The organism is Streptomyces sp. NPDC051217, from assembly GCF_044455465.1.
Taxonomy (GTDB): domain Bacteria; phylum Actinomycetota; class Actinomycetes; order Streptomycetales; family Streptomycetaceae; genus Streptomyces.
Genome location: NZ_JBITEV010000003.1, coordinates 283,286 through 340,956 on the forward strand (window position 1 = coordinate 283,286; position 57,671 = coordinate 340,956).

Below are 57,671 nucleotides of genomic sequence, written 5' to 3' on the forward strand. Positions count from 1 at the left end.
GGAGAACGAACACCCGGTGGCGGAAGGTCCGGCGGGAGCGACGGAGCCGGAAAGCCCGCCGGTTCCCGCCATGCGCGGGCCCTCGGACGAGGCCACGGCCTGACGCGAACTGGCAGAATGACCCGAGAGAGCGATTCCGGGCAGAAGTATTGGAGGCACCCGTGACGACTGCGCCTGGCGGTGGGGCGAGCACTGCCCCCGTACGCGGCCGATCGACCCGGCAGCGTGCCGCGGTGGCCGCCGCGCTGGACGAGGTGGACGAGTTCCGCAGCGCGCAGGAGCTTCACGACATGCTGAAGCACCGCGGTGACTCGGTCGGTCTGACGACGGTCTACCGCACGCTCCAGTCGCTCGCCGACGCGGGCGATGTCGACGTGCTGCGCACGAACGACGGGGAGTCCGTCTACCGGCGCTGCTCGACCGGTGATCACCACCACCATCTGGTGTGCCGGGTGTGCGGCAAGGCCGTCGAGGTCGAGGGACCGGCCGTCGAGCAGTGGGCCGAGATGATCGCGGCCGAGCACGGCTTCGTGGCCGTGGCCCACACGGTGGAGGTCTTCGGCACCTGCGCGGAGTGCGCCTCGGGGAACGGTCCCGGGGCGGCGGCCTCGCCCGGTCAGGACACGTCCGGCCGGTGACCGGTGGGGGCCGGCCTCCGGGCCGACCCGCCCCGTGGTCCCTTACGCGCCTTCGCCCTCGCCCGGGTGGTTCTTCTCGCTCAACTCGCCCGACTTGTCAGACTCGTTGGGCAGCGCCCCGCCGAAGCGGCGGTCCCGGTGGGCGAATTCCAGACAGGCCCGCCACAGATCCCGGCGGTCGAAGTCCGGCCACAGCACGTCCTGGAAGACCATCTCGGCGTAACTGCTCTGCCAGATCAGATAGTTGGACGTGCGCTGCTCGCCGCTCGGCCGCAGGAAGAGATCCACGTCCGGCATGTCCGGGTAGTACAGATATTTCGCGAAAGTCTTCTCGTTGACCTTGGACGGGTCGAGCTTGCCCGCCGCCACGTCCGCGGCGAGCGCCCGCGCCGCGTCCGCGATCTCCGCGCGGCCCCCGTAGTTGACACAGAAGTAGAGCGTCATGGCGTCGTTGTCGACGGTCTGCTCCTGCGCGACCTGGAGCTCCTGGACGACCGACTTCCACATCTTGGGCATCCGGCCGACCCAGCGGATGCGGATGCCGAGTTCGTTCATCTCGTCGCGGCGGCGGCGGATGACATCTCGGTTGAAGTTCATGAGGAAGCGCACCTCGTCGGGTGTGCGCTTCCAGTTCTCGGTGGAGAAGGCGTACAGGGAGAGGTTCTTGACGCCCATCTCCAGACAGCCCTTGAGCACGTCCAGGACGACGCCCTCGCCGACCTTGTGGCCCTCGGTGCGCGGCAGACCGCGCTCCTTGGCCCAGCGCCCGTTGCCGTCCATCACGCACGCGACATGCTTGGGGACCAGCTCGCCGGGGATCTTCGGCGGGACCGCACCGGAGGGGTGAGGCTCGGGGACCTTGTACTCGCGGCGGGGCCGGCCCAGGATTCCGCGTCGTGCCATGCGCTCGTGTCTCCTAATTCTTCTCTACATATCTGAGTGAGCGCAGACCGCGCTCCAGATGCCAGTGCAGATACGCGGACACCAGCCCGCTGCCCTCCCGGACATGACGAGCCTCGCACGCGTCCGCCGTCCCCCAGTCGCCGGTCAGCAGCGCGCTGAGCAGACCGACCGCCTCCGGCGAGGGTACGACGCTGCCGGGCACCCGGCACTCGGCGCATATGACGCCGCCGGCCGCGACCGAGAAGAACCGGTTCGGCCCGTCGAGACCGCACTTCGCGCAGTCGTCGAAGCTCGGCGCGTAACCGTTCACCGCGAGGGAGCGCAGCAGGAAGGCGTCGAGGATCAGATGCGGGGCGTGCTCGCCGCGCGAGAGCGTGCGCAGCCCGCCGACGAGGAGCAGATACTGCTGGACCGCAGGTTCGCCCTCGTGGTCGGTGAACCGCTCGGCGGTCTCCAGCATGGCCGTACCGGCCGTGTAGCGGGGGTAGTCGGTGACGATGGCGCCGCCGTACGGGGCGATGGTCTCGCTCTGCGTACAGAGCGGCAGGCCGCGTCCGACGAGTTCGCTGCCGCGTGCGAAGAACTGCACGTCGACATGGGAGAACGGTTCGAGCCTGGCGCCGAACTTGGACTTCGTACGGCGGACTCCGCGCGCGACGGCCCGGACGCGGCCGTGGCCCCGGGTGAGGAACGTGATGATGCGGTCCGCCTCACCCAGCTTCTGGGTGCGCAGCACGATGCCGTCGTCGCGGAACAGGCTCATGGCGCCATTCTCCCGCACGGGGAGGGTGGGCAGGTCTGCCGCCCCGGTTTCCCCGGTGGGCCCGTTCGCCAGGGGCCCTCAGCCGCCGTCGGCGGCCTCGGCGGCCATCCGGTCGTCGCGTGGGGCCACCAGCCCCGACTCGTAGGCGATGATCACGAGTTGCGCCCGGTCCCGGGCCTGAAGCTTGCCCATGATGCGGCTCACATGCGTCTTGGCGGTCAGCGGGCTGAGGCCGAGCGACTCCGCGATCTCGGTGTTGGTGAGGCCGCGTGCGACGAGGGCGAGCACCTGCCGTTCGCGGACCGAGAGGCACTCGGGGCCGCCGGCCGTCAGCATCTCCGGGATTCGGCTGCGGGCACTGAGTACGCGGGCGATCAGGCGCGCCGTCGGGCCCGGGGACAGCAGGGAATCACCGGCGGCCACCGTCCTGATGGCGGTGAGGAGTTCGGCGGGCCTGGTGTCCTTCACGAGGAAGCCGGACGCACCCGCGCGCAGCGCCTCCACGACGTGGTCGTCGGTGTCGTACGTGGTCAGGACCAGCACCTTGACGCCGGCGAGGTCGTCGTCGGCGGCGATCAGCCGGGTCGCCTCGATACCGTCGGTGTCGGGCATCCGGATGTCCATGACGACGAGGTCGGCGCGCGCGGAACGGGCCAGTTCGACGGCTTCTCTGCCGGTGCCGGCCTGGCCCACGACCTCCATGTCCGGGGCGGACTCGACGAGCATCGCGAAGGCGGCCCGGACGAGGCGCTGGTCGTCGGCGAGCAGGACGCGGATCATGCGAGCGACTCCTGTCGTCCGGTGGGCCCGGCGGGCGCTGCCGGGCCGGTGTGACCAGCGTCTCCGCCGGGTCCGGCCGGGGCCGGGGCGGCGGGCACGTCCCGCCCGGCGGGGGCCGCGCTGCCGGTGGGCGTGTCCGCGTCCGCCGGCCGTTCCGGGGCGTCCTCGCCCCGGCCCCGCAACGGGAGCACCGCGGACACCCGGAACCCGCCGTCGTACGGTCCCGCGTCGAGCGTGCCTCCGACGCTGCGGGCCCGCTCGCGCATGCCGACGATGCCGTAGCCGGGTTCGCCGGGCGCCCCCTTGCCGCCGGGTGTGCCCCCGTTGTCGGCCACGGTGACGTGCAGGGCCCCGCCGCGCGTCTCGACCCGGACCCCGACCCGTGGGGCGGGGCCCGCGTGCCGTACGGCGTTGGTGAGCGACTCCTGCACGATCCGGTACGCCGCCGCCTCGGCCACCGGCGGCACCCGTACGCCCTCCATCCGCACCGTGAGCTCCGCCTCCGCGCCCGCCGTCCGCGCGGACTCCACGAGGCCCGACAGCGCCGCCAGGTCGGGCAGGGCGCCCGACCAGGCGCCCTCCTCGTCCTCGCCCGCGCCGCCCGCGCGCAGCACCTCCAGGGTGGTGCGCAGCTCCGAGCGCGCGTCGCGGCAGGTGTCCGAGATGCCGTCGAGCGCCTGGGAGATGGCGGCCCGGTCGAGCCGGTCGGGGTCGACGGACAGGATGTGCGAGGCCACCGACGTCTGGACGCCGATGAGCGTGATGCTGTGGGCCAGCAGGTCGTGCAGGTCCCGTGCGATCCGCAGGCGCTCCTCGGCGACCCGCCGTGCGGCCTCCTCCTCCCGGGTCCGCTCCGCGCGTTCGGCACGCTCCACGACCGCCGCTATGTACTTGCGGTAGACGCGCACGTCCATGCCGACGAGGAGGACCGCGATGATCCAGCCGGACGTGCGGAGCATCTCGATGCCCCGGTCGGTGTTGATCGTCAGCATCACCGTGAGGGTGATACAGACGATGCCGACACCGAGCAGCGCGGCGCGCAGCGGCGGGCCGGTGACCGCGAGGGTGTAGAGGGCGATCATCGTGGCCGGGGTGGTGGCCGCGTGCGAGTAGTCCAGCACGTGGTAGACGGCGACGAGCGGCACCATGACCATGATCGTCGCGACGGGGTGGCGGCGCCGCCGGATCAAGGGCGCCGTCACGGCGGCCATCAGCACCCAGCCGAGGGCGTCGGGGCGGCTGCCGTCGGTCACGACGAAGGCGAGCAGGACGCTCAGCGCGCCGGCGACCCCGGTGATCACCAGGTCCGTGCGGAGTTGGTTCGGTGCGTCGAGCGGGTCGCGGTTGAGCACCGCGAAGACGCGTTCGGTGCGCGGTCCTCTGGCGGGGGTGTCTGACACGGACTCATCCTCTCTCGTCGCGCTCCGGTGCGGTACGGCTCCGGGGAGCAGGAGCCGTACCGCACCGGTCACTTCACTCCGTTCAGGCCCCGGTGGTGACCGACTCCCGCTCGCGGTCGCCCCGTTCACCCTCAGGCAGCGGCGCCGCCGGCGGCTTGGAGAGCGCCCCGGGCCACCAGACCTTGCGGCCGAGCAGCACGCTCGCGCTCGTCACCAGATACGTACGCACCAGGAAGGTGTCCAGCAGGACGCCCACGGCGACGAGGATGCCCATCTCCGCGAGCATCACCAGCGGCAGGCTGGCCAGGACACCGAACGTCGCGGCGAGTACGACACCGGCCGAGGCGATCACGCCGCCCGTGGTGCGCAGCGCGGTCAGCGCGGCGGCCTCGGGCTCCGCCCCCTTCAGTGCCTCCTCCCGCATCCGGTGCATCAGGAAGATGCCGTAGTCGACGCCGAGGGCGACGAGGAAGACGAACGAGAGCAGCGCGAGCCCGGGATCCATCCCGTCGAAGCCCAGCAGTGGCTCGAAGACCAGCCCGCCGATGCCCATCGCCGCGCCCCAGACGACCACGACCGCGACGACCAGCATCAGGGGTGCGACGAGGCTGCGCAGCAGGGCGACGAGGATCAGCAGGACGGCGATGACGACGAGCGGGATGACGTACAGGCGGTCGCGCGCGTTGGTGTCGGCGAGGTCGATCTGCTGCGCGCTGGGCCCGCCGACGTATGTCTCGTCGTCGAAGGTGGACCGCAGCCGTTCGATGGTGGCGGTCTCCCCCGCCGACTCCGGCGCGTCCTTCGCGAAGACGGTGATCTCGGTCCAGCCGCCGCCGCTGCGGCCCCGTTCGGCGTCGGCGACACCGGAGACCGAACGGACGGTGTCGAGCGCCGCGTCGGCGCCGCCGGTCGGCGCCATGACGCTGATGGGCTGGGCGCTCTGCTCCGGGAAGGCGGTCGCCAGATGTGCCATGGCGGTGACCGACTCGGGCCGGTCGATGAAGCTGTCCTCCTGCTTGAGTGCGCCGGGCAGGTTCAGCACGCCGAGGGCGAGGGCACCGAGGGCCACCACACCGGTGGCGAGCACGGCGACCGGCCTGCGGGCGGCCGAGGTGCCCATAGCGGCGAAGAAGGAGCGGCGCTGCTTGCCCTCACTGCCGTGGACGGGGATCAGCGGCCAGAAGACGCGGCGGCCGAGCAGCACCAGGATGGCGGGGAGCAGCGTGAGCATCGCGATGAGCGCGCACACGACGCCGATGGCGGCGATCGGTCCCATGCCGCTGCTGCTGTTGAGGTCGGCGGCCATGAGGCACAGGAGACCGGCCGCGACGGTCCCGGAGGAGGCGAGGACGGCGGGGCCGCAGCTGCGCAGCGCAATGCGCATGGCCTCGTACGGGTGGGGTACGCGGCGCAACTCCTCCCGGTAGCGGGCGACCAGCAGCAACGCGTAGTCGGTGCCCGCGCCGAACACGAGCACCGTCATGATCGCCGAGCTCTGGCTGGTCACGACGGTGCCGAAAGCCTGCACCAGGCCGTAGACGACCGCCATGGAGCTGACGGCGGCGGCTCCGACGACGAACAGCGGCACGATCCACAGGAACGGGCTGCGGTAGGTGATGATCAGCAGCAGGGCGACGACCAGCACGGTCGCGATCATCAGGGTGCCGTCGATGGACTCGAAAACCGCCTCCATGTCGGACTGGAGGGCACCGGCTCCGCCGACCTCGATGCTGAGTCCGCCGTCTCCACTGCCGCCGCCGCCCGCGCCGCTCCCGCCGTCCGCCGTGGTGACGGCCCGTATGTCCTCGACGAAGGCGATCTGCGCTTCGTCCTTCTCGACGCCGGGCTCGGGGGCCATGGCGCCGGCGATCGGGTACATCAGGGTCGTGCCGTCGTCCGACGGGATGCCCTTGGGCGGGGCCGTGAGCTTCTGCTCGGACGCGATCCGCGCCAGTTGCTCCTCGGCGGTCGTGCGGTCGGCGGCGGTGAGCCCGCCGTCGCGGTGGTAGACGACGATCAGATCGGTCGTCTCACCGCCGGGCAGCTCCTGCCGGACCTTCTCCACATGGGTGGAGTCGGCGCTCGCCGGGAGGTAGTCGACGGCTTCGTCCTGCTGTACGTCGGTGAGCTTCCCGGCGAACATGGCGGCCACGGCGATCACGATCACCCACAGCCCGACCACCGCCCAGGGCAGCAGACGTCGGCGTTTGTTCTCGGGCCCCATCGCGGGCCCCCCTTCTGCACAGTCGGTCAGAGTCTGGTTTCAGCCTTGGCGCAGGAAGAGCCGCAGTCGTCGCGCGCGAGAGCGAGATGGGGGTTACTCCCCCGGGTGACTGGGGCGCGGGGGTTACTCCCGGGGGAGTATGCGGGTGGGCGCTCCAGCCTGACCAAAGGCGGGATCGGGCGCCTCGGACCGGGCGCCTCGGACCGGGCAGCTCGGACCGGGCAGCTCGGACCGGGCAGCTCGGACCGGGCGCCTTGGATCGGGCGGCTCAGGACGACGGTGTACGGGCCGATTCGAGCAGCCGGGCCGTGTCGTCGGCGCGCAGTTGCAGCGCCCCGCCGACGGTGGAGAGCACGTCGCGCTCCGCCGCGCTGTACGGCCCGTCCGCGAGGGCGATCCGGGCGGCCTGGAGCAGGATCGACTCCCGGCCGGCCGCGGCGAGGTGCGGGGCCAGCGGCTCCAGCGCCTCGTGCAGTTCGATGGCGAGCGCCGCCCCGCAGGGGCCCGGGTCGAGCAGGAAGCGCCCGGTGTCGGCGGCCAGCGCGTCCACCAGCTCCGTGAGCTGCTCCTCGGTGCAGTCCTCGATCCCGGCGGCCCTGACCGTGCCGACGGCGGTCTCGCGGACCGTACGGGAGGACGTGCCGCCCGCGGCGAGGACGGCGAGCGCCACCGTGTGCACGGCGTCGCGGAGCATCGCGGAGAAGCGGACGGTGGTGGGGTGGTCGAGGATGTCGGTGCCGAAGTGGCCGTGGCAGGCGGCGCATTCGACGACCGGGCCGGCCGAGCCGCGCGGCACCAGCGGCACGCCGAGGACGGCGAAGCGGCGACGGCCGGTGCGTCGGCGGTAGTTGCGGTCGCCCCCGCAGTCGGGGCAGAAGAACTCCCCGTCACCGACAGTGTTCCACGCGGTCGTGATGCCGCAGATGCGCAGTTTCCTGCCGTTCGATCCCTGGCCTGGGAGCACGTCGCGCACCTCCGTAACGCTTCGGCAACTTTGCCGCATTGACGTGATGTTAACCACAGCAACGATGCGGCGTCATTACCCCGGCGTCAGGTCGCGACGACATGGCTGAACCCCGCCCACCGCGATCGGTGGACGGGGCCCGTAAACCCTCAGGTCAGCGCGGTGCGCGATTGACCGCGGAGACGACGGCCTTCAGCGAGGCGCGCGTGGTGTTGGCGTCAATGCCCATACCCCACAGCACCTTTCCGTCGATGGCGCACTCGATGTACGAGGCGGCCTGCGCGCTCGCGCCCTCGCTCATGGTGTGCTCCGAGTAGTCCAGCAGCCGGGCGTCGACCCCGACGGCGGCCAGCGCGGCGAAGAAGGCCGAAATCGGCCCGTTGCCGGTGCCGGTCAGCACGGTCTCGACGCCGTCCACGACCGCCTCGACAGTGAGGGTGTCCGTGCCGTCCTTCTCGGTCGTGGTCTGGCCGGAACGCAGCTGGATCCGGCCCCAACGGGCGCCCGGCTCCTCCGCGTTGGGCAGATACTCGTCCTGGAAGATCGACCAGATCGCGCCGGGCGTGACCTCGCCGCCCTCGGAGTCGGTCTTCGCCTGGATGATCCGCGAGAACTCGATCTGCATCCGGCGCGGCAGGTCCAGCTTGTGCTCGTTCTTCAGTACGTAGGCGATGCCGCCCTTGCCGGACTGGGAGTTGACCCGGATGACCGCCTCATAACTGCGGCCCACGTCCTTCGGGTCGATCGGCAGATACGGCACGGCCCACTCAAGATCGTCGACGGTCACATCCGGGCCCTGGGCGGCGGCGTCGGCCTCCATGGCGTCGAAGCCCTTCTTGATGGCGTCCTGGTGGGAGCCCGAGAAGGCGGTGTAGACGAGGTCGCCCGCGTAGGGGTGGCGCGGGTGGACTTCCATCTGGTTGCAGTACTCGCTGGTGCGGCGGATCTCGTCGATCTGCGAGAAGTCGATCTGCGGGTCGACGCCCTGGGAGAACAGGTTCATGCCCAGGGTCACCAGGTCGACGTTGCCGGTGCGCTCGCCCTGGCCGAACAGACAGCCCTCGATCCGGTCCGCCCCGGCCATGATCGCCAGCTCGGCGGCGGCGACGGCGGTGCCGCGGTCGTTGTGCGGGTGGACGGAGAGGCAGACGTACTCGCGGCGGGACAGGTTCCGCGACATCCACTCGAAACGGTCGGCGTGCGTGGAGGGCGTGGACCGCTCGACGGTGGCCGGCAGGTTGAGAATGATCTCGCGGCCCTCCTCGGGCCCCCAGACGTCCATGACGCCCTCGCAGACCTCCAGGGCGAAGTCCAGCTCGGTGTCGGTGAAGATCTCCGGGCTGTACTGGTAGCCGAAGACGGTCTCCGGGCCCAGGATCTTCTCGGCGTACTCGGAGACCAGCCGCGTACCGTCCACGGCGATCTGCCTGACCTGCTCGCGGGTGCCCCGGAAGACGACACGGCGGAACGTGGGGGCGGTGGCGTTGTACAGGTGGACGGTGGCGCGGTGGGCGCCGACGAGCGACTGAACGGTGCGCTCGATCAGCTCTTCCCTGGCCTGCGTCAGGACGGAGATGGTCACGTCCTCGGGGATTGCGCCCTCTTCGATGATCGACCGTACGAAGGCGAAGTCGGTCTCGCCGGAGGACGGGAAGCCGACCTCGATCTCCTTGTAGCCCATGCGTACCAGCAGGTCGAACATCTCGCGCTTGCGCGCGGGTGACATGGGGTCGATCAGGGCCTGGTTGCCGTCGCGCAGGTCGGTGGAGAGCCAGCGGGGCGCCTGGGTGATGCGGTTGTCCGGCCAGGTGCGGTCGGGGATGTCCACGGCCTCGTAGCGGCCGTACTTGTGGATCGGCATCCCGGACGGCTTCTGGGTGTGCGTCGCGTTCGTGACGGGGGTGGGACGGCCGACGGCCGGTCCGGGTACCGCGGGGCCGGACATGCGCTCGGAAGTGCGCTCAGACATTGCGTAGGGCTCCTCGTGTGTCCGCTGGGACGGCCGACGGGGCGGGAAAACCGCATCACCAGACTCCGCGGGGAGGGGGTCGGCCTACGACTGCGGACCCTCGCCGCGGCAGCTAAGGAGAAGCAACCCGAAACGCATGATGTGCCGCAGCCTAGCGGAGCGGAGTGGTCCGCGCGGGCCCGTATCAGTATGCGGGATCATCGGGGGTTCGGTCCAAAGCCGGGCGAAAGCCCCCCTTTCGCGGTCCCTAGAACCCCAGCTTGCGCAGCTGCTTCGGGTCGCGCTGCCAGTCCTTGGCGACCTTGACGTGCAGGTCGAGGAAGACCGGCGTGCCCAGCAGCGCCTCGATGTGCTTGCGGGACTTGGTCCCGACCTCCTTGAGCCGCTTGCCCTTGGGGCCGATGATGATCCCCTTCTGGCTCGGCCGCTCGATGTAGACGTTCGCGTGGATGTCCAGCAGCGGCTTGTCGGCCGGCCGGTCCTCGCGCGGCAGCATCTCCTCCACCACGACCGCGATCGAGTGCGGCAGCTCGTCCCGTACGCCTTCGAGCGCGGCCTCGCGGATCAGCTCGGCCACCATGACCATCTCGGGCTCGTCGGTGAGGTCGCCCTCCGGGTAGAGGGGCGGACTCTCCGGCAGCAGGGGGACGAGCAGGTCGGCGACGAGTTCGACCTGGTCGCCGCTGACGGCCGAGACGGGGATGATCTCCGCCCACTCGAAGCCGAGCTCCTTGCCGAGCTGGTCGATCGCGATCAGCTGCTCGGCCAGGACCCGGGAGTCGACGAGGTCGGTCTTGGTGACGAGCGCGACCTTCGGCGTCTTCCTGATCCCGGCGAGCTCCTTGGCGATGAAGCGGTCACCGGGGCCGAGCTTCTGGTCGGCGGGCACACAGAAACCGATGACGTCGACCTCGGCCCAGGTGGTCCGTACGACATCGTTCAGCCGCTCGCCGAGCAGCGTGCGCGGCTTGTGGAGACCGGGGGTGTCGACCAGGATCAGCTGCGCCTCGGGCCGGTGCACGATGCCGCGCACCGTGTGCCGCGTGGTCTGCGGCCGGCTGGAGGTGATCGCCACCTTCTGGCCGACCAGAGCGTTCGTGAGGGTGGACTTGCCCGCGTTGGGGCGACCGACGAAACAGGCGAAACCGGCCCGGTGGGGGGCTTCGGACGGTTCGGCGGAAGTCTCGGGAGACGTAGGGGTACGAGCGCTCATGGCGCCCATTCTCCCCGATCGCCCCGCCCCTGCCGACCAATCGCCCCGGAGGCGGGGCCTCCGGACACCTCAGCCGGCGGTGACGGTCAGCCGCACGGTCCCGTCGGGAGCGGCCACGAGCACAGGCGTACCGGGCCCGCCGAGATCACGCACGGCGGCCCGGTCCTCGTCGCTGGCCGCCGCCGCCTCGGTGACGACGGCGGCGGCCTCCAGCGAGGCGGCGCCACTCGCGACGGCCATGGCGACCGCGGTGCGCAGCGCGCTGAGCTTGAGGGAGTCCAGGTCCACACTCCCGGCGACATAGGTCCGCCCTGTCTCGTCCCGCACGGCGGCCCCCTCGGCCACCCCGTTCCGGGCACGCGCGCTCCGGGCCAACGTAATGATCTTGCGGTCCTCGGGACCGGGTTCGGTGCTCTGCGTCGTCATGCGCCGAGCATAGAGAGCCGGTCCGGCCGGCCGGAAAGGAGGGATACCCCAACGGAGCGGACAGCGAACGGCGTTCGGGCGGGCCTTGCGTCCGCTCCACGAGGCACCCCTCGGCGCACACAGCGCGCCTCCCGTCTGACGGAGCGTGAACCGGCTCGTTCGCGGCATGACGCGGGAGCCGCAGATCACATGAACGGCGTCCCAACAAAGCATGAATTAGCCATGTCTTCTAGCTTTTGATCTCGGGTATCGTCCCGTTCCACGCGGCCAGGTCACCTGACCAGGAACGGTGCCGCCGGGGGAAGAGCGCGCTTTGCCGGGCTCCCGGGCAGGCTGCCCGAGCAGACGAGGAAGAAGGTCATGAAGCGCATACTCATACGCTCTGGTAAGAGCCCGTTCTACGTCGCCAGTCAGCAGGAATTCCTCCAGAAGGACCTGATCGGCACGAACTCCGGGAATCTGCTCTTCAGCGACGCCGCCCACAAGATCCTGCTCACCGAGCGGACCGAGATCACGTCCAACGGGCTCAGCACCGTCCCGACGCCCGAGCGAGCGCGGCAGATCAGCGAGCAGTACGACGTCTTCGTCGTCCCTCTCGCCAACGCCTTCCGCCCCTCCTTCAAGGGCGCGCTCGACAAGCTCTCCACCCTCATCGAGCAGCTCACCATCCCCGTCGTCGTCGTGGGCGTGGGCGCGCAGGTGTCCGAGGACTACGACACCACCAGACTTGCGCCCATCGAGGCCTCGGTGAAGAGGTTCGTCAAGGCCGTCCTGGAGAGATCCGCCTCCATCGGTGTGCGCGGTGAGCTGACCGCCTCCTACCTGGAGCGGCTCGGCTTCAAGCAGCACGTCGAGGTCATCGGGTGCCCGTCGATGTTCCTGCACGGCGACACCTTCCCGACGCCGCGGGACCCGGGCACCATCGACGCCCACTCACGGATAGCGATCAACATGTCCCCCGGTGCGATAGCCGTCGGCGACATGGAGGGCATGGCCCGCCACGCGCTGAGCCGCTTCCCGCACTTGCGGTACTACGCGCAGAACCTCGCCGACGCCGAAGTCCTCTTCTGGGGCGACACCTCCGCCGTCACCGGCCCCAAGACCCGCTTCCCCCGGCGGTTGACCCACCCGCTGTTCGAGGAGAACCGGGTCAGGGTCCCGCTGGATCCCAAGACATGGATGGATGAGCTGGCGACGTACGACTTCGTCTACGGCACCCGTATCCACGGCAACATCGCGCCCCTGCTCGCCGGCACCCCCAGTGTCGTCCTCGTGCACGACTCCCGGACCCTGGAACTCTGCCGCTACTTCGGCATCCCGCACCGGATGCTCAGCGCCACGCCCGCCGACATCCATCCGCGGGAGCTGTACGAGCAGGCCGACTACAGCGAGATGGTGACCGGGCACAAGGAGCGCTTCGACCGCTTCGTCGGCTTCCTCGACAGGAACGGTCTGGAGAACACGTTCACGCACGGCGACGGCGGCGCCGCCTTCGACCTGCGGCTCGGCGCCCTCGATCTGCCGCCGTCACTCGGCGTGTGGGACGGCACCGACGACGGGGCGCTGCACTACCGCTTCAGCCGGCTGCACGAGCGTCACACCGTCACCGACCGCCGTATCGAGGTGCTCACCAAGAAGAACAACGAGCTCCAGAAGAAGCTCAGCGCCATGGAGCGGCGGCTCTCCGATCTGGAGGGCGGCTCGCCGCTGCGGATCGGTCCGGCCGTCCGGCGTCAGGTACGCCGCCGGCTGCGGCCCAGGAACTGACCCGCGCGCGGCGCCCGTTACGGCCGGTCCAGCCGAAGACGCTCCGCCTTCGGCAGACCGGCCACCACCAGGTCGTAACTGTCCTCGATCAGCTCGCGCACCATCCGCGTGGGCAGCCCGGCAACCGTGACCGTGTTCCAGTGCCGCTTGTTGAGGTGCCATCCGGGGACGATCTCCGGATGGGCCGCGCGCAGCCGTATCGCCTCGTCCGGTTCGCACTTGAGCGAGACCTTCAACGGCTCGGCGTCCAGGGCGGCAAGCAGGAACACCTTCCCCACCACCTTGAAGACCGAGGTCTCGGGGTTGAAGGGGAACTCCTCCGTCACCGCGTTGAACTCCAGGCAGAACGCCCGCAGTTCGTCCCGCGACAACGAGCCGCCCCCGGCGGCGCTCATCGCGACGCCGCCCTCTCGGCCGGCTCCGCGAGCACCGTCACGATCTTGTTCCGCCGGCCCGCCGGCGACTCCGCCGTCAGCCGCAGCGTACGGCCGTCCGGCAGCTCCACCAGCGCGCTGGCACCGGCGATCGGCACCCGCCCGAGCGCCTTCGCGAGCAGACCGCCGACCGTCTCCACGTCCTCGTCGTCGAACTCGTCGAGCCCGTACAGCTCACCGAGATCGCCGATGTCGAGCCGGGCCGTGACCCGGTAGGAGTCGGTGCCCGTCTCCTCGACCGGCGGCAGCTCACGGTCGTACTCGTCCGTGATCTCGCCGACGATCTCCTCCAGGATGTCCTCGATCGTCACGATGCCGGCCGTGCCGCCGTACTCGTCGATGACGACGGCGACATGGTTGCGCTCCTGCTGCATCTCCCGCAGCAGATCGCCCGCGTTCTTCGTGTCCGGCACGAACGCCGCCGGGCGCATCGCCGTGGAGACGAGATCGGCCTCGGACTCGCGGTTGATGTGCGTCTTCCTGACGAGGTCCTTGAGATAGACGATGCCGACGATGTCGTCCTCGTTCTCCCCCGTGACCGGGATCCGGGAGAAGCCGGAGCGCAGCGCCAGCGTCAGCGCCTGACGGATCGTCTTGTAGCGCTCGATGCAGACCAGGTCCGTACGCGGCACCATGACCTCCCGCACCAGCGTGTCCCCCAGCTCGAAGACCGAGTGCACCATCCGGCGCTCGTCGTCCTCGATCAGCGACTCCTGCTCGGCGAGGTCCACCATCGCGCGCAGCTCCGCCTCGCTCGCGAAGGGTCCCTTGCGGAAGCCCTTGCCCGGTGTGAGCGCGTTGCCGAGGAGGATCAGCAGCTGCGGGACAGGCCCCATGATCCGGGCCAGCGGCAGCAGCACGTACGCCGCGACGGTCGCCGTGTTCAGAGGGTGCTGGCGGCCGATGGTGCGCGGCGAGACGCCCACGGCGACGTACGACACGAGGACCATCACCCCGATCGCCACCAGCAGCGCGGCCCAGGTCTCCTCGAACTCCTCCAGGCAGACGTACGTGACCAGCACCCCGGCCGCCATCTCGCACGCGACGCGCACCAGCAGCGCCACGTTCAGATACCGCGTCGGGTCGGCGGCGATCTGCGCCAGCTTGTCGGCGCCGCGCCGCCCGGAGCGTTCGGCCTCGGCGGCGCGGAAGCTGGAGACGCGGGCGAGCCCCGCCTCCGCGCAGGCCGCCAGCCAGGCGACGACGACCAGCGCGACCGCCCCGATGATCAGTTGCGTGATCACGAGACGGTCGGCGCGGGAGAGGGGCCGGTCAGGCCCTGCTCGGCCCGCCAGCCGTCCACGATGGCCGCCTGGAGGCCGAACATCTCGGCCTTCTCGTCCGGCTCCTCGTGGTCGTACCCGAGGAGGTGCAGCACGCCGTGGACGGTGAGGAGCTGGAGCTCCTCGTCCATGGAGTGCCGCGTCGGCGCTTCCTCGCCCTGGGTCTTCGCGACCTCCGGGCAGAGCACGACATCACCGAGGAGCCCCTGCGGGGGCTCCTCGTCGTCCTTCACCGGCGGACGCAGCTCGTCCATCGGGAAGGACATGACGTCGGTCGGACCCGGGAGGTCCATCCACTGCATGTGCAGCTGCTCCATGGCGGCGGAGTCCACCACGATCACCGAGAGCTCGGAGAGGGGATGGATACGCATCCGGGTCAGCGCGTAGCGGGCGGCCCCGAGGATCGCCTGCTCGTCGACCTCGGTGCCTGACTCGTTGTTGACGTCGATCGACATGGTGCGGTGTGACTCTCCCGGTTAGTGCCGCGAGGCGCCGGCTCAGCTGTGCTGTTCGTTGCCGTTGCGGCTGTCGTACTGCTCGTAGGCGTCGACGATACGGCCGACGAGCTTGTGCCGGACGACATCGTCGGAGGTAAGACGGGAGAAGTGCACGTCCTCGACATCGTGGAGGATGTCCTGGACCTGGCGCAGCCCGCTCTTCGTGCCGCCGGGAAGGTCGACCTGGGTGACATCGCCCGTGATGACGATCTTCGAGTCGAAGCCGAGCCTCGTCAGGAACATCTTCATCTGCTGCGAGCTGGTGTTCTGCGCCTCGTCGAGGATGATGAACGCGTCATTCAGCGTCCGGCCCCGCATGTACGCCAGGGGCGCGACCTCGATCGTGCCCGCGGCCATCAGACGCGGGATCGAGTCGGGGTCGAGCATGTCGTGCAGCGCGTCGTAGAGAGGGCGCAGATACGGGTCGATCTTCTCGTAGAGCGTGCCGGGCAGGAAGCCGAGCCGCTCCCCCGCCTCCACCGCGGGCCGGGTCAGGATGATCCTGGTGACCTGCTTGGACTGGAGGGCCTGCACGGCCTTGGCCATGGCGAGATAGGTCTTGCCGGTGCCGGCCGGGCCGATGCCGAAGACGATCGTGTGCTTGTCGATCGCGTCCACGTAACGCTTCTGGTTGAGCGTCTTGGGGCGGATCGTGCGCCCACGGCTGGAGACGATGTTCTGAGTGAGAACTTCGGCGGGGGTCTCCGGTCCGTCCGCGCCGCCGTTCTCGCTCGCCCTGAGCATGGCGATCGAGCGTTCCACTGCGTCCTCCGTCATCGGCTGACCGGTGCGGAGCACCAGCATCATCTCGTCGAACAGGCTCTGGATCAGCGCGACCTCGGCCGCGTCGCCCACGGCACTGATCTGATTGCCCCGGACATGGATGTCGGCGGCCGGGAACGCCTTCTCGATCACGCGCAACAACGAGTCACCGGAACCCAGAATCGTCACCATCGGGTGCTTGGCGGGGATGGTGAAGTGGGCTCGCGCCTGACCGGGCGCGGGGGCAGGGGCTGTGGGTGTCTGAGTCATGGGCCGGCACTGTGGCCTGCACATACCTCCCGTTGCAGGGTTCTCGCCGCTCGACAACCTCTGGGTACCAGCGTACGACTCCGCACTGACAAGCCCGAAGGGCTTTTACACGCGCCTTTGCGCGGACGGCCCCGGGGGGATCGTCCGATCCCCCGGGGCTGCTCACAGCGCGTAGCGATCGCCTTCCGCTAGCGCCTCCTGACCTTGACCACGACGGTGCCGCTGGTGGAGCCGGTCGCCCGCTCCCCCTCGGCCGGGACGTACTCGGCCGTGAACGTCCGGTTGCCGACCGTGGTGTCCGGCTTCAGTGTGTATCTCGCCCTCCCGGCCCGCACGGGCGCGGTGGCCGACTTCTGCCCGCCCGACCTGAAGACCACGGTCCCGGCCGGCGCGGCCTCCGGGTCCAGCGTCACCCTGGCGGTGAGCTCGACCGGGTCCTTGCTGCCGTACCACTGCGAGTCGTCCGACGCCGTGAGCTTCACCGTCGACGTCGCCGCCGGGGCCTCCTGCGCGCCCAGCATGGCCGGCGGCCGGTTCTCCGTGCCGCGGCCCCACGCGCTGCTCGCGCCGTCGGTGGTGAGCTTGAAGTTCACCGTGCCGGCGGAGAGCAGGTCGTGGTGCGAGATCCAGCTGCGCCCGGTCTTCTCGCCGGCGACGCTCAGCGTGTCGATGTACTGGATCGTCGACGCCTTCGCCCCCGGGGCGTTCAGGGTGAGCCTGGTGCCGTCGGGCTGCGTGATCACGGCCTTCGGGAACATCGGCGCCGAGAAGAGGTAGTTGCCGGAGCCGGGCTGCGCCTCGAAGAAGCCCAGCATCGCGAACGCGGCCATCGCGGAGCTGGCACCGAGGTCGTCGTTGCCGGGAACGCCGTTGTACGTGTCCGTGTAGAGCGCCCGCTGCGCGCGGGTGACCGCGGAGGTCTTCCAGGGGCTGTCGGTCCACGCGTACATCCAGGGGGCGTGGAAGTCGGGCTCGTTGTTCGGGTTGAACTCGAAGTGGCCGTTGTAGTCGATCGGCCCGGTCACCCAGTGCTTGGACGCCGCCGTCGAGACGTCCTCCTCGATCGCCGGGAAGGTGAAGAACGTGTCGAGCCGCTTCTCGGCCTCGTCGGCGCCGCCCATCAGCTGGAAGAGCGCCTCGGGGTGCTGCTGGCCGAGCCACTGGTACTGCCAGGCGGTGCCTTCCTTGAAGCCCTTTCCGTTCACGACCTCGTCGGTCGGTACGAAGGTGCCGTCGGCGGCGCGGACGTGCGGAAATCCGGTGTAGCCCTTGGACTCGATGTCCGGATTCCAGATGTGCGCGAATTCGTCGCAGCGCGGGCGGAGTCGGTCCGCCTCCTCGAACTTCTTCAGACCGATCGCCATCGTGCCCAGCGCGCAGTCCGCGAGGGAGTATTCGAGACCGATGGAAGCGGCCTCGTTCTGGCTCAGCTCGGCGGGAATGTAACCCTTCGCCAGATACTGCGGGTTGAATTCACGCGCCTTGATGTTGGTCGCGGGCGGCGGCACCTCGTTGACGTTCTTCCACAGTGCGGCGAAGAGCTTCTCGGAGAGTTCGTCGTCGAGCAGTCCTCGCGAATAGAGGGTGACGATGAACGGCGTCACCGGATCACCGCTGGTGGCATTCGTCTCGGCCTGGCCGAGCGACCAGCGCGGAACCCAGCCGCCCTGTTCGTAGATCGCCAGGATCGAACGGGCGATATCCGTCGCGCGTTTGGGTTCGAGAAGCGCGATCAGCTGATTCTGGGAACGGTACGTGTCCCACATCGACAGCATCTGATAATAGTTGTCGCCCGGTTCGACCTTGTGCTTCTTTCCGTCGAAACCCTGATAGGCGCCGTCCACGTCCTGGGCGACCGACGGGTGCAGGAGGCTGTGGTACAGCTCGGTGTAGAAGGTCTTCAGGTCCTCCGTCGAGTCGCTGGAGACCCGTACGCTCCGGAGCTGCTTCTGCCACGCCTTGTGGGCGTCGGCGCGCACCGTGTCGAAGGACTTCAGCTTGTTCTTCGAGCCCTTCGAGCCCTTGGAGCCGGTGGAGAGCTCGGCGACGCGGTTCTTCTCCGCACCCTCGACCGAGGTGTAGGAGACGCCGGTGTGGGTGACGACCGGGGCCTCGCCGCCGGGCGCGAAGGAGAGCACGGCGCCGCCGGTGGCCGCCGTACGCCCGGCGACCGGAAGCTTCTCGCCGCGGTTCCAGGTGGCGACCTCGGTGATCGGCTCGGAGACGGTCATGCTGAAGTGCAGGGTGTAACGGCTGGGCCGGTCGGGCCCGCAGAAGGAACCGCTCGTCACGGAACCCTGGATCTTGTCACCGACCACCTTCACGTCGCCGGCGAAGGTCTGGCCCCACACGTCCGTCACATTGACGATCAGCTTGCGGTCCTGCGCGCCCTTGTCGTAGGTGAATCGGTCCACGCCGGTGCGGGTGGTCGACGTCAACTCGGCGCGGATGTTGTTCTTTTCGAGCGTGACGCCGTAGTAACCCGGCTTCGCCACCTCGGTGTCATGACTGAATTTCGACATGTTCGCCGACAGGGAGGTGTCGGTCAGGTCGCCCACGGTCGGCATCAATCGGATCCAACTGCCCGCGGGGCAGCCGATACCGGAGAGATGCACCTGGCTGAAGCCCGTCAGCGTGGTCGCGTCGTAGTTGTACGCGGCATTTCCCACATTGGTGTCGGGGCTGTTCTGCACCATGCCGAAAGGCATGGACGCGCCGGGGAACGTCATTCCCGAAGTGGTCGTCCCCACCATCGGATTGACATACACGGTGGGATCCGAGACCAAAGGCGGGGCGGCGCTGGCAGCGGGCGCCCCGAGCATGCCCGCCATCACGGCTGCCGCGACCGTTCCCATCGCCGTTCGCCAGCGTGTGCCGAATCTGGACATGTTGGACCCCTCCCGATTGACAACGTTGTCTTACGGCAGCTCGGATGCTTACAGTTGACGCCGCCCGCGTCAAGGGAATTCACCGAAGACACAGCCGCGGTACGGCGGCGGATGACGTTCCGGATGGAGTTACCGACGGGTTTTCAGATGGGTTGCCCACGGGTTCGAACAGGACTTACCGGCAGGCTCCGAGAGGAGAGTTGCCGACCGGTTTTCCCGCCCGGCGACGGGGAGGTGAACACCCGTCAGCCCGAGCGCCCGAAGCCGATCGTCGGCACCGCCCTGCGCAGCGGCCACGGCCGGGTCGGCGCGGGCAAAAGCCCCGTCAGGAAGGCGTATCGGCGCAGCGCCGCCGGATCCTGGTCCGACAGCTCCTGTACGTAACTCCACCAGGCGGCCACCTCCGCCCAGCCGGGCGCCGACAGCGATCCGCCGAACTCCTGGACCGACAGGGCGGCCGTGAGCCCGGAGAAGGCGAGCCGGTCGGCGAGCGGCCAGCCGGCGAGCGTGCCGGTGACGAATCCGGCCACGAACACGTCGCCCGCGCCCGTCGGATCGAGCGCCTCCACGTCGATGGCCGGCACCTCGGCGGTCGCGCCGACGGCGCTGTCCACCGCGTACGCGCCCTCCGCGCCCAGCGTCACGACCACCAGCGGCACCACCTCGGCGAGCGCCCGCGCGGCGGCCTTCGGGCAGTCGGTACGGGTGTAGCGCATCGCCTCCTCGGCGTTGGGGAGGAACGCCTCGCAGTACGCCAGGTCGGGCAGGCCCGCCAGGTCCCAGCGGCCGGTGTCGTCCCACCCCACGTCGGCGAAGACCCGCGCCCCGTGTCCGGCGGCGCGGGCGATCCATCCGTCGCTGCGGCCCGGCGTGAGCGCGGCGACGGCGGCACGCGCGCGTGGCGGGCACTCGGGCACGGCGCCCTCGGGCGGCGGGGCCTCGTGGCCGTGCGAGACCATCGTGCGCTCGCCCTCGTACGCCATGGAGACGGTGACCGGTGAGTGCCAGCCGGGGACGGTGCGGGAGCGGGAGAGGTCGATGCCCTCGCCCTGCTCCAGGGCATCCCAGCAGTACTCCCCGTAGTGGTCGTCGCCGAAGGCGGCGGCGAGCGAGGTGCGCAGTCCGAGCCGGGCCAGCGCGCTGGCCATGTTGGCGATGCCGCCGGGGCTCGAACCCATGCCCCTGGCCCAGGACTCGGTGCCGCGCACGGGGGCGCTGGCGAGGCCCGTGAAGATGATGTCGAGGAAGACCGTGCCCGTCAGATAGACGTCGCAGTCCGGGTCGTCCGGGGCGCGCAGGGCGCCCAGCGGGTCGACATCGGCGGTGTGCTGCTGCGGCTTTCCTTCGGTTGGGGTCACGGTCGCGCTCCCGGATCGGCGTACGGATCCGGACAGTGTGCCCGATGGCACTGACAGTCGGCGTGAGGGCAGGCCGTGGCGGCGGTCAGCCGGAGCGCTTGGGCAGCGGTACGCGTACGAGGTCGGCCGCGACGGTCAGCTCACCCTCGTAACCGGCCGCCCTGGCCTGCCTCTCGAACTCCGCGGGGTCGGAGTAGCGCTGCGAGAAGTGCGTCAGTACGAGGTGCCGTACGCCGGCCTTCCGCGCCACCGCACCCGCCTGACCGGCGGTCAGATGACCGTGTTCCTGGGCCAGTTGCCCGTCCTCGTCGAGGAACGTGGACTCGATGACCAGCATGTCGCAGCCTTCGGCCAGCGCGTGCGCCCCGTCGCAGAGCCGGGTGTCCATGACGAACGCGAAACGCTGCCCCCTGCGCTCCTCGCTGACGTCGGCGAGCGTCACCCCGCGCAGCTCCCCGTCCCGCTGGAGACGCCCCACGTCGGGCCCTTTGATGCCGTGCGCGGCAAGGCGTTCCGGGAGCATCCTGCGGCCGTCGGGCTCGGTGATCCGATAGCCGTAGGACTCGACGGGGTGGGAGAGCTTGTGGGCCTGGAGGGTGTACGAGTCGGTCCTGGCGAGCACGCCGTCGGCGCCGACGGGCGCCTCGGTGACACCGACGGTCTCGCGGTAGGCCGTCGCGTACCGCAGCCTCCTGAAGAAGACGTGTCCGCTCGCCGGATAGTGCGCGGTGACCTCGTGCGGGACGCGGTCCAGGTTGATGCGCTGGATCACCCCGGCGAGGCCCAGCGAGTGGTCGCCGTGGAAGTGCGTGACGCAGATCCGGTTGATGTCGTACGCCGCGACTCCGGCGCGCGACATCTGGCGCTGGGTGCCGTCCCCGGGGTCGAAGAGGATGCCCTCGCCGTCCCAGCGCAGCAGATAGCCGTTGTGGTTGCGGTGCCGGGTGGGGACCTGGCTGGCGGTACCGAGGACGACGAGTTCGCGTACGGACAAGGTGCGGGCCTACCCGGGGGGCCAGTTGAGGCCGCGACCGCCCAGGACGTGGGCGTGCGCGTGGAAGACGGTCTGGCCCGCGCCGCTGCCGGTGTTGATGACGATCCGGTAGCCGCTGCCCGCGGTCCTGTCCTCGGCGGCGACCTCCGCGGACTCGCGCAGGATGTCGGCGGCCATCTGCGGCTCGGCGGCGGCGAGGGTGGCCACGTCCGGGTAGTGGGCCTTGGGGATCACCAGAACGTGCGTGGGGGCCTGCGGGTTGATGTCCCTGAAGGCCACGGTGGTGTCCGTCTCGCGTACGACGGTGGCCGGCACCTCCCCGGCGACGATCTTGCAGAACAGGCAGTCGGCCTGTCGTTCTCCCGCCATGATCCGGGTCTCCTCATCGGTCGGCCGGTCGCCCCTGGTCACTTCCGTACGGAGGCATGCTATCCGCCCCCGGGGCGTGTCCGGCGTTGTGGACGGACCAGCCGTACTCGGCCGACTGAAGGCGACGGATGGGGTGCCTCCCGTGCCCGAAGGGCCATCAGGACCAGCGGCCCGTACGGCCCAGCAGCAGCGCGCAGGCGGCCGTGCCGGCGGTGGAGGTGCGCAGCACGGTGCGGCCGAGCCGGTACGGCGTGGCCCCGGCGTCCGCGAAGAGCGCCAGTTCGTCCGGGGAGACGCCGCCCTCGGGTCCGACGACGAGCACGATGCTCCCGGCGCCGGGGAGTTCGGCGGTGGCAAGAGGCTCGCTGCCCTCCTCGTGCAGGACGGCGGCGAAATCGGCCCCCGCCAGCAGCGCCGCGACCTCTTTGGAGGTCATCGCCTCCTCGACCTCGGGGAAGCGGAGCCTGCGGGACTGCTTGCCCGCCTCACGCGCGGTGGCGCGCCATTTCGCCAGGGACTTGGCGCCCCGCTCGCCCTTCCACCGCGTGATGCAGCGCGCGGCCTGCCAGGGCACGATCGCGTCGACGCCGGTCTCGGTCATCGTCTCGACGGACACCTCGCCGCGGTCGCCCTTGGGCAGCGCCTGGACGACGGTGATGCGGGGCCGGGGCTCGTCCTCGGTACGTACGCCGGTGACCGCGACGTCCAGCCTGTCCTTGCCGTGGACGGCCTCGACGGTCCCGTGGGCGCCGGTGCCCGCGCCGTCCGTCAGGACCACCTCCTCCCCGACGCGCAGCCTCCTAACGGAGACGGCGTGGCGGCCCTCGGGGCCGTCCAGCGTGACCGTGCCCGGCCGCAGGGCGACGACGGTGTCGACGACGAAGACAGGTGCGGTCATGAGGCGTTCCCCAGGGTCAACGAGGCGCGGGCGGCTTCGAGTTCGTCGGCGAGGACCTCGACGAGTTGCCCGGCGGGCAGATCGCGGGCCATCCGGTGGCCCTGGCCGGCCCACAGGGCCATGCCCTGCGGGTCGCCGACCTTGGCCGCGGCCTTGCGCAGCCCGGCGGTGAGGTGGTGCACCTCCGGATACGCGGGCGGGGCGTAGGGGCCGTGTTCGCGCATGAAGCGGTTGACGAGACCGCGCGCGGGCCGGCCGGAGAAGGCGCGGGTGAGTTCGGTGCGGGTGAACAGCGGGTTGGTCATGGCCCGCTTGTGGAGCGCGTGGGCGCCGGACTCCGGGCAGACGAGGAAGGCGGTGCCGAACTGCGCGGAGTCGGCGCCCGCGGCCAGTACGGCGGCGATCTGGGCGCCGCGCATGAGCCCGCCGGTCGCGATGACCGGCAGCCGTACGGAGTCCCGTACCTGCGTCACGAGCGACAGCAGCCCGATGCCCGCGCAGTCGGTGGCGGGGTCGTCGCGGTGCGTGCCCTGATGGCCGCCGGCCTCGATGCCCTGGACGCAGACGACGTCGGCGCCCGACCACTCGGCGGTCTGGGCCTCTTCGGGTGTCGTCACCGTGACGACGGTGAGGGTGCCGACACGGGTGAAGGCGTCGAGGGTGGTGGGGGTGGGGCAGCCGAAGGTGAACGACACGACCGGAACGGGATCGTCGAGCAGTATCGCGAGCTTGGCCTCGTACCCGTCGTCGCGGCCCGTCTCCGGGTCGCCGAGCGGGGTCTCGTACCAGGTCACCTCGCCGGCGAGCTGTTCGCGGTAGATCTCCACGGCGGCGTGGTCGTCGTGGTGCGGCTGCGGCATGAAGAGATTGATCCCGAACGGGGCGGAGCTGAGCCCCCGGAGCTGCTTGACCTCCTCGTACATCCCGTCGGCGGTCTTGTAGCCGGCGGCGAGGAATCCGAGTCCTCCGGCGTCACCGACGGCCGCCACCAGCTGCGGGCAGGACGCGCCGCCGGCCATGGGAGCCTGCACGATCGGATACCGGCAGAGATCGGTCAACACGGAGGACATGCACGCATGGTGCCATGTCGCCCGTGGAGCCTTGGTACCGGTTCGTCCTCGGGCGCCGGACGGGCCGTGACCAGCCCTTCCGACGCCCGAGGAGACGGTCTAACGACCGTTGAACGCGTCCTTCAGCCGGGAGAAGAGTCCCTGTTGCCCCGGTTGAAACTGGCCGGTGGGCCGTTCCTCGCCCCTGAGCTTCGCCAGCTCTCGCAGCAACCGCTCCTGCTCCGGGTCGAGTTTGGACGGGGTCATGACCTCGACATGGACGATCAGGTCGCCCCGGCCACCGCCCCGCAGATGCGTGATGCCGCGGCCGTGGAGCGGGATCGACTGACCCGACTGGGTGCCCGGCCGGACGTCGATGTCCTCGACGCCGTCCAGCGTCTCCAGCGGGCACTGTGTGCCCAGGGACGCCGCGGTCATCGGGATGGTCACCGTGCAGTGCAGATCGTCCCCGCGGCGCTGGAACACCGCGTGCGGCAGTTCGTGGATCTCGACGTACAGATCGCCCGCCGGACCGCCACCGGGACCGACTTCGCCCTCGCCGGAGAGCTGGATACGAGTGCCGTTGTCGACCCCCGCGGGGATCTTGACCGTGAGCGTGCGGCGCGACCGGATACGGCCGTCGCCCGCGCACTCGGGGCAGGGGGTCGGCACGACCGTACCGAAGCCCTGGCACTGCGGGCACGGCCGCGATGTCATGACCTGGCCCAGGAAGGACCGCGTGACCTGTGAGACCTCGCCGCGACCGCGGCACATGTCACAGGTCTGCGCGGAGGTACCGGGTGCGGCGCCCTCGCCCGAGCAGGTCGTACAGACGACCGCCGTGTCGACCTGGATGTCCTTCGTCGTGCCGAAGGCCGCCTCGTTGAGGTCGATCTCCAGCCGGATCATCGCGTCCTGGCCGCGCCGCGTCCGCGACCTCGGCCCACGCTGCTGGGACGTCCCGAAGAACGCGTCCATGATGTCCGAGAAGTTGCCGAAGCCACCGGCCCCGAAGCCGCCGGCGCCGGCACCCGCCTGCGAGAGCGGATCACCGCCGAGGTCGTAGACCTGCTTCTTCTGCGGGTCCGACAACACCTCGTACGCGGCGTTGATCTCCTTGAAGCGCTCCTGCGTCTTGGGATCGGGATTGACATCCGGGTGCAGCTCGCGGGCGAGCCTGCGGAATGCCTTCTTGATCTCGTCCTGTGATGCGTCGCGGCGTACGCCGAGTACGGCGTAGTAGTCCGTGGCCACTTACGACTCCGCCAGGATCTGTCCGACGTAACGTGCCACTGCGCGTACCGCTCCCATCGTTCCGGGGTAGTCCATGCGGGTCGGTCCGACCACGCCGAGTTTGGCGACTGCCTCGTCGCCCGAACCGTAGCCGACCGCGACCACGGACGTGGAGTTGAGGCCCTCATGGGCGTTCTCGTGCCCGATTCGTACGGTCATGCCCGAGTCCTCGGCCTCGCCGAGCAGCCTGAGGAGCACGACCTGCTCCTCAAGTGCCTCCAGCACCGGCCGGATCGTCAGGGGGAAGTCGTGCCCGAAGCGCGTCAGATTGGCGGTGCCGCCGATCATCAGCCGCTCCTCGGTCTCCTCGACCAGTGTCTCCAGCAGTGTCGCGAGGACGGTGGAAACCGTCCCCCGGTCCTCCAGGTCGAAGGATTCGGGCAGCTCCTGCACCAGCAGCGGCACGTCGGAGAACCGCCGGCCCACGACCCGGGCGTTGAGCCGGGCCCGCAGGTCCGCCAGCGACGTGTCGCCGAACGGCACCGGACAGTCGATCATGCGCTGCTCGACCCGGCCGGTGTCGGTGATCAGCACCAGCATCAGCCGCGCGGGAGCCAGCGAGAGCAGTTCCACGTGCCGCACCGTCGAGCGGGTCAGCGAGGGGTACTGCACGACCGCCACCTGCCGGGTCAGCTGCGCGAGCAGCCGCACCGTACGGCCCACCACGTCGTCCAGGTCGACGGCGCTGTCGAGAAAGTTCTGGATGGCCCTGCGCTCCGGCGCCGACAGCGGCTTGACGCCGGCCAGCCGGTCGACGAAGAGCCGGTAGCCCTTGTCCGTCGGAATACGCCCCGCACTCGTGTGGGGCTGGGCGATGAAGCCCTCGTCCTCCAGGACCGCCATGTCGTTACGGACGGTGGCCGGGGAGACACCGAGCTTGTGCCGCTCGGTCAGCGCCTTGGAGCCGACGGGCTCCTCGGTGCCGACATAGTCCTGGACGATGGCGCGCAGCACCTCAAGCCTGCGTTCGCTCAGCATCGCGCACACCTCCAGCTCTGGTTCCTCGGATCCGGCTTGGCACTCGGTGCGTAGGAGTGCCAGCATTCCCCGGGCCAGTGTACGGCCGTGAGGTACGCCCCTAGCAAGGCCGACCGGTCACGCTACCGCGCGGCACCGCCCGCCCCACCGATAGCGTCGCCGTATGAACGTCCGTTGGGAAGAGCACGGCTGGGAACGACTGGCTCCGGGGGTCGGGAGACGGCGACTGCCTGGCTGGGATGCGACGGTCGGGCTGGTCGTGGGCGAGGACGCCGTCCTTCTGTACGACACGGGCTCGACGCTCCGTGAGGGCGCGGAGATCCGCAGGCAGGCGCAGGCCCTGTGCGGCCGGCGCGTCACCCACATCGCGCTCAGCCACCCCCACTTCGACCATGTCCTCGGCACCGCCGCCTTCGCGGGAGCCGAGGTCTACGGCGCGGTCGGCCTGGGCGAACTGCTGCTCCGCGACCCCGAGAGCCTGCGCGCCACGGCCGTACGGCACGGCGTACCCCCCTCCGAAGCCGCCACGGCGGTGGACGTACTCGTCGTCCCGGACCACCCGGTGTCCGGCGAGTGGACGCTCGATCTCGGCGGGCGGCAGGTACTTCTCGCCAATGTCGGCCCCGGGCACTCCAGGCACGATCTGGCTCTGCTCGTCCCCGGCGACCGGGAGATCGTCTTCTGCGGCGACCTGGTCGAGGAGTCGGGCGAACCACAGGCCGGCGACGACGCGATCACCTCCCGCTGGCCGGCCGCCCTGGACCGGCTGCTGGCGCTGGGCGGCGAGGACGCGGTGTACGTTCCCGGCCATGGCGCGGCCGTGGACGCGGCGTTCGTACGGGCCCAGCGGGGCGCGCTCGCCGCACGTTTCGGCACGGCGTGACGCGGGGTTATCGTCTGCGGATGCGCAGTTACAGCCCCGATCTGACCCCGCCCTGGAAGCGCTCGAAGCCGGTGCCCGAGGTGCCCGCCGAGCCGGATCTGGTGGTCGAGGAGGTGTCGACGGGCTTCTGCGGCGCGGTGATCCGCTGCGAGAAGACGGCCGAGGGACCGACGGTCACCCTGGAGGACCGCTTCGGCAAGCACCGGGTGTTCCCGCTGGTGGAACGCGGTTTCCTGCTCGAAGGCCAGGTGGTCACCCTGGTCCGCCCCACCGCCGGCGGCCCGGCCCGGCCCACCCGTACGGCCTCCGGCTCGGTCGCCGTCCCGGGCGCGCGGGCGCGGGTGGCCCGTGCGGGGCGCATCTACGTCGAGGGACGGCACGACGCGGAACTGGTCGAGCGGGTCTGGGGCGACGACCTCCGTATCGAGGGCGTGGTCGTGGAGTATCTGGAGGGCATCGACGACCTCCCGGCGATCGTCACGGAGTTCGCCCCGGCACCGGACGCGCGGCTCGGCGTCCTGGTCGACCACCTGGTGCCCGGCTCCAAGGAGTCCCGGCTGGCCGAACAGGTCACCGGGGACGACGTACTGATCGTGGGGCACCCGTACATCGACGTCTGGGAAGCGGTGAAGCCGTCGTCGGTGGGCATCGGGGCGTGGCCGGTGATTCCGCGCGGCCAGGACTGGAAGACGGGGGTGTGCCGGGCCCTGGGCTGGCCGGAAAACACCGGTGCGGCATGGCAGCGGATCCTGGGCTCGGTCCACACGTTCCGAGACCTGGAGCCGGCGCTGCTGGGCCGGGTGGAGGAGCTGATCGACTTCGTGACGGAGCCCGAGCGCGTCTAGCGCGGGTGCGCCTCCGGCGCGGTTGGTGGTGCGGGCCGGTGTCCGGGTGCCGCTCCGGGGTCATGGCCGTCCGGACATACCCCTCCGGAGACCCCGAACCCCGCCCCCGGGGCACCGGCCGCAGCCAAGACCCGCACCCGCACCCGCATCCGCCGGACGGCAACCCGTCAATCCACCAGATCCCGCACCACCGCGTCCGCCAGCAACCGCCCCCGCAACGTCAGCACCGCCCGCCCCTCCTCGTACGGCCCCGCCTCCAGCAGCCCGTCGTCCAGGGCCTTGCGAGCAGCGCCGAGACCCGCCGGCCGCAGCAGGGACAGCTCCACGCCCTCCGACAGCCGCAGCTCAAGCAGGACGCGCTCCACGCGCCGGTCCTCCGCCGTGAGGAGCTCCCGCCCCGCCCCCGGCGACCGCCCCTCCGCCAGCGCCGCCGCGTACGCCCCCGGGTGCTTCACGTTCCACCACCGGACCCCGCCCACATGGCTGTGGGCACCCGGCCCCGCGCCCCACCAGTCCGCCCCGCGCCAGTACAGCTCGTTGTGCAGGCACCGCCCGGCCGAGGTGGTGGCCCAGTTGGAGACCTCGTACCAGGAGAACCCGGCAGCGGCCAGTGTCTCGTCCGCGATCAGGTACCGGTCGGCGTGCTCGTCGTCGTCGGTCATGGGGATCTCGCCCCGGCGGATCCGACGGGCCAGCCCCGTGCCCTCCTCGACGATGAGCGCGTACGCCGACACGTGGTCGGGCCCGGCCCCCACCGCCGCCGCGAGCGACTCGCGCCAGTCGTCGTCGGTTTCCCCGGGCGTGCCGTAGATCAGGTCGAGGTTCACATGGTCGAACCCGGCCGCGTGGGCCTCCGCGACGCACGCCTCGGGCCGACCGGGGGTGTGCGTGCGGTCGAGCACCTGAAGTACGTGCCGCTTCGCGCTCTGCATGCCGAAGGAGATCCGGTTGAAGCCGCCCGCGCGCAACTCCGCGAGGTACGCGGGGTCGACGGACTCCGGGTTCGCCTCGGTGGTGATCTCGGCGTCGTCGGCGAGGCCGAACTCGTCGCGTACGGCGCCCAGCATCCGTACGAGGTCGGACGCGGCGAGCAGCGTGGGCGTACCGCCGCCGACGAAGACCGTGCGGACGGGCCGGGAGTCGTCCCCGAGGATCTTGCGGGCGAGCCGGATCTCGTCGGTCAGGGTGTCGGCGTAGTTGTCGCGGGATGCCAGGACGCCGCCCGAGCCGCGCAGCTCCGTCGCGGTGTAGGTGTTGAAGTCGCAGTAGCCGCAGCGGGTGGCGCAGTACGGCACGTGCAGGTAGAAGCCGAGCGGCCGGTCCGCCGCGCCCTGAAGGGCGTACGGGGGCAGCGCGCCGGACTCGGGCATGGGATCACCGTCGGGCAGAGCGGAAGGCATGCCCCCAGTGTCCCGCACGGCGGAGGTGTCCCCACCGGACGCGGACGCCTACTCCGCCCGCAGCACCAGCATCGCCAGGTCGTCCGACGGCGGACTCGGGTCGAAGTCGTGCACGGCGCGTCTGATCCGCTCGGCGACGCCTTGGGCGTTCAGGCCCGTGCAGCCCGCCAGGATCGCGGCGAGACCGTCGTCGTCGTCCAGGAGCCGCCGACCCGAGCGGCGCTCGGTGACACCGTCGGTGACGCACAGGAGCGTGTCCCCGGACGCCAGGTCGAAGCTGAGGCTCTCGTACGCGACGTGTTCGTCGACCCCGAGGAGCAGTTGCGGCTCCGCCGCGACGCGTACCGTCCCGTCGGGCCGCAGCAGCAGCGGCAGTGGGTGCCCGGCGCTCGCGAGGGTGCAGCGGGCGCCGCCGCCGGTGCCGGGGAGCGGCGCGAGTTCGCCGTACAGGAGGGAGAGGAAGCGCGACTGGCCGCCGTCGGCGAGTCCGCCGCCGCGCCCGCCGTCCCCGGCGCTCTGTTCGATGTCGCCGATGTCACGGATGTCGCCCATGTCACTGAGCGGGCCCAGGTCGCTGAGTCCGGGGAGGGCGCCGTCGCCACCCGTCAGATCCTGCCCGCCGGCGACGGCGACCATCAGCGCGGCGGCCTCGGCGGCTTCCATCGCGTCGTCGAGCAGGAGCCGGTTGAGCCGGTCGAGGACCTCGCCGACGCCGTACCCCTCGCGGGCGAGGAGCCGCAGCCAGGGCCGGGCGAGACCGGTGACGACGGCGGCCTCGGGGCCGCTGCCCTGGACGTCGCCGAGCATGAAGCACCAGCGCCCGCCGGGCGGCGCGGGGAAGACGTCGTAGAAGTCGCCGCCGACCACGCCGTCGTCGGCGGGCTCGTACACGAGGTGGCTCTCGACGCCCGGGATCCGGGCGACCTGGCTGGGCAGCAGGCTGCGTTGCAGGACGCGGCTGATGGTGGCCTGGCGGGTGTAGCGGCGGGCGGCGCCGATCGCGAGGGCGACGCGGCGGGCGAAGTCCTCGATGAGCGCGACCACTTCGTCGGGCATCCGGGCGAGCCGGCGCCGGCCGAGGACCAGGGTGCCGAGGGGGCGGCCGTTGGCGACGAGCCGGCAGGCGACGGCCGCGCCGTCGTGCGCGCCGGTCTGGCCGGAGCCGGGCCAGGGGACGGGCACGGGAACGTTGCGCCCGCCGGTGCCGCCGCCCGTGCCGTCCTGTCCGCGCTGGGAGTCGAGGAGCCGCGGTGGCTCCTTCTCAAGGAGGGCGCGGAGCAGCTCGATGCGGGACTCGTCGGCGTGCCAGACGCGGGCGAGCCGAGGCGTGCCGGCTCGGCCGCGTCCTTCGCCTTCGCCGTCGAGCCAGATCGCGCACCAGTCGGCGAGCCGGGGCACGAGCAGCTGCCCGGCGAGCGCGGCGACCAGGTCCTCGTCGAGCTGGCCGGCCAGCAGGTCGGAGGCTTCGGCGAGGAAGGAGAGGGCGCCCCGGCTGATCCAGTCCGGGTCCTCGCGCGGCATACCGCGCGGTGCGGCGCCGAGGATCTCGGCGGCGCGCAGCCCGCGGCGCAGGGCGGGTTCGCCGACGACTCCGTTGACCGACGCTGCCGCGTCGGTGCCGGAGGGGACCTCGGTCGTCGGCCCGTCGAGCGGGAGGCGGGCCCAGACGGTCTTGAGGCCGGTGCGGTAGGTGATGCCCCAGCGTTCCGCGAGGGCGGCGATGAGCTGGAGGCCCCGGCCGTAGTCGGGGGCGCCGCCGCCCGCCGGGCCGTGCGCGTCGCTGCGTACGGAGCGGGCGGGGTGGTGGTCGGAGACCTCGATGACGAGCGCGGCGGGCTCCTGCTCGGAGGCCGCGTCCGGCTCGGGGAGCGCGACGGGTGCGCCGTCGGCGCTGGGCGCCCGGTCGGGTCCCGGCGCCGCGTCGGGCCCGTCGGCCTCCGGCTCCCGCGGTGCTTCGAGACGGCAGAGCAGTTCGACGTTGGTGCCCGCGTGCACGACGGCGTTGGTGACCAGTTCGTCGACGATCAGCACCGCGTCGTCGGCCAGCCCGTCCGTGCTGTGCTGACCCGGTGGGCACGCCTCGTCGCCCTGGCAGAGGGCGCAGGTGGTGAGCAGTCCGAGGCTGGTCCACTCGGCGAGCGCCGCGCGTACGAACCGGCGCGCGGCCGACGGAGCGAGCGGGTTGCCCGGCAGGCTGGTGCGTGCCGTGCGTCGCTCGTCGCTCCGGAACGCCCGGCTCCGCGTCGGAGTCGGCACTTCCGGATCGTTCGGGTCCCGACGGTCCCCTATAGGCACCACGTGCGGCTCCTGGTTGTTTCTTTCGTTGCGCCGCTTACGACCCCGACAGAGTGACAGACTGAGCGTGCCCATATGCGTCGAGTCATCGAAACGGGCGAAGAAGCGGGCGAAGAACGGAGCTCAGAGGCCACCTCCCGGCCACCGTACCCCCGACACACTACGCACCCGGATCCCCCAATCCCGGCCATCACCTACTCGGACGCCACCCACGATGAGCACCCAGATACCCACCGAACCAGCCACTGACACCCCTGTCGCGGACCGCGCGGGAATCCTCCTCGTCGACGACATGGAGGAGAACCTTCTCGCACTCGAAGCCGTTCTGGCGTCCCTCAACGTCCCGCTGGTGCGTGCCCGTTCGGGCGAGGAGGCGATGCGGGCCCTGCGTCGCGAGCGGTTCGCGCTGGTCCTGCTGGACGTACGGATGCCGGGCATGGACGGCTTCGACACCGCCGCCGGAATCAAGCGGCTGGACCAGGCGAAGGACGTCCCGATCATCTTCCTGACCGGGAGCGATCCCGACAGCGGATTCACGTTCCGCGGATACGCGACCGGGGCCGCCGACTTCATCCCCAAGCCGTTCGATCCCTGGGTGCTGCGCGCCAAGGTCACGGTCTTTCTCGAACTGCACCGCAAGAACCGCCAGTTGGAAGCCCTGCTTGCCCGAGACAACGTACAGCTCGCGGAGATGGCCCGGCGGCTCGCCGCGATCGAGTCGATGCTCGACAGGAGCGGTCCGGTCGGTCACGGCGGCGGCTCCGGCAGCGACGGTGCGGGCGCGGCCGGCGGCGAGGGCGAGGGCCGGGACGACGGCGACGCGGACACCCTGCGCGGTGTCGGCGAACTGGCCGCGCTCCGCGACCACGTGGCCGGACTCGACAACATACTGCGAGAATTACGCCGCGGACGGAGCCTTCAGCCGTAGATCCCGGCCGCCGGCCCCGCCCGCGTACTCATGTATGGCGCGTAGGCGCGTCTACGCCTCCCGCGTGCCCTCGTACATCTCGTCCAGCAAGTACTTGTACTCCCGCTCCACGACCGGCCGCTTGAGCTTCAGACTCGGCGTCAGCTCGCCGTGCTCGATGTCCAGGTCGCGCGGCAGCAGCCGGAACTTCCTGATCGTCTGCCAGCGCTGAAGGCCCTCGTTGAGCTCCTTCACGTAGCCCTCGATGAGCTCCTTCGTCCGCGGCGACGCGACGACGTCGGCGTACGAGGCGCCCTCCAGGCCGTTCTCCGCCGCCCAGCCGAGCAGGGCCGGTTCGTCCAGGGAGATGAGCGCGGTGCAGAAGTTCCGGTCGGCGCCGTGCACCAGGATGTTGGAGACGTACGGGCACACCGCCTTGAACTGACCCTCGACCTCGGCCGGTGCGATGTACTTGCCGCCGGAGGTTTTGATCAGGTCCTTCTTGCGGTCGGTGATCCGCAGATAGCCGTCGACCGACAGCTCACCGATGTCGCCGGTGTGGAACCAGCCGTCGGATTCGAGGACTTCGACGGTCTTCTCGGGCAGGCCGTGGTAGCCGTCCATGATGCCGGGGCTGCGCAGCATGATCTCGCCGTCGTCGGCGATCCGGACCTCGGTGCCGGGCAGCGGCTTGCCGACGGTGCCGGTGCGGTAGGCCTCGCCCGGGTTGACGAAACTCGCGGCGCTGGACTCGGTGAGGCCGTAGCCCTCCAGGATGTGGATTCCGGCGCCGGAGAAGAAGAAGCCGATGTCGGGCGCGAGGGCGGCGGATCCGGAGACGGCGGCACGCAGTTGGCCACCGAACGCCTCGCGGAGCTTGGCGTAGACGAGCTTGTCGGCGACGGAGTGCTTGGCGCGGAGAGCGAAGGGCGCCGAAGCGGTGCCGGTGTGGCGGAAATTGTCCTGGCGGACCTTGGCGTACTCGCGGGCCACCTCCGCGGCCCACTGGAAGATCTTGTACTTCGCGGCGCCGCCGGCCCGCGCCTTGGCCGCGACCCCGTTGTAGACCTTCTCGAAGATGCGGGGCACCGCCGCCATGTAGGTCGGGCGCACCACCGGCAGATTCTCGATGATCTTGTCGACGCGGCCGTCGACCGCGGTGACATGACCGACCTCGATCTGGCCGGAGGTCAGCACCTTGCCGAAGACGTGCGCCAGCGGCAGCCAGAGGTACTGGACGTCGTCGTTGGTGACGAGTCCGGTGCCCGCGATGGCCTTGGCCACGTACGACCAGTTGTCGTGCGCCAGCCGTACACCCTTGGGGCGGCCGGTGGTGCCCGAGGTGTAGATGAGGGTCGCGAGCTGCTCGGCGGTGATCGCGCCGACCCGCTCCTTGACGGTCTCGGGGTGCTCCTCCAGATACTTCGTCCCGCGCTCCTCCAGCTCGGCGAGGGAGAGCACCCAGCCGTCCGGGTCGCCCTCGGCGGGCGTCGCGTGGGCCGCGTCGATCACCACGACATGGGCGAGCTTCGGCAGCTCGGACCGGCGCTCGCGCGCCTTGGCGAGCTGCTCGGCGTCCTCGGCGATGAGGATGACGCTGTCGGAGTCGGCGAGGATGTACGCGCACTCCTCGGCGTTCGTCGAGGGGTAGACGGTCGTGGTCGCGGCGCCCGCGCACATCACACCGAGGTCGGCGAGGATCCACTCGACCCGGGTGGCGGCGGCGAGCGCGACACGCTCCTCGGGCCGTACGCCCAGCGCGATGAGACCGGCGGCCACCGCGTACACCCGCACCGCGGCCTGGCCCCAACTCAGGGACTTCCAGTCGTCGGGGCCCTGACCCGTGGCGGGCGGGACCGGATAGCGGTACGCCTCCGCGTCCGGCGTGGCCGCCACGCGCTCAATGAAGAGAGTCGCCACTGACGGCGGCCGATTCTCGATCAAGGTCTTTGTGTCGCTCACGACGTCCTCCGGGCCCCGCAATGCTTGCGCGACAGGCTTGTTGTTTAACTGGTGAGTAACCATCGAGCAGTGATCAGACTAGAGCGGACCCGCCCGGTGCGTAAGGGGACGCGGGGAGCCGCTTCATAACGAACCGGACCCGTGAACGGCCGACGGGCCCGCGCGCCTGTGCGCCCGGACCCGACCGGTCCTACTCGCGAGTCACTTCCCCGCCGCCTCCGCCCGTAACCCGCCGCGCGCCCGGGATCACTTCTTCTTGCCGGACGATTCGTCGCTCGACAGCACCGCGATGAACGCCTCCTGCGGGACCTCCACGCTGCCGACCATCTTCATCCGCTTCTTGCCCTCCTTCTGCTTCTCCAGCAGCTTGCGCTTCCGGGAGATGTCACCGCCGTAGCACTTGGCGAGGACGTCCTTACGGATGGCGCGGATCGTCTCGCGGGCGATGACCCGCGATCCGATGGCCGCCTGGATGGGCACCTCGAAGGCCTGGCGCGGGATGAGCTCCCTGAGCTTGGCGACGAGCCGTACGCCGTACGCGTAGGCCTGGTCCCGGTGCGTGATGGCGGAGAAGGCGTCGACCTTGTCGCCGTGCAGCAGGATGTCGACCTTGACGAGCTGGGCGCTCTGCTCGCCGGTGGGCTCGTAGTCCAGCGACGCGTAGCCACGGGTCTTCGACTTCAGCTGGTCGAAGAAGTCGAAGACGATCTCGGCGAGGGGGAGGGTGTAGCGGATCTCCACCCGGTCGGCGGAGAGATAGTCCATACCGAGGAGCGTGCCTCGGCGGGTCTGGCAGAGCTCCATGATCGAGCCGATGAACTCGCTGGGCGCGAGGATCGTGGCCCGGACGACCGGCTCGTGCACCGAGTCGATCTTCCCCTCGGGGAACTCGCTCGGGTTGGTGACGGTGTGCTCCTTGCCGTCCTCCATCTCCACCCGGTAGACCACGTTCGGCGCGGTCGCGATCAGGTCGAGGTTGAACTCGCGCTCCAGCCGCTCCCGGATCACATCGAGGTGCAGCAGCCCGAGGAAGCCGACGCGGAAACCGAAGCCGAGAGCGGCGGAGGTCTCCGGCTCGTAGACCAGGGCCGCGTCGTTGAGCTGGAGTTTGTCGAGGGCGTCGCGCAGCTCGGGGTAGTCCGAGCCGTCCAGCGGATAGAGGCCGGAGAACACCATCGGCTTGGGGTCCTTGTAGCCGCCCAGCGCCTCGGTCGCGCCCTTGCTGAAGGAGGTGATCGTGTCACCGACCTTGGACTGCCGGACGTCCTTCACGCCGGTGATGAGATAGCCGACCTCGCCCACACCGAGGCCGTCGGCCGGGGTCATCTCGGGCGAGGAGACACCGATCTCCAGCAGCTCGTGGGTGGCGCCGGTGGACATCATCCGGATGCGCTCGCGCTTGTTGAGCTGGCCGTCGATGACACGCACGTACGTGACGACGCCCCGGTACGAGTCGTACACCGAGTCGAAGATCATCGCGCGCGCCGGGGCGTCGGCGACGCCGACCGGCGGGGGCACGTCCTTGACGACCCGGTCGAGCAGCACGTCGACGCCGACGCCGGTCTTCGCGGAGACCTTCAGCACGTCCTCGGGCTGGCAGCCGATCAGGTTCGCCAGTTCCTCGGAGAACTTCTCGGGCTGTGCGGCAGGCAGGTCGATCTTGTTGAGCACCGGGATGATGGTGAGGTCGTTCTCCATCGCCAGATAGAGGTTGGCGAGGGTCTGTGCCTCGATGCCCTGCGCGGCGTCCACCAGCAGGACCGTGCCCTCGCAGGCGGCGAGCGAGCGGGACACCTCGTAGGTGAAGTCCACGTGGCCCGGGGTGTCGATCATGTTCAGGACATGGGTGGTGCCCTTGTCCGGACCCTCGTTGGGGGCCCAGGGCAGCCGGACCGCCTGGGACTTGATCGTGATGCCGCGCTCGCGTTCGATGTCCATCCGGTCGAGATACTGGGCACGCATCTGCCGCTGGTCGACCACGCCGGTCAGCTGGAGCATCCGGTCGGCGAGCGTCGACTTGCCGTGGTCGATGTGCGCGATGATGCAGAAATTGCGGAGCAGCGCCGGGTCCGTACGGCTCGGCTCGGGCACGTTGGTAGGGGTCGCGGGCACGCAGGGTCCTGATTCTTGAGACGCGCGGCGTCTCGTCTCGGGTCGACATCGGATCGATACGTAGGCTCCATCGTCCCACGGGTACGGGGCTGCGCCCGGTTTGGGCCGGTCGGGCGGCGACTGGTAGCGTTGTCAGCTGTGTCTGCTGCCGTCTCGGCGTGGACGCTCATTCAAAGATCATCGAACCTGAAAAGGCATTTCGTGGCGAACATCAAGTCCCAGATCAAGCGGAACAAGACCAACGAGAAGGCGCGCCTGCGCAACAAGGCCGTCAAGTCGTCGCTCAAGACCGCGATCCGCAAGGCCCGCGAGGCTGTTGCCGCCGGTGACGCCGAGACGGCGAACGTGGCCGTCCGTGAGGCGTCGCGCAAGCTCGACAAGGCTGCCTCGAAGGGTGTCATCCACAAGAACGCCGCCGCCAACAAGAAGTCGGCGCTGGCGTCGAAGGTTGCCGCCCTGCAGGGCTGAGCGACTGTCTGCTCACTCTTGATTCCAACCGCCGGAACGGACTCAGCGGGCCCTCTCTACCGCTCCTGACCGGTGTCTTTCGGATCCGCGCACGACTGCGTTCGCCACGCGGGTGCGGATCCAGCCAGGTTTGACGACGAAGGCCCCGGTACGGCGTACCGGGGCCTTCGGCATGCCGGCCGGGCTGCTGTGCCGTGCGTGAGCTGTGTTGCGTCAGCGGCCGGCGCGGGCCGCGCGGGCGACCGTCACGACGGCCTTCTCCAGCGCGTACTCGGGGTCGGCGCCGCCGCCCTTGACGCCTTCGTCGGCCTCCGCGACCGCGCGCAGCGCCGTCGCCACCCCGTCCGGGGTCCAGCCGCGCATCTGTTGACGCACCCTGTCGATCTTCCACGGCGGCATGCCCAGCTCACGCGCGAGATCGGCGGGCCGGCCGCCCCGTGCCGAGGAGAGCGTGCCGATGGCGCGCACGCCCTGCGCGAGGGCGCTGGTGATCAGTACGGGCGCGACGCCGGTCGACAGCGACCAGCGCAGCGCTTCGAGCGCGTCGGCCGCGCGGCCCTCCACAGCACGGTCGGCGACGGTGAAGCTCGACGCCTCGGCGCGGCCCGTGTAATAGCGGGCGACGACGGCGTCGTCGATCGCGCCTTCGACGTCGGCGGCGAGCTGGGACACCGCGCTCGCCAGCTCCCGCAGATCGCTGCCGATCGAGTCGACCAGCGCCTGGCAGGCCTCGGGCGTGGCCGACCGTCCCAGCGTGCGGAACTCCGACCGTACGAAGTTGAGCCGCTCGGCGGGCTTGGTCGTCTTCGCGCAGGAGACCTCACGGGCGCCGGCCTTGCGGGCGGCGTCGAGCAGGGCCTTGCCCTTGGGCCCGCCCGCGTGCAGCAGGACGAGCGTGATCTCCTCGGCCGGTGCGTCGAGATACGCCTTGACGTCCTTGATCGTGTCGGCGGGGAGGTCGTGCGCGTTCCGTACGACGACGACCTTGCGCTCGGCGAAGAGCGACGGGCTCGTCAGCTCGGCCAGGGTGCCGGGATGGAGCTGGTCGGAGGAGAGGTCGCGTACGTCCGTGTCCGGGTCGGAGGCGCGGGCCGCCGCCACGACCTGCTGGACGGCGCGGTCCAGCAGCAGATCCTCCTGGCCCACTGCGAGCGTGAGAGGGGCGAGCGGATCGTCGGGGGAAGTCTTCCTGGTGGCCATCGCGGTCCAGCATCGCACGGCCCACCGACAGCGCTCCGCGTGCCGGCCGGGTACGGGAGAATGGGCGGGTGAGCGATGTTCGACATGTACTGGTGCTGCCCGACCGCGACGCCGCCGAGGAGGTGGCGAGTGAACTCGCCGACCGCTTCGGGGTGGTGGAGGAGCCCCAGCTCGTACGGGACGCCCTGGCCGGCGAGGACGACGCCGAGGACGCGCAGTGGCTGGTGGTGATCGAGGACGCGACGACACGGCTCGACCCCACGGCGCTGGACGCGTTCGCCGCCGAGTACGAGGGGTGGCTCGAAGCGCCGCCCGAGGAGTGACACTCCGGGTCTCAGGACTGAAAACTGAGAACTCAGGGCACAGGCCTCAGGACTTGCGGACGATCTGGACGTCCAGATCGATGGTGATGCTGGAGCCGACGACGGCGATGCCACGAGCGACCATCGTCTGCCAGGTGAGGGTGAAGTCCTCTCGGCGCAGCTCGGTCGTGGCGCGGCAGGCCGCGCGGGTCTCGCCCTCCATCCCGCTGCCGATGCCCAGGTAGCGGGTGTCCAGGGTGACCGTGCGGCTCACGCCGTGCAGGGTCAGCGCGCCGGTCACGCCCCAGTGGCCGCCGCCCCGGTGGACGAAGCGGTCGCTGTAGAACTCCATCGTCGGATAGTTCGCCACGTCGAGGAAGTCCGCCGAGCGCAGATGGTCGTCGCGCGTCCGGACGTTCGTGTCGATGGACGAGGCGTCGATGATGACGTGCATCGCGGACTGGTCCATACGCTCGGCTATCCGCACGGCTCCGGCGAAGATGTTGAACCGGCCGTGGATCCGCGCCAGTCCGATATGGCGTGCGGTGAAGCCGATCTGAGAGTGTGTCGGCTCGATCTCCCACTCCCCCGGATCAGGGAGCGGCGGGGGCGTCGCGATCTGGAGGGTCACGTCGCCGAGGCCCGCGTGCGCGCTCTCGTTCACCGTGACATCGCGGTGGTACGGCGTGAAGCCGTCGGCCGTGACCGCGAGCCGGTACTCAGCGGCCGGGACGGTCGCCATGACCGAGCCGAACGGATCGGTCTCCCCGCCGACGGCCTTCCGACCCGAGCTGTCACTGAGGACGAACTCGGCCCGCCGGACGGGTTCGCCGGCCGGATCGAGAACGCGGCAGCTCAGTACGCCCGCCGTGGGCGGCACCGCCACGTCCGCGAGCGGCCCGGCCTCCGCCGCGGCGGCCGCGCCCCCGCCGAACCAACGTCTGAACATTCCTGCCCACCCCCGTGCTGCTGGGACCCGGCGCCCGTGCGCGGCATCACATTCTTGCCGAATACACGGACCTTTGACGAATAGGCATTCGATCACCCTTGTGCCGTTGAGGGCAAACACGGGCGCTCAAAGGGGGTTTGGCCAGTCACCTACCCGCAAGTACCTGACGTCCAGTTACGTCCTTTCCTCGTCCGATCGGCCATGACCTGAGGCACCTCGTCCAGGTCGAGACCGAAGTGCTCCAGGTAGACGGCCAGGACCTCGTCGTCCCCGACCAGCTCCCGCTCGCGCCGCTCACCGTTCACCGTGGTGACGAGCTTGCCGCCGGTGAGCGTGATCCGGCCGTCGGTGGTACCAGGATCCGGCGGTGAAGTCGGCCGGCGCACGCGGCCGCCGGTCGATACGGAGCTGGGGCTTCCCGTCCCACAGCACATCCAGGTCGCCGTCCGGCGCCTCCACGACCCGGAACGTACCTGCCGGGTCGTCCTGGTCACCGCGCTCGTCGAGGGCCGGCGGGTGGGAGCTGTGACTCCCGAAGCCGACGTCCGCGAGCCACCGTCGTACGCCGTGTCCCGCCCCGCTCCCGTCTGGGCGGGCGTCTCGAACCCCTTCTCCTCGTCACCCGGGCCCGCGTGGCACCGCCCGCAGCCCGGCCCCCGCGCCGGTCACCGCGACCGCGCCGTCCGTGTCGGTACGCATCACCACCGCTCCCCCGGCCCGCAGCGCGCCGACCGTGCGCGGTGAGGGATGGCCGTACGGGTTGTCCCTGCCGCAGGAGATCAGGGCCAGCCGGGGCCGCAACTCACGCAGCAGTCCCGGGTCCTGGAAGGCCGAACCGTGGTGCGCGACCTTCAGTACGTCCACCGGCGGCAGCGACGGATGGTCCCTCGACAGGCCCTGCTGGGCGGGCGGTTCGAGATCACCGAGCAGCAACAGGGTCGGACCGCCCGCCGTCCGGACGAACAGGGTGACGCTCGCGTCGTTCGGTCCGCCCGCGCCCAGCCCGGGTCCGGCCCTCGGCCACAGGACCCGCCAGTCGAGCGGCCCGACCCGGCGCCGCTCCCCCGGTATCGCGCGCACCAGCGGGACGCGCGCCTCCCCCGCCGTCCGCCGTACGAACTCGCTCTGCTCCCACGGCTCTTGAAGGGTGGTCGTCTGGATGGCACCGACCCTCCTGCCACGCAGCACCCCGGGCAGTCCGGTGACATGGTCGGCGTGGAAATGGCTGACGACGACCAGTGGTACACGGGTGATCCCGAGGTCGCGCAGACATCTGTCGGCCAGCAGGGGATCGGGACCGGCGTCCACGACCACACCAGCTCCCTCGCCGGCCGCGAGCACCAGCGTGTCGCCCTGCCCGACGTCGCACATCGCCAGCACCCAGCCCGGCGGCGGCCAACCGGTGACCATCCGGGTGAAGGGTGCCGGCCGCAGGACGGCCAGCAGCAGGAGCACCGCGCACATGGCGGCGACCCATGGGTGGCCGCGTATACGCCGTACCGCGTACACGACGAGCACCGTGACGACGGCGAGCAGCGCCCCGCCCCGCCAGCCGCCGGGCCACTCGGACTCGGCCCCCGGCAGCGCCGCGCCGGTACGGGCAACCGAGGCGATCCATCCGGCGGGCCAGCCCGCACACCGGGCCAGCAGCTCGGCCGCCGGCATCGCCACCGGCGCCGTGGCGAGCGCGGCGAACCCGAGCACCGTCGCCGGCGCCACCGCCAGCTCCGCGAACAGGTTGCAGGGGATCGCGACGAGACTCACCCGCGCGGCGAACACCGCCACCACCGGCGCGCACACCGCCTGCGCCGACGCCGCTGCCGCCAGCACCTCGGCGAGCCGGGGCGGCACCCCTCGCCGCCTCAGCGCCGCACTCCAGCGCGGACCGATGGTGAGCAGCGCGCCCGTGGCGAGCACGGACAGCACGAAGCCGAAGCTGCGCGCCAGGGCCGGGTCCCAGAGGACGAGGAGCAGCACGGCGGCGGCCAGCGCCGGGATCAGCGATCTACGCCGGCCGGTGCCGATGGCCAGCAGGGTGATCAGTCCGCAGGCCGCCGCCCGCAGCACGCTCGGCTCCGGCCGGCAGACCACCACGAAGGCGAGCGTGAGCGCCCCGCCCAGCAGGGCCGTCGACCGCAGTGAGATCCCCAGACGAGGGGCGAGTCCGCGCCGCTCGGCCCTCAGCGCGAGCCCCGGGGGCCCGATGAGCAGGGCGAGGACGATCGTCAGATTGCTTCCGGAGACGGCGAGCAGATGGGAGAGGTCGGTCGCCGTGAACGCGTCGTGCAGCTCCGGCGGGATACGGGAGGTGTCCCCGACCACCAGTCCGGGCAACAGCGCGCGGGCGTCCGGCGGGAGCCCTTGCGTCGCGTCCCGCAGTCCGGCGCGCAGCCGGCCCGCCGTGCGTTGCACGCCGGTCGGCGGACGTACGACCTCCGGTGGCCCACTTCCCTCCACCCGTAGCAGCGCCGCGTACCTCTCGTCGCCCTCCGCCGGCGGCGCCAGCCGCCCCGCCAGCCTCAGCCCGGTGGACGGCAGCAGCCGCTGCCAGGCCCTGGCGCCGTCCCCCGCCCCGGCTCCCGCGAAGACGAGCACCGGCGTACGGACGGCCGTGACGGCTCCGTCCCGGGAGGTCACGCGCGTGAGGTCCGCGTCCAGGACGAGGCCCGCCGAGGAGAGCCTGCCGCCGTGGACCCGCGGTCTGATGGGGCGCGGGTCGGAGGTGACCGTCAGCTCCACGGTGGCGCGTGCGTACTCCTCCGCCAGTGCGGGCACCGGGCCTCGGTGCCGGTCCGCGCCGTGCAGCCAGGCGGACCCGGCCCCCGCGACGGCACAGAGCAGCGCAGCGGCCACAGCGACGCCATTGACCCGCCGCCGCACATCCCTCGGCCCGGCACCCGTCTGCCGCCCCGCCACGGGCCCCGGCAGGAGAGCCGCCCTCACCAGCAGCACACCCGCCACGACCAGCCCGGTCAGCACCGCACCGGCGATCCGGTTCCCCGGTGCGCCCGTCGCCAGCGCCGCGGCGGCCCAGGCAGCCAGCGCGGGCGGGACCAGCCGCAGGTCGGCCGGGCCTTCCTGGCGAGGGGCCGCGGCGCCCAGCGGATGCCCGGAGGAGGCGTGTACGGCCGCGCGGGTCACGGCCGCACACGGGGCTCGATGTCGGCGAACCGGCGTTCGCCGATCCCGTTCACCTCGCGCAGCTCGTCGACGGACCTGAATCCGCCGTGCCGGGTGCGGTAGTCGAGAATGTGCTGCGCGAGCACCGGGCCGACTCCGGGCAGGGTGTCGAGCTGTTCCACGGTGGCGGTGCTGAGGCTCACCGGCGCCCCGCCGGGACCTTGGCCGCCGGCGCCCGGCCCCGCCGCGCCCCCGCCGGGCGCGGGCTGCCCCGGTGGCGCGGGGCCGCCGACGACCACCTGCTCGCCGTCCACCAGCACGCGTGCGCGGTTGAGCCCGGTCAGATCGGCGCCGGGCCTGACTCCCCCGGCGGCCCGCAGCGCGTCGGTCACCCTCGACCCGGCGGGCAGTCGGTGGACACCGGGACTGCGCACCTTGCCGCTGACATCGACCACCACGCGCCTGCCCGACGAGGGGGCGGCGGCAGCTGGAGGTACCTCTGGCGACGGTACGGGCTCCCGCGCGGGCCCCGCCGTGCCCACCTCTTCACGGACCGTCTCCGGCGCGCTGACCGGCTGTGGCCGGCCGGACCAGAAATGCTGGGCCGCCAGCACGGCTGCGACGACGAGCACCACCGACAGCGCGGCGAGTGTCTTCGGCTCCACCCCACATCTGAGCTGCACCCACAACGGCAACCGCTCCCTGACGGCCAGCCACATCCGCTCGCGCCGCCCAGCCTCCGGCCCGGCCGGAGGCGGCGACAGGGTCGGTGTCGGAGCAGGCGCCGAAGTCGCCCCGGGAATCAGCGGGACCGGGGCTGAGGCTGAGGCCGGAGCCGGACCGCCCACCGCGGCGGCCACCCGAGCCGCCCCCGCGTCGGCGAGCCCGCCAGTCGCAGCACCCGGCGTCACGGCGAAGAGAGCATCGGCGCGGCGGCGTAAGGCCGTCGTCGCGGGTGTCGTGCCCGCGCGCCTGCGGCGCGAGCGCGGCGCGGAGGAGACGAACGGCCGGCCTCGACCGTGGCGGGCCCCTCGCGCACCACGGACACGGCCGTCGGACGCCGGGGCACGGCCGGGGCCGCTGGTCACGGAGTGTGATCGAAGAGTCATGCCTCCAGACGGTAGGCACTCCCGCCCGATGCCGCCGAAAGCGTCGAATTACCGTGGATAACTCACCAGTTGTGGATAACTCGGCCACCCGAACGAGCGATTCCGCCCCGTGAAGCGGCTCAGCGTGGCGAGACCACGGCCCCCAACAGCCCCGGCCCGGTGTGCGCCCCGATCACCGCGCCCACCTCGCTCACATGCATCTCCGCGAGGCCCGGCACCCGTTCCCGCAGCCGTTCGGCGAGCGCGGCGGCCCGTTCGTGCGCGGCGAGATGATGCACCGCGATGTCGACCTGACCGGTGCCCGCCCGCTCGGCGACGATCTCCTCCAGGCGCGCGATCGCCTTCGACGCCGTACGCACCTTCTCCAGCAACTCGATCCGCCCGCCGTCCAGTTGGAGCAGCGGCTTCACGGCGAGCGCCGAGCCCAGCAGCGCCTGCGCGGTACCGATCCGGCCCCCGCGCCGCAGGTAGTCCAGTGTGTCGACGTAGAAGTACGCGTACGTCCCGGCGGCCCGCTTCTCCGCGGCCGCCACCGCCTCGTCCAGCGTGCCGTCCGCCTCCGCCGTCTCCGCCGCCGCCAGGGCGCAGAAACCGAGGGCCATCGCGACCATCCCGGTGTCCACCACCCGTACCGGCACGGGCGCGTCCCGCGCGGCGAGAACCGCGGCGTCGTACGTCCCGGAGAACTCCGCCGACAGATGCAGGGAGACGATGCCCGTCGCCCCGGCCTCGGCGGCTGCCCGGTACGCGGCGGCGAAGACTTCGGGGCTCGGCCGGGAGGTGGTCACGGAGCGCCGTTTCTGCAGCGCGAGGGCGAGCGATCTTGCCGAGATCTCGGTGCCCTCTTCGAGCGCCCGGTCGCCGAGTACGACGGTCAGCGGCACCGCGGTGATGCCATGGCGTTCCATCGCCTGGGGCGGCAGGTAGGCCGTTGAATCGGTGACGATCGCGACATGGCGGGACATGAGCGGGAGGTTACCCGCCGCGACCGCCGGTCGGCAGCCCGGCCCCGCCACGCCCGCCGAATTCGAAGAGGTCCCCATCGGCTTCCGCCCTCTTCTCCTCTTCGACGTGGTCCGATCCGGACGGGTCCACACCTCTGACGGCCCGCCACCGCCATGCGTGTGCCCCGTCCGGCCACCCGCAACCCACCACCCCGCGACCGCCCGTCAACTACCGGGCAGGAGACGTCAGTTCGTCGTCTCCGGCCGCGTCGACCTCTCCTGCCACGGATAGGTGGTCTGCCGGGGGTCGGGCGGCTCGATCGCCTGCGGCCCTTCGCCCGCCGGGGGCGGATCGGGCCATGTCTGGTCGGCGAGTGCGGGCTCCGGGCGCGCCGCGCGCCCGCCACGTGCCCCCGCGCTCTCAGGACCGGTCGGCGGCTCGGGCTCCGGCCACTCCATCGGCTGAGGCCCTGGAGCTGCCTGTCGGTTCGGATCGGCGTTCGGCTCCGCGTTCGGCTCCGCCGACGCCCAGTGCCGCAGCGCCCCCGACTCGACGTCGATCTGCTCGCTGAGGAGCGTCAGCTCGTCCTCGGAGAACTTCCGTGCCCGGTCCCTGGCCGCCCACCGCAGCGAATCGGCCGACTTCGTGATCCGTTCCGTACGCTCCCGCAGCTCCGGGAGCCGCCGGGAGATCGTCGCCCGGTCCGGGTCCCGCTCCAGCCGCCTGAGCTCGTCGTCCAGCTCGTGCCCGTACACACTCAGCCGCTGGAAGAGGCTCAGCGACTCCGCCAGCGAGGCGTCCTGCGCCTCGTTCGCCCGGAGCGCCTCCTGGGTGGCCCGCATCGACGTGCGCAGCGAGAGCCGGAGCTGCGCCAGCTCGGCCGTCACGCCCGTCTGCCCGAGGCTCTTCGCTCTCAGGGTGGTGTCCTCGACCGTCCGGCGGGCCTGCGTGATCGTACGGTCCACGCCTCGCTTGGCCGCTCGGACCGCCTTGACGCTCACGAACACGCCCAACGCCACGAATGCGACGAAGAGCAGCGCCACGATCAAAAGCACGGCCTCCATGAGGATGCCTCTCCGGTGTCGACGTCGGTCTCTCCACCGTAAACGGAACGGGCAGCCTGAGGGTTCCGTCGGAACCCCCAAACTGCCCGTAAGGGAAAGCCCTGTGCCCGCGGACGGTCCTCAGACGGCCCGCGGGCGGCCCGCGGACGGTCCTCAGACGGCCCGCGGACTCCCCGTCGGCGCCTACGCCTACGCCGCCGCCTACGCGGTCACGATGTTGACCAGCTTCGGCGCCCGCACGATCACCTTGCGGATGCCCGCGCCGCCCAGCGCGGCGACCACCGCCGCATCGCCCAGCGCGAGCGCTTCCAGCTCCTCGTCCGCGATCGACGGGGAGACCTCCAGCCGCGCCTTGACCTTGCCCTTGATCTGTACGACGCAGGTGACGGTCTCGTCCACCACATACGCCGGATCGGCGACCGGGAAGGCCGCGTGCGCGACCGAGCCGGTGTGCCCCAGCCTGCGCCACAGCTCCTCGGACACGTGCGGCGCCAGCGGCGCCACCAGCAGCACCAGCCGCTCCGCGACCGAGCGGGCGACCGGTCCGCCCACCTTGGTCAGATGGTTGTTCAGCTCGGTGATCTTGGCGATGGCGGTGTTGAACCGCAGCATCGCCATGTCCTGGCCGACCCCGTCGATCGCCTTGTGCAGGGCACGCAGCGTCGCCACGTCGATGTCGGCGTCCGGCAGGTCGACGACCGTGACCTCACCGGTCGCCTCGTCCACGACGTTGCGCCACAGCCGTTGGAGCAGCCGGTACTGGCCCACCACCGCACGGGTGTCCCACGGCCGTGACACATCCAGCGGACCCATCGCCATCTCGTACAGCCGCAGCGTGTCGGCGCCGTACTCGGCGAAGATCTCGTCCGGAGTGACCGCGTTCTTCAGGGACTTGCCCATCTTGCCCAGCAGACGGCTGACCTTCTCGCCGCGGAACCAGTAGCCGTCCTCCCGCTCCTCGACCTCGTTGGCCTCGACCGCGATGCCGCGGCTGTCGCGGTAGACGAAGGCCTGGATCATGCCCTGGTTGTACAGCTTGTGGAACGGCTCCACCGACGAGACATGGCCCAGGTCGAACAGCACCTTGGACCAGAAGCGCGCGTACAGCAGATGCAGCACGGCGTGCTCGGCGCCGCCCACGTACAGGTCGACGCCGCCGTGCGGCATGCCGTCGCGGGGACCCATCCAGTACTGCTCCACGGCCGGGTCGACCAGCTTCGTGGAGTTGTGCGGATCCAGGTAGCGGATCTCGTACCAGCACGAACCGGCCCAGTTCGGCATGGTGTTGGTCTCGCGGCGGTAGCGCCGTACGCCCTTGCCGTCCCCCAGGTCCAGCTCGACGGCGACCCAGTCCTCGTTGCGTGACAGCGGTGTCTCGGGCTGGGTGTCCGCGTCGTCCGGGTCGAACGTACGCGGTGAGTAGTCGTCGACCTCGGGCAGCTCCAGCGGCAGCATCGACTCGGGCAGCGTGTGCGCGATGCCGTCCTCGTCGTAGACGACGGGGAAGGGCTCGCCCCAGTAGCGCTGCCGGCTGAACAGCCAGTCACGCAGCCGGAAGTTGACGGTTCCCTCGCCGATGCCCTCGGCGGCCAGCCATTCGGTGATCTTCGCCTTGGCATCGACGACGCCCAGTCCGTCCAGGGTGAGGGCGGGGGACGACGAGTTGACGATCTTCGCGTCGTACGCGACGAACGCGTCGTCCCACTCGGCGGGATCGGTGCCCCGGCCGTCGCTCGGCTCCACGACACAGCGCATCGACAGTTCGAAAGCGCGTGCAAACGCAAAGTCACGGCTGTCGTGCGCCGGGACGGCCATGATCGCGCCCGTGCCGTACCCCATCAGCACGTAGTCCGCGATGAAGACCGGAATCCGTTCACCGTTGGCCGGATTGGTCGCGTAGGCGCCCGTGAAGACGCCCGTCTTGTCCTTCGCCTCGGCCTGCCTCTCGACGTCGGACTTCGAGGCGGCCTGCTTGCGGTACGCGCCGACGGCGTCGGCGGGCGTCGCGTGGCCCCCCGTCCACACGTCGTGCGTGCCCTCGGGCCAGGCGGCCGGGACGATCTTCTCGACCAGCTCGTGCTCGGGCGCCAGGACCATGTACGTGGCGCCGAACAGCGTGTCCTGACGGGTCGTGAAGACAGTGATGGCACCGGCGTCGCCGACCGGGAAGTCGACGCGCGCGCCCTCGCTGCGCCCGATCCAGTTGCGCTGCTGCTGCTTGATGGCATCGGGCCAGTCCAGCGCGTCCAGGTCGGTCAGCAGCCGGTCGGCGTACGCGGTGATGCGCATGTTCCACTGGCGCAGCTTGGACTTGAAGACCGGGAAGTTGCCCCGCTCGGAGCGGCCGTCGGCGGTGACTTCCTCGTTCGCCAGAACGGTGCCCAGGCCGGGACACCAGTTGACGGGGGCTTCGGAGGCGTACGCCAGCCGGTACTCGCCCAGGACGTCGGCGCGCTCCTTCTCCGTCAGCTCGCTCCAGCTCCGACCGTCCGGTGTCGCGCGCTCGCCGCTCTCGAACCGCGCCACCAGCTCGCTGATCGGGCGGGCCCGGTCGGCGTCCGGGTCGTACCAGGAGTTGAAGATCTGTACGAAGATCCACTGGGTCCAGCGGTAGAACTCGGGGTCGATCGTGGCGATCGAGCGGCGCTTGTCGTGCCCCAGGCCCAGTCGGCGCAGCTGCCGCGTCATGTTCTCCATGGCGGCCTCGGTGGACTCCCGGGGGTGGGTGCCGCTGCTGATCGCGTACTGCTCGGCGGGCAGGCCGAAGGCGTCGAAGCCCAGCGTGTGCAGCACGTTGTACCCGTTCATGCGCTGATGACGGGCGTAGACGTCGGTGGCGATGTAGCCGAGCGGGTGCCCCACGTGCAGCCCGGTCCCGGAGGGGTACGGGAACATGTCCATGACGTACTTCTTGGGGCGCGCGACGACGGCCGGGTCCCCGGCCAGGTCGCCGGTCGGGTTCGGCGCCTCGTAGGTGCCCTCGCTGTCCCAGAAGTCCTGCCAGCGTGCCTCGATGTCGGCGGCCATGGCAGCCGTGTAGCGGTGCGGCGCGGTCGTCGCGGTCGTCTCCGCGCCGGCGGCGGCCGGATTCGTCTCGCTCATGTCCTCTGAAGCTCCATCGATCGTCTCTGCTGCGGGAATGAAAAAACCCCTCACACAGGAGGGGGCAGCCACGCTGATTCCGACCGGATCTGTCATCCGTCGGTCTGTTCAGCGCGGCTCGCTAAGCAGAAGGCGTACGGCACGCATGCGAGCAGGGTACCGCAGCGGGCCCACGGCTCGCACAGCGGAATCCGCACGGAGGCGACCGAGCGCGGAGGGACAGAGCCGACAGGGACGACGGAGACGACGGAGGCGACGGAGGCGACGGAGGCGACGGATCGCAGACGGCTCCGCGACCGCCGCGCACCGTTCGAGGCCCATACAAGATCGTTCGAGACGAGAACAGGCCATCGACGGTATGTGATTCATCGAACCTTCGGTGCCCGAATTACTCCGCGTATCGACCCTATCCGGGGCAACCCCAGGGTCAGTTGACGCTCAATCCCCTCGGTAAACCTGCAAACCGCGTACTGCCCAGTATGGAGCGACTTAGCATGCGGCAACGGGACCGCTTTGCCGAGCCATTCGGAGTTGCCCCCATGAAGCTTCAAAGCAAGATCCGCTCAGCGCCTTCCCCGAACCCGGGCATGAGCCCCTCCGTCAGGGGCGGGTTGTCGGTAGCCGCGCTCGTTCTCGTGCCTCTCCTCGCCGTAGCGGGGAGTGACGGGTTCCGCGCGATGCTCGACTTCACGACCGGTGTTCTGTCGCTGGTGTCCCTCACGGCGGCCGTCGCCTGGGGACTGATGGCCACGGACCGGTTGCTGCTCTCCCCGCGCCACCGGCTGCTCGCCCAGGGCATCCACCGGTTCACCGCGATGGCCTCCCTCGGGTTCCTGCTGCTGCACGCCACGGTGAAGATCTCGCTCGGCCACGTCGCCCTGATCGGCGCCGTGCTCCCCTTCAGCCTCGGGATCACCGGTACGGACGCTCTCATCGGTTTCGGCTCGCTCGCCGGCGTCCTGATGGTGATCGCCGCCGCGACCGGCGCGCTGCGCAGCGCCTTCGCTCTCCCCGGCAAGATCGCCGGCCGCTGGCGCGCGCTGCACATGCTGGCCTATCCGGCCTGGTGCTTCGCGCTGATGCACGGCCTGTACGCGGGCCGTGCCGCCGCGACCTGGGTGATGACCATGTACTGCCTGGCGCTCGTCGCCGTCATCGGCGCCGTCTCCGTACGGCTGCTGCCGCGGCCGGTCCAGCGCCGAATCGCCGACAAGATCCTCAAGCTGACCGGCGGCGTACGCGAGGCTCCCGAGCCGGAGCAGTCCGCGCGCCGAGACCTGGCCCGCGAACCCCTGCCGGGCGCGGCGAACGCGCCGCAGGTGGAGTTCGAGCAGCAGTTCCCGCGCCAGCGGTCCGGCTCCGTCGGCGCGGTGCCGCTCGGCGCGACCCGTGTCCCGCCGCGCATCGCCCCGCCGTCGCCTCCTCTTTACGAGGCGGGGCGCCCGCCGAGCGCGGACCCGCTCGCGGAGACCTTCGTCGCCGACTCCTTCGCGCCTCCGTCGGCCGCGCCGTACGCCGCCGCCCCGCCGCCGCCCGCGGCTCCCGCTCCGGCTCCCTATCCGGACCCGCTCGCGGACACGTTCTTCGACCCAGGGGCCGCGGGACGTGGGCCCGGTGCCGGTACGAGGCTGTCGGCCGGCTACCGCGCGGTCTCCCTCGGCGCCGACCCCGCGCCCGGGACACCGGCGACCCCGGCCTCGCCCTTCGGCGACCCCTCCGACCCGCTGACGTCGCCCGAGATCCCGTACGCCGAACGCATCCCGATGACCGAGGAGATACCGGTCATCAGCGAGCCGTCGGCGGCCGGGGCCGGTATGTGGCCGACACCGTCGCCCCCGCCCCCCGCGCAGGCCCGGGGCCAGGAGCCGGGCGCCGGCGCACCGCCGCCCGTGGCCGACCCGTACCAGCAGCCCTCTCCGTACTTTCAGCAGGAGACGTACGGGTCGGCTGAGACAAACCCGCCCTCCGACACGTACCTACAGTCGGCCCCCTACCCGGGACCCGAGGCCACCCCGGCACCCGACCCCTACCAACAGGCCGATCTGTACCGACAGTCGGACGACGCATTCCAGCAGCCTCCCGCCACCGGCGGGGGAACCCCGAGTGCCGGTGAACCCTGGTACCCATCCGCAGGAGACCGACCGTGAACGCCCCCCTCCCCGATGTCCCCGAAGTCCGTGTCGTCGGCCTTCCCCAGCTGACACAGGGATTCGACCTCGTCGAGCGACTCGACCTCGCCATGCACCTCAAGGTGCACGGGCCGCTGGAGCCGTTGACCGGGGAACTGCTCGCACAGCTCGCCGAGAACATCACCCTGCGCGGACGCGGCGGCGCCGGATTCCCCTTCGGCAAGAAGCTGCGCGCCGTCGCCAAGGCGTCGATCCGGCGCGGGGTGCGTCCCGTCGTCGTCATCAACGGCAGCGAGGGCGAGCCGGCCTGCCGGAAGGACACGGTGCTGCTCAACCGCGCACCGCATCTCATCCTGGACGGCGCCCTGCTGGCGGCCGAGGCGCTCGGCGCGCGCACCCTGGTCGTCGCCGTCACCCGCAACTCCACCGAGATATCGATGCGGGCCGCGCTCGCCGAGCGCGGCCTGTCCGACCGGCGCGGGCAGCAGCTGCGGGCGCGGGTGGTCCGTACGCCCGAGCGCATGGTCTCCGGCGAGGCCTCGTCCGTCATCCGCGCGGCGAACGGCGGGCCCGCCCTGCCCCCCGGCCGCCGTGAGCGGGCCGCCGAGACGGGTGTCGGGGGCGCCCCGACGATGCTGTCCAACGCCGAGACGTACGCGCAACTGGCCATCGGCGCCAGGATCGGCGCACGCCGCTACGGGCACACCGGGCTCGACGCGGAGCCTGGCACCGTCATGCTCACCGTCTCCGGCGCCGTCGCGCGCCCGATGGTCGTGGAGGTGCCGACGGGCGTGCCGCTGCGATACGTCCTCCAGCTCGCCGGCGCGCCGCCGCTGCCCCAGGGCGTCCTGACCGGCGGCTACCACGGCAACTGGATCGACTCCGTGGCGGCGCACGACGCCGTCGTCTCGCGCGAGTCGCTCGCGGCGGTGGGTGGTTCGCTGGGCGCCGGCGCGATCCTGCCGATCGGCCCGGAGACCTGCCCGCTGGGCGAGGCACTGCGGGTGGCCAACTGGCTGGCCGCCGAGACGGCCGGTCAGTGCGGCCCGTGCAAGCTCGGTCTGCCGGCCGCCGCGGGCGGCCTGAGCGACGTGCTGAACGGGGGCGGTCCCGCCGCTCTGGAGGCGCTGCGCGAGGTGACCCAGGCGGTACGGGGGCGGGGAGCGTGCAAGCACCCCGACGGCTCCGCGCGGTTCTTCATGTCCACCCTCTCCGCCTTCACCGACGACCTCGCCGCTCATGTGCTGGACGGCGGCTGCGGGCGCGACACCACCGGCGTGCTGCCGCTACCGGGGCCCGGGTACGAGACCGCGGAGGAGTCCATCCCGAGCGGTGAGAAGCTGGCCGTGGACTGGACGCTCTGCCAGGGGCACGGCCTCTGCGCGGACATCGTGCCCCAGCTGATCCGGCTCGGTCCCGACGGCTTCCCCGCGCTCGCCGACGCCTCCGTACCGATGCATCTGCGGGGCGGCGCCCAGCGTGCCGTACGGCGCTGCCCGGCGCTCGCGCTCCGAATCGAGCAGCCGGCGCCGCAGCGGCCCGCACGCCAGGGAGGCCCGGCGGCCCTGCCGCCCGGTGGCGGCAGGAAGGCTCTGGGCAGCGGGCGTTGACACGCCCTCTGTAAGTCAGAGCGGCCGGTAGACGGAGACGAGGAAGGAGACGGTCACCGCGAGCGGCGTGTCCAGGGACGCGACGCTCCGGTGCACGTCTTCGAGGCTGAGGTGGTGGGCGCTCGGACCCATCAGGATCAGGTTGCGCACGTCCTGGTCGGTCATGGTGACCTCGCGCTCCACCACATCCGTACGCTCCTGCCGGAAGTGATCCGACAGTGTGCGGTGCAGCCGGTCCTCCTTGGCTGCGTCGACGGACAACATGCCGAGGCTCGCGGGGAGTTCCCCGAGGTGGCGTGCGGTGGGGGTGACGACGACGAGGGCGCCGTCCGGCCGCAGGACGCGCTGGAACTCGGGGCCGTTACGGGGCGCGAAGACGTTGATCACGACGTCGGCCGCGCCGCTGACGACCGGCAGCGGCTTCCAGATGTCCCAGGTCGCCGCGCCCGCCCTCGGGTGCGCCCCGGCGGCCCGGCGCAGCGCGAACTTGGACACGTCGAGGCCGAGTCCCACGGCTTCGGGCAGCGCGTCGAGGACCGTGGCCAGGTAATGGCCGGTGCCCGCCCCGGCGTCCATGACCGCGCCGTCCGGCGGACAGAGCTCCGCGACGATGGCGGCCAGCGCGTGGGCGAGCGGCTCGTAGTGGCCGGCCTTCAGGAAGAACGTCCGGGCCGTCACCATGTCCGCGCTGTCGGCGTTCGCCGCGTTCGTGTTGCCGGTCAGGAGGCTGAGGTAGCCCTGACGGGCGACGTCGAACGAATGGCCTTCGGCGCATCCGAGGGACTTGACGCCCCGCAGGGTATTGAACGATGCCGGGACGCCGTGCGGGGGCGCGAGCGCTCCGCCGCACAGCGGGCACCTCAGCACACCGAGGAGCCGGTGCCAAAGGCCGGGCGCGGTGGGCGAGTTGGACACGGCGTTCCTCCGCGACGGGCTGTCAACGAGAAGAACCCGCCCGGACAAGGCGTCCGGACGGGAACTTCTGAGAGGTGGAGCTAAGGAGAATTGAACTCCTGACCTCCTGCATGCCATGCAGGCGCTCTACCAACTGAGCTATAGCCCCTTGTGATGTACCGCACTTCAGGCATCCCCTCGGCGGCGGTGCCAACATTACACGGTCCCTCGGCCCCACCGCCAAATCGTTTCCGATTTGCACCGATAGGACTGCTACTGTCACCCTTCGTGACCGTATTCACTTCCGTCCTCACGCGGGTCACCGCCGACCGTCGTTCCGTCCTCGTCGGCGCCGGTGTCTGCCTGTTGTCGTTCGCGGGGTTCTGGATCGCGCAGCGCGCCGCCGCGGTCTCGATGATCGATGTGATGGTCTACCGGGCCGAGGGCCGTACGGTGCTCGACGGGCTCGACCTCTACGCGATGCGCGCGACCCGGGCGGGTCTCCCGACGACGTATCCGCCGTTCGCGGCACTGCTGTTCACGCCGCTGACGCTGCTGGGCGTCCCGGAGATGCGCACTCTCGCCACGGCGGGCAATCTCCTGCTCCTGATCGTCTTCGTCCATCTGTCACTGCGCCTGACGTTCCGGAGCGCGGTGCGGCCCGGCGCCGCGCTGTGGGTGGCGGCGGCCGCCGTCTGGTGCGAGCCGGTGTGGACGACCCTGCGCTACGGGCAGATCAATCTGCTGATCGGCATCGCGGTCCTGTGGGACCTCACGCGCCGTGACGGCCACCGCTGGGCGGGCGTCGGCATCGGTCTCGCCACCGCGGTCAAACTGACCCCCGCGCTCTTCGCCGTCATGCTGCTGATCACCGGCCTGCTGCGGTTCCGCGAGGCGGGCTGGAACCCCTGGCTGCGGAAGACCGCGATGGCGGTCGGGGCGTTCCTCGCCGCCACCCTCGCGTCCGCCGTCGTCCTGCCGTACGACTCCCACCGCTTCTGGACGGACATCGTCTTCCGGGCGGACCGGGTGGGGCGTGTGGAGGCCGCCGCGAACCAGTCATTGCGCGGAGTCTTCGCGCGGGTGCTGCACACGACCGACCCCGCCCTGTGGTGGCTCCCGGTGGCCGCCGTCGTCGCGGTGGCCGGGCTGGCGGTGTCGGTGACCGCCGCCCGGCGCGGACGGACGGCGGAGGCCACCGTCGCCTGCGCGGCGACCGCCCTGCTGATCAGCCCGATCTCGTGGTCGCACCACTGGGTGTGGTGCATGCCGATGGTGCTGCTCCTGGTGGCGCACGGGAGGGCCGAGTGGGCGGCGGCGATGGGGATGGGCTTCTACTCGTACGCGCTGTGGCGAGTACCGCACGGCGCCGTCGAAAGGCTTGAACTCGACCAGAACCGGTCGCAGATGATGCTCACGGCGCTCTGTCCGGCGATGGCACTGGGGCTGCTGGTGTATCTGTCGATCGCCGACCGGAAGGAGCGGCCACCGGCGGTCCACCCGTCGGCGGAGGAAGTGACGGTGGCCGGGCAGTCGACAGGGACGAAGAAACCGGCACGGGCGAAGGAGCCGGCGAGTTAGGGCGTGTCCGCGAAGTAGCGCCGTCCGCCCGCAGGGCGGGGCCCGCGGCAGCGGCTGATGTCACGTTGGTGCGGTGCGTCGTGGGGGGGGGGGGGGGGGGGGGGGCGCCGCCCCCCCGCCCCCCCCCCCCCCCCCCCCCCCCCCCCCCCCCACGGCCCTGACCGCGGCCGCCGAGATCCGGACCGTCCTCCACTCACCCTCGCCTACGGCGCGAGGGGCGGCGTGGCACGCGGTGGCTTCCGTGCCCCGGATGCCTTCTCGTACGCGTAGGCGAGTGACAGCAACAGCGGCTCGCTGTACTCCCGTCCGAGCAACTCGGCGCCCACGGGCACGCCGATCGGGGCCGCCGCCGTGGGGGTGGAGAATCCGCCGGGGAAGCAGACGGCAGGGAACCCGGTGCCGTTGGAGAGGGTGCCGTTGCGTTCCGGCTGCGGGATCCCGACCGGGGAGACGAGCACCTTCTGCAGCGGATAGAGAATCGCGTCCAGTTCGAGCTCGGCCATCTTGCCCGCCACCGCGAGACGCAGCTTCTCCCGGTTGAGCGTGCGGTCCTTGTACTCCGGGGCGTTCAGCCCGTCCTTGATCGCCAGCTCGGCCTCAAGTGCCGCCTGCGGCTCCGGAGTCGCCGTCCGGGTGGCGACCAACTGCTCAAGGGACCGCACCGGGGCCTGCGGGCCGAGTTCGGCGAAGTACGCGTCCATGGCCGTGTGCGCTTCCCAGGTCGAGTTGGCGACGACGGACTGGAGGGTGTCGTACGCCGCCAGGTTGAAGCGGATGACGGTCGCGCCCCGCAGGCGCATCGTGGAGATCACGTCCTCCATGACGCGGTTGACCTCCTGGTGGCGTTCCTCGGTGCCGAACATGTTGGTCATCACGCCGATACGGGCGCCGCGGAGCGCGTTGCTCTTCAGCTGGTCCGTGTAGCTGTGGGGCGCGCGGCCGACACCGAACGCGGTGACGGGGTCGGCCGGGTCGAAGCCCACCATGACGTCGAGCAGCCGCGCCGCGTCCTCCACGGTACGGGTGATGGGCCCGATCTCGTCCTGCGTGATGCTGTTCGGCATGACGCCGTGCCGGCTGATCAGTCCCCTTGTGGGGCGCACGCCGACAAGGCTGTTGGCGGAGGCCGGGGAGCGGATCGACTGGCCCGTATCGCTGCCCGTGCCCAGGACGGCGAGGTTCGACGCGATCGCCGCACCGGTCCCGCCGCTGGATCCGCCGGGTGTCCGGCCGAGGTCGTACGGATTGAGGACCTGACCGCCCAGAGAACTCAGCGAGTTGCCGCCACGGGCGAACTCCTGAAGGTTCGCCTTGGCGAGGATGAGGGCACCCGCCCTGCGCATCTTGTCGACCGTGAACGCGTCGGCCGAGGGCCGCGAATCACGCATGGCCGTATTGCCGCCCGTGGTCGGCATGTCGAAGGTGTCGAAGTTGTCCTTCAGGATGATCGGGATGCCGTGCAGTGGGCCGGTCAGGCCCGAGCGCCGGAAACGGCGGTCCAGGTCGTCGGCGACGTCGAGCGCGTGCGGGTTGACGGTGATGAGCGACTTGAGGACCGGCCCGTGCTTGTCGTAGGCGGCGATCCGCTCCAGGTACTGCTCCACCAACCGTCGGCAGGTGAGCCGGCCGTTGCGGTACGCGTTGTGGATGTCCGCGACAGTCGTCTCCATAAGCGTGAAATCGCCCTTCGAAGGCGGCTTTCCGGAGGCTCCCGCCGGGGCGGCCCCCTGCGCGAAGGCCGGCTCCGCCGCTCCGCCGACGATGCCCAGAGCGCTGACCGCGCCCACGGCACCGAGGAATCCACGTCTGTTCGGATGTGTCGACTCGCTCATTTGCTCGCTCATCTGCCTCACTGATCTTTCTCTGCCTCGGCGCCGGTCGGCGCTGAGGTCGTCCATGGGGCCCTCGGTCCTACCGTGCGTGGTGCTTGTCGGAGAAGTGGCCCTTCTTGATCACTCCGTGTACGCCGACCGTGCGGTCCACGACCTGGGACACCTGGAAGTCGGCAGCCGCCGACAGGTAGGCGTACGCCACGGGGCGGCTCATGCCCAGGTCGTGCTGAAGGAAGTCCAGGGCGTTGACCACGGCACGTCGCATGGCTATGTCCAGGTCGCTGACCAGGCTGTTCTCGATGCCGTCGGGGTCCGACAGGCCCACGGCCACCCATGCGTCGGGGGTTTCGGCGAAGGGATAGTGGAAAGCGACGGACGGGACGTCGCCGGAGCCCCGCTTGCATACGGTCAGCCGGAAGGTCGTGCGCAGGGAACCCTCCATGGCGGTGAGCGCCACCTCGCCGTTGCCCATGGCCATATGCGGGTCGCCGGTGTAGAACAGCGCGCCGTCGGCGAAGACCGGGAGGTAGAAGGTCGAGCCCTGGGTGAGGAGGTTGATGTCGATATTGCCGCCCCCGAGGGTGGGCGGTACGGAATTGAGTGCCGGTGCGGTGAGAGTGTCCCCGGACGCGAAGGCGACGCCCATCATGCCCATGTGAGGGTTGAGCGGGAACGTCACCTCACCTGACGTGCCGACCGGCATCACGCCGTTGAGGCTCTTGCCCGAACCGCGGCGGACCGGTGTGAAGAGCGAGACATTGCCGTAGTCGACCGGGTTCCCGCCGGGCCGTCCGTCTGTCGACACCGGAGGCATGACCTCGTCGAGCGTGATCCCGGCCGGG

Annotated in this window: 46 protein-coding genes, 1 tRNA gene and 1 pseudogene (2 of these 48 running past the window's edge); 11 read left to right on the top strand and 37 right to left on the bottom strand. The window is 70.9% G+C overall.

From position 1 onward, the window contains the following. Together ACIBBB_RS09500 and ACIBBB_RS09505 are read left to right on the top strand one after the other, a co-directional pair. Positions 1 to 103 carry the 3' portion of a metal ABC transporter permease gene (locus ACIBBB_RS09500; protein WP_398980418.1) on the top strand. The gene continues 830 nt to the left of window position 1, outside the view, so only the last 103 of its 933 coding nucleotides appear in the window; the start codon falls outside the window, past its left edge; its stop codon occupies positions 101 to 103. Positions 104 to 161: 58 nt separating this feature from the next. Beyond that, positions 162 to 638, top strand: a complete 477-nt coding sequence (locus ACIBBB_RS09505; RefSeq protein ID WP_398980419.1) for a Fur family transcriptional regulator — start codon at positions 162 to 164, stop codon at positions 636 to 638. A gap of 42 nt (positions 639 to 680) precedes the next feature. On the opposite strand, the gene ACIBBB_RS09510 is transcribed toward ACIBBB_RS09505, so the two are convergent. The 9 genes from ACIBBB_RS09510 to ACIBBB_RS09550 all read right to left on the bottom strand — a co-directional run bounded on the left by ACIBBB_RS09510 (position 681) and on the right by ACIBBB_RS09550 (position 11,280). After that, on the bottom strand, positions 681 to 1,541 hold the full coding sequence (locus tag ACIBBB_RS09510; protein ID WP_398980420.1) for an isoprenyl transferase: 861 nt from the start codon (positions 1,539 to 1,541) through the stop codon (positions 681 to 683). A 13-nt stretch (positions 1,542 to 1,554) separates the two neighbouring features. Next, the gene (recO, locus tag ACIBBB_RS09515; RefSeq protein ID WP_398980421.1) at positions 1,555 to 2,304 is read right to left on the bottom strand and encodes a DNA repair protein RecO; all 750 of its coding nucleotides are present in this window, start codon (positions 2,302 to 2,304) and stop codon (positions 1,555 to 1,557) included. Positions 2,305 to 2,382: 78 nt separating this feature from the next. Beyond that, on the bottom strand, positions 2,383 to 3,084 hold the full coding sequence (locus ACIBBB_RS09520; RefSeq protein WP_398980422.1) for a response regulator: 702 nt from the start codon (positions 3,082 to 3,084) through the stop codon (positions 2,383 to 2,385). Next, positions 3,081 to 4,484, bottom strand: coding sequence for a sensor histidine kinase (locus ACIBBB_RS09525; RefSeq protein WP_398980423.1), 1,404 nt, complete (start codon positions 4,482 to 4,484; stop codon positions 3,081 to 3,083). Before ACIBBB_RS09525 ends, ACIBBB_RS09520 begins: the two co-directional genes overlap by 4 nt. Positions 4,485 to 4,566: 82 nt before the next feature. Then, positions 4,567 to 6,708 carry an MMPL family transporter gene (locus tag ACIBBB_RS09530; RefSeq protein WP_398980424.1) on the bottom strand — a complete coding sequence of 714 codons (2,142 nt, stop codon included), beginning with the start codon at positions 6,706 to 6,708 and terminating at the stop codon, positions 4,567 to 4,569. Positions 6,709 to 6,976: 268 nt separating this feature from the next. Beyond that, a complete protein-coding gene (locus ACIBBB_RS09535) occupies positions 6,977 to 7,672 on the bottom strand; it encodes a TerB family tellurite resistance protein (RefSeq protein WP_398980425.1) in 696 nt (231 codons plus the stop codon). A 154-nt stretch (positions 7,673 to 7,826) separates the two neighbouring features. Beyond that, a complete protein-coding gene (gene leuA / locus ACIBBB_RS09540) occupies positions 7,827 to 9,641 on the bottom strand; it encodes a 2-isopropylmalate synthase (RefSeq protein ID WP_398980426.1) in 1,815 nt (604 codons plus the stop codon). Between the two features lie 247 nt (positions 9,642 to 9,888). Beyond that, positions 9,889 to 10,854, bottom strand: a complete 966-nt coding sequence (gene era / locus ACIBBB_RS09545) for a GTPase Era (RefSeq protein WP_373292554.1) — start codon at positions 10,852 to 10,854, stop codon at positions 9,889 to 9,891. Between the two features lie 69 nt (positions 10,855 to 10,923). Beyond that, complete coding sequence (locus ACIBBB_RS09550) at positions 10,924 to 11,280, bottom strand: cytidine deaminase (protein ID WP_398980427.1); 357 nt, start codon at positions 11,278 to 11,280, stop codon at positions 10,924 to 10,926. Between the two features lie 360 nt (positions 11,281 to 11,640). Here ACIBBB_RS09550 and ACIBBB_RS09555 point away from each other — a divergent pair, with 360 nt between their 5' ends. Further along, complete coding sequence (locus ACIBBB_RS09555; RefSeq protein ID WP_398980428.1) at positions 11,641 to 13,047, top strand: polysaccharide pyruvyl transferase family protein; 1,407 nt, start codon at positions 11,641 to 11,643, stop codon at positions 13,045 to 13,047. 17 nt (positions 13,048 to 13,064) lie between these two features. On the opposite strand, the gene ACIBBB_RS09560 is transcribed toward ACIBBB_RS09555, so the two are convergent. The 12 genes from ACIBBB_RS09560 to hrcA all read right to left on the bottom strand — a co-directional run bounded on the left by ACIBBB_RS09560 (position 13,065) and on the right by hrcA (position 26,120). Next, on the bottom strand, positions 13,065 to 13,442 hold the full coding sequence (locus tag ACIBBB_RS09560) for an MmcQ/YjbR family DNA-binding protein (RefSeq protein ID WP_398980429.1): 378 nt from the start codon (positions 13,440 to 13,442) through the stop codon (positions 13,065 to 13,067). Beyond that, complete coding sequence (locus ACIBBB_RS09565) at positions 13,439 to 14,725, bottom strand: hemolysin family protein (RefSeq protein ID WP_398980430.1); 1,287 nt, start codon at positions 14,723 to 14,725, stop codon at positions 13,439 to 13,441. Before ACIBBB_RS09565 ends, ACIBBB_RS09560 begins: the two co-directional genes overlap by 4 nt. After that, positions 14,722 to 15,219, bottom strand: coding sequence for an rRNA maturation RNase YbeY (ybeY, locus tag ACIBBB_RS09570; RefSeq protein ID WP_147872981.1), 498 nt, complete (start codon positions 15,217 to 15,219; stop codon positions 14,722 to 14,724). The genes ACIBBB_RS09565 and ybeY overlap by 4 nt, the downstream gene beginning before the upstream one ends. 42 nt (positions 15,220 to 15,261) lie before the next feature. Continuing rightward, positions 15,262 to 16,293, bottom strand: coding sequence for a PhoH family protein (locus ACIBBB_RS09575; RefSeq protein WP_398980431.1), 1,032 nt, complete (start codon positions 16,291 to 16,293; stop codon positions 15,262 to 15,264). A gap of 188 nt (positions 16,294 to 16,481) precedes the next feature. Next, the gene (locus tag ACIBBB_RS09580) at positions 16,482 to 19,181 is read right to left on the bottom strand and encodes a GH92 family glycosyl hydrolase (protein ID WP_398980432.1); all 2,700 of its coding nucleotides are present in this window, start codon (positions 19,179 to 19,181) and stop codon (positions 16,482 to 16,484) included. Between the two features lie 245 nt (positions 19,182 to 19,426). Then, positions 19,427 to 20,539 (bottom strand): carbohydrate kinase family protein, encoded by a 1,113-nt coding sequence (locus tag ACIBBB_RS09585; RefSeq protein WP_398980433.1) that lies wholly within the window; start codon positions 20,537 to 20,539, stop codon positions 19,427 to 19,429. 85 nt (positions 20,540 to 20,624) lie between these two features. Further along, positions 20,625 to 21,533, bottom strand: coding sequence for a ribonuclease Z (locus ACIBBB_RS09590; RefSeq protein WP_398980434.1), 909 nt, complete (start codon positions 21,531 to 21,533; stop codon positions 20,625 to 20,627). Positions 21,534 to 21,542: 9 nt separating this feature from the next. Then, complete coding sequence (locus tag ACIBBB_RS09595; protein ID WP_398980435.1) at positions 21,543 to 21,902, bottom strand: histidine triad nucleotide-binding protein; 360 nt, start codon at positions 21,900 to 21,902, stop codon at positions 21,543 to 21,545. Positions 21,903 to 22,059: 157 nt separating this feature from the next. Beyond that, positions 22,060 to 22,800, bottom strand: coding sequence for a 16S rRNA (uracil(1498)-N(3))-methyltransferase (locus ACIBBB_RS09600; RefSeq protein ID WP_398980437.1), 741 nt, complete (start codon positions 22,798 to 22,800; stop codon positions 22,060 to 22,062). Next, a complete protein-coding gene (locus tag ACIBBB_RS09605) occupies positions 22,797 to 23,870 on the bottom strand; it encodes a nitronate monooxygenase (RefSeq protein WP_398980438.1) in 1,074 nt (357 codons plus the stop codon). Before ACIBBB_RS09605 ends, ACIBBB_RS09600 begins: the two co-directional genes overlap by 4 nt. Positions 23,871 to 23,969: 99 nt before the next feature. Further along, positions 23,970 to 25,103 carry a molecular chaperone DnaJ gene (gene dnaJ / locus ACIBBB_RS09610; protein ID WP_398980439.1) on the bottom strand — a complete coding sequence of 378 codons (1,134 nt, stop codon included), beginning with the start codon at positions 25,101 to 25,103 and terminating at the stop codon, positions 23,970 to 23,972. Next, positions 25,104 to 26,120 (bottom strand): heat-inducible transcriptional repressor HrcA, encoded by a 1,017-nt coding sequence (hrcA, locus tag ACIBBB_RS09615; protein WP_383640995.1) that lies wholly within the window; start codon positions 26,118 to 26,120, stop codon positions 25,104 to 25,106. Between the two features lie 163 nt (positions 26,121 to 26,283). On the opposite strand from hrcA, the gene ACIBBB_RS09620 reads away from it, so the two are divergent. Further along, positions 26,284 to 27,003, top strand: a complete 720-nt coding sequence (locus tag ACIBBB_RS09620) for an MBL fold metallo-hydrolase (protein ID WP_398980440.1) — start codon at positions 26,284 to 26,286, stop codon at positions 27,001 to 27,003. Positions 27,004 to 27,023: 20 nt separating this feature from the next. Next, a complete protein-coding gene (locus ACIBBB_RS09625) occupies positions 27,024 to 27,848 on the top strand; it encodes a DUF3097 domain-containing protein (RefSeq protein ID WP_398980441.1) in 825 nt (274 codons plus the stop codon). Between the two features lie 167 nt (positions 27,849 to 28,015). On the opposite strand, the gene hemW is transcribed toward ACIBBB_RS09625, so the two are convergent. Then, positions 28,016 to 29,248, bottom strand: coding sequence for a radical SAM family heme chaperone HemW (gene hemW, locus ACIBBB_RS09630; RefSeq protein WP_398980443.1), 1,233 nt, complete (start codon positions 29,246 to 29,248; stop codon positions 28,016 to 28,018). Positions 29,249 to 29,296: 48 nt separating this feature from the next. Beyond that, positions 29,297 to 31,504, bottom strand: a complete 2,208-nt coding sequence (locus tag ACIBBB_RS09635) for a SpoIIE family protein phosphatase (protein WP_398980444.1) — start codon at positions 31,502 to 31,504, stop codon at positions 29,297 to 29,299. A gap of 253 nt (positions 31,505 to 31,757) precedes the next feature. Between ACIBBB_RS09635 and ACIBBB_RS09640 the strand changes: the two genes are divergently transcribed. Next, entirely contained in the window at positions 31,758 to 32,471 is a 714-nt protein-coding gene (locus ACIBBB_RS09640; protein ID WP_398980445.1) for a two-component system response regulator, read from the top strand. A gap of 51 nt (positions 32,472 to 32,522) precedes the next feature. Here ACIBBB_RS09640 and ACIBBB_RS09645 read toward each other — a convergent pair whose 3' ends face one another. Both ACIBBB_RS09645 and lepA read right to left on the bottom strand, forming a co-directional pair. Continuing rightward, the gene (locus ACIBBB_RS09645; protein ID WP_398980446.1) at positions 32,523 to 34,412 is read right to left on the bottom strand and encodes an AMP-dependent synthetase/ligase; all 1,890 of its coding nucleotides are present in this window, start codon (positions 34,410 to 34,412) and stop codon (positions 32,523 to 32,525) included. A gap of 246 nt (positions 34,413 to 34,658) precedes the next feature. After that, positions 34,659 to 36,524: a translation elongation factor 4 gene (gene lepA / locus ACIBBB_RS09650; protein ID WP_398980447.1), complete on the bottom strand. Its 1,866-nt coding sequence runs from the start codon at positions 36,522 to 36,524 to the stop codon at positions 34,659 to 34,661. Between the two features lie 201 nt (positions 36,525 to 36,725). On the opposite strand from lepA, the gene rpsT reads away from it, so the two are divergent. After that, positions 36,726 to 36,992 (top strand): 30S ribosomal protein S20, encoded by a 267-nt coding sequence (rpsT, locus tag ACIBBB_RS09655; protein ID WP_398980773.1) that lies wholly within the window; start codon positions 36,726 to 36,728, stop codon positions 36,990 to 36,992. Between the two features lie 213 nt (positions 36,993 to 37,205). On the opposite strand, the gene holA is transcribed toward rpsT, so the two are convergent. Beyond that, the gene (holA, locus tag ACIBBB_RS09660; protein ID WP_398980448.1) at positions 37,206 to 38,192 is read right to left on the bottom strand and encodes a DNA polymerase III subunit delta; all 987 of its coding nucleotides are present in this window, start codon (positions 38,190 to 38,192) and stop codon (positions 37,206 to 37,208) included. 68 nt (positions 38,193 to 38,260) lie between these two features. Here holA and ACIBBB_RS09665 point away from each other — a divergent pair, with 68 nt between their 5' ends. Continuing rightward, positions 38,261 to 38,515 (top strand): hypothetical protein, encoded by a 255-nt coding sequence (locus ACIBBB_RS09665; protein WP_398980449.1) that lies wholly within the window; start codon positions 38,261 to 38,263, stop codon positions 38,513 to 38,515. Between the two features lie 46 nt (positions 38,516 to 38,561). On the opposite strand, the gene ACIBBB_RS09670 is transcribed toward ACIBBB_RS09665, so the two are convergent. From ACIBBB_RS09670 to leuS, 7 genes and pseudogenes are all read right to left on the bottom strand, one after another. After that, positions 38,562 to 39,443, bottom strand: a complete 882-nt coding sequence (locus ACIBBB_RS09670; RefSeq protein ID WP_398980450.1) for a YceI family protein — start codon at positions 39,441 to 39,443, stop codon at positions 38,562 to 38,564. Positions 39,444 to 39,592: 149 nt separating this feature from the next. Next, positions 39,593 to 40,010, bottom strand: a pseudogene (locus tag ACIBBB_RS09675) (arylamine N-acetyltransferase); the annotation flags it as partial. Positions 40,011 to 40,061: 51 nt separating this feature from the next. Then, positions 40,062 to 42,584, bottom strand: coding sequence for a ComEC/Rec2 family competence protein (locus ACIBBB_RS09680; RefSeq protein ID WP_398980451.1), 2,523 nt, complete (start codon positions 42,582 to 42,584; stop codon positions 40,062 to 40,064). Further along, the gene (locus ACIBBB_RS09685) at positions 42,581 to 43,228 is read right to left on the bottom strand and encodes a helix-hairpin-helix domain-containing protein (RefSeq protein WP_398980452.1); all 648 of its coding nucleotides are present in this window, start codon (positions 43,226 to 43,228) and stop codon (positions 42,581 to 42,583) included. The genes ACIBBB_RS09680 and ACIBBB_RS09685 overlap by 4 nt, the downstream gene beginning before the upstream one ends. A 563-nt stretch (positions 43,229 to 43,791) precedes the next feature. Beyond that, on the bottom strand, positions 43,792 to 44,637 hold the full coding sequence (locus ACIBBB_RS09690) for a DegV family protein (RefSeq protein ID WP_398980453.1): 846 nt from the start codon (positions 44,635 to 44,637) through the stop codon (positions 43,792 to 43,794). Between the two features lie 225 nt (positions 44,638 to 44,862). Further along, complete coding sequence (locus ACIBBB_RS09695; protein ID WP_398980454.1) at positions 44,863 to 45,681, bottom strand: hypothetical protein; 819 nt, start codon at positions 45,679 to 45,681, stop codon at positions 44,863 to 44,865. Between the two features lie 201 nt (positions 45,682 to 45,882). Continuing rightward, on the bottom strand, positions 45,883 to 48,783 hold the full coding sequence (gene leuS / locus ACIBBB_RS09700) for a leucine--tRNA ligase (RefSeq protein ID WP_398980455.1): 2,901 nt from the start codon (positions 48,781 to 48,783) through the stop codon (positions 45,883 to 45,885). 539 nt (positions 48,784 to 49,322) lie between these two features. Here leuS and ACIBBB_RS09705 point away from each other — a divergent pair. Together ACIBBB_RS09705 and ACIBBB_RS09710 are read left to right on the top strand one after the other, a co-directional pair. Next, a complete protein-coding gene (locus tag ACIBBB_RS09705; protein ID WP_398980456.1) occupies positions 49,323 to 50,930 on the top strand; it encodes a hypothetical protein in 1,608 nt (535 codons plus the stop codon). Continuing rightward, positions 50,927 to 52,522, top strand: coding sequence for an NADH-ubiquinone oxidoreductase-F iron-sulfur binding region domain-containing protein (locus ACIBBB_RS09710; RefSeq protein WP_398980457.1), 1,596 nt, complete (start codon positions 50,927 to 50,929; stop codon positions 52,520 to 52,522). The genes ACIBBB_RS09705 and ACIBBB_RS09710 overlap by 4 nt, the downstream gene beginning before the upstream one ends. Before the next feature lie 15 nt (positions 52,523 to 52,537). On the opposite strand, the gene ACIBBB_RS09715 is transcribed toward ACIBBB_RS09710, so the two are convergent. Both ACIBBB_RS09715 and ACIBBB_RS09720 read right to left on the bottom strand, forming a co-directional pair. Then, on the bottom strand, positions 52,538 to 53,437 hold the full coding sequence (locus tag ACIBBB_RS09715; RefSeq protein ID WP_398980458.1) for a putative RNA methyltransferase: 900 nt from the start codon (positions 53,435 to 53,437) through the stop codon (positions 52,538 to 52,540). A 75-nt stretch (positions 53,438 to 53,512) separates the two neighbouring features. Further along, positions 53,513 to 53,585 (bottom strand) — tRNA-Ala (locus tag ACIBBB_RS09720). A gap of 119 nt (positions 53,586 to 53,704) precedes the next feature. On the opposite strand from ACIBBB_RS09720, the gene ACIBBB_RS09725 reads away from it, so the two are divergent. Next, positions 53,705 to 54,997 (top strand): glycosyltransferase 87 family protein, encoded by a 1,293-nt coding sequence (locus ACIBBB_RS09725; protein WP_398980459.1) that lies wholly within the window; start codon positions 53,705 to 53,707, stop codon positions 54,995 to 54,997. A 203-nt stretch (positions 54,998 to 55,200) separates the two neighbouring features. Here the strand turns inward: ACIBBB_RS09725 and ACIBBB_RS09730 are convergent, their stop codons facing one another. Both ACIBBB_RS09730 and ACIBBB_RS09735 read right to left on the bottom strand, forming a co-directional pair. Further along, positions 55,201 to 56,829: an amidase family protein gene (locus ACIBBB_RS09730; RefSeq protein WP_398980460.1), complete on the bottom strand. Its 1,629-nt coding sequence runs from the start codon at positions 56,827 to 56,829 to the stop codon at positions 55,201 to 55,203. Between the two features lie 79 nt (positions 56,830 to 56,908). Continuing rightward, positions 56,909 to 57,671, bottom strand: the 3' portion of a protein-coding gene (locus ACIBBB_RS09735) for an acetamidase/formamidase family protein (RefSeq protein WP_398980461.1). 635 nt of this gene lie beyond the right edge of the window; the window shows 763 of its 1,398 coding nt (coding positions 636-1,398); the start codon falls outside the window, past its right edge — the gene reads right to left on this strand; the stop codon is at positions 56,909 to 56,911.

Coding starts and splice junctions, on each gene's coding strand:
- ACIBBB_RS09510 (WP_398980420.1), bottom strand. CDS start 1,541: ATGGCACGACGCGGAATCCTGGGCCGGCCCCGCCGCGAGTACAAGGTC.
- recO (WP_398980421.1), bottom strand. CDS start 2,304: ATGAGCCTGTTCCGCGACGACGGCATCGTGCTGCGCACCCAGAAGCTG.
- ACIBBB_RS09520 (WP_398980422.1), bottom strand. CDS start 3,084: ATGATCCGCGTCCTGCTCGCCGACGACCAGCGCCTCGTCCGGGCCGCC.
- ACIBBB_RS09530 (WP_398980424.1), bottom strand. CDS start 6,708: ATGGGGCCCGAGAACAAACGCCGACGTCTGCTGCCCTGGGCGGTGGTC.
- leuA (WP_398980426.1), bottom strand. CDS start 9,641: ATGTCTGAGCGCACTTCCGAGCGCATGTCCGGCCCCGCGGTACCCGGA.
- era (WP_373292554.1), bottom strand. CDS start 10,854: ATGAGCGCTCGTACCCCTACGTCTCCCGAGACTTCCGCCGAACCGTCC.
- ACIBBB_RS09550 (WP_398980427.1), bottom strand. CDS start 11,280: ATGACGACGCAGAGCACCGAACCCGGTCCCGAGGACCGCAAGATCATT.
- ACIBBB_RS09555 (WP_398980428.1), top strand. CDS start 11,641: ATGAAGCGCATACTCATACGCTCTGGTAAGAGCCCGTTCTACGTCGCC.
- ACIBBB_RS09560 (WP_398980429.1), bottom strand. CDS start 13,442: ATGAGCGCCGCCGGGGGCGGCTCGTTGTCGCGGGACGAACTGCGGGCG.
- ybeY (WP_147872981.1), bottom strand. CDS start 15,219: ATGTCGATCGACGTCAACAACGAGTCAGGCACCGAGGTCGACGAGCAG.
- ACIBBB_RS09575 (WP_398980431.1), bottom strand. CDS start 16,293: ATGACTCAGACACCCACAGCCCCTGCCCCCGCGCCCGGTCAGGCGCGA.
- ACIBBB_RS09580 (WP_398980432.1), bottom strand. CDS start 19,181: ATGTCCAGATTCGGCACACGCTGGCGAACGGCGATGGGAACGGTCGCG.
- ACIBBB_RS09595 (WP_398980435.1), bottom strand. CDS start 21,902: ATGGCGGGAGAACGACAGGCCGACTGCCTGTTCTGCAAGATCGTCGCC.
- ACIBBB_RS09600 (WP_398980437.1), bottom strand. CDS start 22,800: ATGACCGCACCTGTCTTCGTCGTCGACACCGTCGTCGCCCTGCGGCCG.
- ACIBBB_RS09605 (WP_398980438.1), bottom strand. CDS start 23,870: ATGTCCTCCGTGTTGACCGATCTCTGCCGGTATCCGATCGTGCAGGCT.
- hrcA (WP_383640995.1), bottom strand. CDS start 26,120: ATGCTGAGCGAACGCAGGCTTGAGGTGCTGCGCGCCATCGTCCAGGAC.
- ACIBBB_RS09620 (WP_398980440.1), top strand. CDS start 26,284: ATGAACGTCCGTTGGGAAGAGCACGGCTGGGAACGACTGGCTCCGGGG.
- ACIBBB_RS09625 (WP_398980441.1), top strand. CDS start 27,024: ATGCGCAGTTACAGCCCCGATCTGACCCCGCCCTGGAAGCGCTCGAAG.
- hemW (WP_398980443.1), bottom strand. CDS start 29,248: ATGCCTTCCGCTCTGCCCGACGGTGATCCCATGCCCGAGTCCGGCGCG.
- ACIBBB_RS09640 (WP_398980445.1), top strand. CDS start 31,758: ATGAGCACCCAGATACCCACCGAACCAGCCACTGACACCCCTGTCGCG.
- holA (WP_398980448.1), bottom strand. CDS start 38,192: ATGGCCACCAGGAAGACTTCCCCCGACGATCCGCTCGCCCCTCTCACG.
- ACIBBB_RS09670 (WP_398980450.1), bottom strand. CDS start 39,443: ATGTTCAGACGTTGGTTCGGCGGGGGCGCGGCCGCCGCGGCGGAGGCC.
- ACIBBB_RS09690 (WP_398980453.1), bottom strand. CDS start 44,637: ATGTCCCGCCATGTCGCGATCGTCACCGATTCAACGGCCTACCTGCCG.
- ACIBBB_RS09695 (WP_398980454.1), bottom strand. CDS start 45,681: ATGGAGGCCGTGCTTTTGATCGTGGCGCTGCTCTTCGTCGCATTCGTG.
- leuS (WP_398980455.1), bottom strand. CDS start 48,783: ATGAGCGAGACGAATCCGGCCGCCGCCGGCGCGGAGACGACCGCGACG.
- ACIBBB_RS09705 (WP_398980456.1), top strand. CDS start 49,323: ATGAAGCTTCAAAGCAAGATCCGCTCAGCGCCTTCCCCGAACCCGGGC.
- ACIBBB_RS09730 (WP_398980460.1), bottom strand. CDS start 56,829: ATGAGCGAGTCGACACATCCGAACAGACGTGGATTCCTCGGTGCCGTG.